The 57,671-nt window shown below is 43.3% G+C and carries 54 protein-coding genes (1 of these 54 running past the window's edge); 47 read left to right on the top strand and 7 right to left on the bottom strand.

Going from position 1 to position 57,671, the window contains the following annotated elements:
- The first annotated feature begins 176 nt into the window (after positions 1-176).
- On the top strand, positions 177-995 hold the full coding sequence (locus tag NSA57_RS00005) for an ExeA family protein (RefSeq protein WP_028087973.1): 819 nt from the start codon (positions 177-179) through the stop codon (positions 993-995).
- Positions 996-1,104: 109 nt separating this feature from the next.
- On the opposite strand, the gene NSA57_RS00010 is transcribed toward NSA57_RS00005, so the two are convergent.
- From NSA57_RS00010 to NSA57_RS00020, 3 genes are all read right to left on the bottom strand, one after another.
- Positions 1,105-1,440, bottom strand: coding sequence for a hypothetical protein (locus NSA57_RS00010; protein WP_257463637.1), 336 nt, complete (start codon positions 1,438-1,440; stop codon positions 1,105-1,107).
- 119 nt (positions 1,441-1,559) lie between these two features.
- Positions 1,560-2,489 (bottom strand): tyrosine-type recombinase/integrase, encoded by a 930-nt coding sequence (locus NSA57_RS00015; protein ID WP_257463638.1) that lies wholly within the window; start codon positions 2,487-2,489, stop codon positions 1,560-1,562.
- 162 nt (positions 2,490-2,651) lie between these two features.
- Positions 2,652-4,016, bottom strand: a complete 1,365-nt coding sequence (locus NSA57_RS00020; RefSeq protein WP_257463639.1) for an MATE family efflux transporter — start codon at positions 4,014-4,016, stop codon at positions 2,652-2,654.
- A 337-nt stretch (positions 4,017-4,353) separates the two neighbouring features.
- Here NSA57_RS00020 and NSA57_RS00025 point away from each other — a divergent pair, with 337 nt between their 5' ends.
- The 17 genes from NSA57_RS00025 (at position 4,354) to NSA57_RS00105 (ending at position 19,195) form a co-directional block, all read left to right on the top strand.
- The gene (locus NSA57_RS00025; RefSeq protein WP_147598249.1) at positions 4,354-5,076 is read left to right on the top strand and encodes a YveK family protein; all 723 of its coding nucleotides are present in this window, start codon (positions 4,354-4,356) and stop codon (positions 5,074-5,076) included.
- 29 nt (positions 5,077-5,105) lie between these two features.
- Positions 5,106-5,816 (top strand): CpsD/CapB family tyrosine-protein kinase, encoded by a 711-nt coding sequence (locus NSA57_RS00030; protein WP_257463640.1) that lies wholly within the window; start codon positions 5,106-5,108, stop codon positions 5,814-5,816.
- Complete coding sequence (locus NSA57_RS00035) at positions 5,813-6,718, top strand: hypothetical protein (protein ID WP_257463641.1); 906 nt, start codon at positions 5,813-5,815, stop codon at positions 6,716-6,718. Before NSA57_RS00030 ends, NSA57_RS00035 begins: the two co-directional genes overlap by 4 nt.
- A gap of 18 nt (positions 6,719-6,736) precedes the next feature.
- A complete protein-coding gene (locus tag NSA57_RS00040) occupies positions 6,737-7,750 on the top strand; it encodes an LCP family protein (protein WP_257463643.1) in 1,014 nt (337 codons plus the stop codon).
- Positions 7,751-7,798: 48 nt separating this feature from the next.
- Positions 7,799-8,407, top strand: a complete 609-nt coding sequence (locus NSA57_RS00045) for a hypothetical protein (RefSeq protein WP_257463644.1) — start codon at positions 7,799-7,801, stop codon at positions 8,405-8,407.
- Positions 8,408-8,874: 467 nt separating this feature from the next.
- Positions 8,875-9,933 carry an FtsH protease activity modulator HflK gene (gene hflK, locus NSA57_RS00050; protein WP_257463645.1) on the top strand — a complete coding sequence of 353 codons (1,059 nt, stop codon included), beginning with the start codon at positions 8,875-8,877 and terminating at the stop codon, positions 9,931-9,933.
- Positions 9,934-9,935: 2 nt separating this feature from the next.
- On the top strand, positions 9,936-10,817 hold the full coding sequence (hflC, locus tag NSA57_RS00055; RefSeq protein ID WP_147597958.1) for a protease modulator HflC: 882 nt from the start codon (positions 9,936-9,938) through the stop codon (positions 10,815-10,817).
- Between the two features lie 331 nt (positions 10,818-11,148).
- Complete coding sequence (gene rpmJ, locus NSA57_RS00060) at positions 11,149-11,262, top strand: 50S ribosomal protein L36 (RefSeq protein ID WP_003497809.1); 114 nt, start codon at positions 11,149-11,151, stop codon at positions 11,260-11,262.
- A 302-nt stretch (positions 11,263-11,564) separates the two neighbouring features.
- Positions 11,565-11,933 carry a 30S ribosomal protein S13 gene (gene rpsM, locus NSA57_RS00065; protein ID WP_022066622.1) on the top strand — a complete coding sequence of 123 codons (369 nt, stop codon included), beginning with the start codon at positions 11,565-11,567 and terminating at the stop codon, positions 11,931-11,933.
- Positions 11,934-12,001: 68 nt separating this feature from the next.
- Positions 12,002-12,397 (top strand): 30S ribosomal protein S11, encoded by a 396-nt coding sequence (rpsK, locus tag NSA57_RS00070; protein ID WP_173751979.1) that lies wholly within the window; start codon positions 12,002-12,004, stop codon positions 12,395-12,397.
- Positions 12,398-12,415: 18 nt separating this feature from the next.
- Positions 12,416-13,009, top strand: coding sequence for a 30S ribosomal protein S4 (gene rpsD / locus NSA57_RS00075; RefSeq protein ID WP_173751980.1), 594 nt, complete (start codon positions 12,416-12,418; stop codon positions 13,007-13,009).
- 118 nt (positions 13,010-13,127) lie between these two features.
- A complete protein-coding gene (locus tag NSA57_RS00080) occupies positions 13,128-14,087 on the top strand; it encodes a DNA-directed RNA polymerase subunit alpha (RefSeq protein ID WP_022066625.1) in 960 nt (319 codons plus the stop codon).
- Positions 14,088-14,187: 100 nt separating this feature from the next.
- On the top strand, positions 14,188-14,724 hold the full coding sequence (locus NSA57_RS00085; RefSeq protein WP_022066626.1) for a bL17 family ribosomal protein: 537 nt from the start codon (positions 14,188-14,190) through the stop codon (positions 14,722-14,724).
- 477 nt (positions 14,725-15,201) lie between these two features.
- Positions 15,202-16,539, top strand: a complete 1,338-nt coding sequence (locus tag NSA57_RS00090) for a MurT ligase domain-containing protein (RefSeq protein ID WP_257463646.1) — start codon at positions 15,202-15,204, stop codon at positions 16,537-16,539.
- Positions 16,536-17,255 (top strand): type 1 glutamine amidotransferase, encoded by a 720-nt coding sequence (locus NSA57_RS00095; protein ID WP_257463647.1) that lies wholly within the window; start codon positions 16,536-16,538, stop codon positions 17,253-17,255. The genes NSA57_RS00090 and NSA57_RS00095 overlap by 4 nt, the downstream gene beginning before the upstream one ends.
- 99 nt (positions 17,256-17,354) lie before the next feature.
- Positions 17,355-17,516, top strand: coding sequence for a rubredoxin (gene rd, locus NSA57_RS00100; protein WP_022066629.1), 162 nt, complete (start codon positions 17,355-17,357; stop codon positions 17,514-17,516).
- A gap of 131 nt (positions 17,517-17,647) precedes the next feature.
- Entirely contained in the window at positions 17,648-19,195 is a 1,548-nt protein-coding gene (locus NSA57_RS00105; RefSeq protein ID WP_257463648.1) for a substrate-binding domain-containing protein, read from the top strand.
- Positions 19,196-19,285: 90 nt separating this feature from the next.
- Here NSA57_RS00105 and NSA57_RS00110 read toward each other — a convergent pair whose 3' ends face one another.
- Complete coding sequence (locus NSA57_RS00110; protein ID WP_257463649.1) at positions 19,286-19,855, bottom strand: xanthine phosphoribosyltransferase; 570 nt, start codon at positions 19,853-19,855, stop codon at positions 19,286-19,288.
- A gap of 168 nt (positions 19,856-20,023) precedes the next feature.
- On the opposite strand from NSA57_RS00110, the gene NSA57_RS00115 reads away from it, so the two are divergent.
- From NSA57_RS00115 to NSA57_RS00135, 5 genes are all read left to right on the top strand, one after another.
- A complete protein-coding gene (locus tag NSA57_RS00115; protein ID WP_171026672.1) occupies positions 20,024-20,209 on the top strand; it encodes a hypothetical protein in 186 nt (61 codons plus the stop codon).
- Entirely contained in the window at positions 20,175-20,402 is a 228-nt protein-coding gene (locus tag NSA57_RS00120; RefSeq protein WP_022066632.1) for a hypothetical protein, read from the top strand. The genes NSA57_RS00115 and NSA57_RS00120 overlap by 35 nt, the downstream gene beginning before the upstream one ends.
- A gap of 79 nt (positions 20,403-20,481) precedes the next feature.
- Entirely contained in the window at positions 20,482-20,829 is a 348-nt protein-coding gene (locus NSA57_RS00125; protein WP_138271406.1) for a metal-sensing transcriptional repressor, read from the top strand.
- A gap of 52 nt (positions 20,830-20,881) precedes the next feature.
- Positions 20,882-21,712 carry an Mrp/NBP35 family ATP-binding protein gene (locus tag NSA57_RS00130; protein ID WP_173751985.1) on the top strand — a complete coding sequence of 277 codons (831 nt, stop codon included), beginning with the start codon at positions 20,882-20,884 and terminating at the stop codon, positions 21,710-21,712.
- Between the two features lie 64 nt (positions 21,713-21,776).
- Positions 21,777-25,577, top strand: a complete 3,801-nt coding sequence (locus NSA57_RS00135; protein ID WP_257463650.1) for a phosphoribosylformylglycinamidine synthase — start codon at positions 21,777-21,779, stop codon at positions 25,575-25,577.
- An 87-nt stretch (positions 25,578-25,664) separates the two neighbouring features.
- On the opposite strand, the gene NSA57_RS00140 is transcribed toward NSA57_RS00135, so the two are convergent.
- On the bottom strand, positions 25,665-26,192 hold the full coding sequence (locus NSA57_RS00140) for a TetR/AcrR family transcriptional regulator (RefSeq protein ID WP_022066636.1): 528 nt from the start codon (positions 26,190-26,192) through the stop codon (positions 25,665-25,667).
- Between the two features lie 152 nt (positions 26,193-26,344).
- On the opposite strand from NSA57_RS00140, the gene NSA57_RS00145 reads away from it, so the two are divergent.
- The 9 genes from NSA57_RS00145 (at position 26,345) to NSA57_RS00185 (ending at position 37,774) form a co-directional block, all read left to right on the top strand.
- Positions 26,345-27,184: a DegV family protein gene (locus NSA57_RS00145; RefSeq protein WP_257463651.1), complete on the top strand. Its 840-nt coding sequence runs from the start codon at positions 26,345-26,347 to the stop codon at positions 27,182-27,184.
- A 432-nt stretch (positions 27,185-27,616) separates the two neighbouring features.
- A complete protein-coding gene (thrS, locus tag NSA57_RS00150; protein ID WP_178709398.1) occupies positions 27,617-29,542 on the top strand; it encodes a threonine--tRNA ligase in 1,926 nt (641 codons plus the stop codon).
- Between the two features lie 107 nt (positions 29,543-29,649).
- On the top strand, positions 29,650-30,420 hold the full coding sequence (aroD, locus tag NSA57_RS00155) for a type I 3-dehydroquinate dehydratase (protein WP_257463652.1): 771 nt from the start codon (positions 29,650-29,652) through the stop codon (positions 30,418-30,420).
- Positions 30,421-30,564: 144 nt separating this feature from the next.
- Positions 30,565-31,413 carry a sigma-E processing peptidase SpoIIGA gene (locus tag NSA57_RS00160; RefSeq protein WP_257463653.1) on the top strand — a complete coding sequence of 283 codons (849 nt, stop codon included), beginning with the start codon at positions 30,565-30,567 and terminating at the stop codon, positions 31,411-31,413.
- Between the two features lie 57 nt (positions 31,414-31,470).
- Positions 31,471-32,160: an RNA polymerase sporulation sigma factor SigE gene (sigE, locus tag NSA57_RS00165; RefSeq protein ID WP_390427804.1), complete on the top strand. Its 690-nt coding sequence runs from the start codon at positions 31,471-31,473 to the stop codon at positions 32,158-32,160.
- Positions 32,161-32,245: 85 nt separating this feature from the next.
- Positions 32,246-32,677: a hypothetical protein gene (locus NSA57_RS00170; RefSeq protein ID WP_173751993.1), complete on the top strand. Its 432-nt coding sequence runs from the start codon at positions 32,246-32,248 to the stop codon at positions 32,675-32,677.
- 49 nt (positions 32,678-32,726) lie between these two features.
- Positions 32,727-33,422: an N-acetylmuramoyl-L-alanine amidase family protein gene (locus NSA57_RS00175; RefSeq protein ID WP_243873630.1), complete on the top strand. Its 696-nt coding sequence runs from the start codon at positions 32,727-32,729 to the stop codon at positions 33,420-33,422.
- A gap of 127 nt (positions 33,423-33,549) precedes the next feature.
- Positions 33,550-35,526: a hypothetical protein gene (locus NSA57_RS00180; protein WP_257463654.1), complete on the top strand. Its 1,977-nt coding sequence runs from the start codon at positions 33,550-33,552 to the stop codon at positions 35,524-35,526.
- A complete protein-coding gene (locus NSA57_RS00185) occupies positions 35,516-37,774 on the top strand; it encodes a DUF2298 domain-containing protein (RefSeq protein ID WP_257463655.1) in 2,259 nt (752 codons plus the stop codon). The genes NSA57_RS00180 and NSA57_RS00185 overlap by 11 nt, the downstream gene beginning before the upstream one ends.
- Before the next feature lie 112 nt (positions 37,775-37,886).
- Here NSA57_RS00185 and NSA57_RS00190 read toward each other — a convergent pair whose 3' ends face one another.
- Together NSA57_RS00190 and NSA57_RS00195 are read right to left on the bottom strand one after the other, a co-directional pair.
- Positions 37,887-38,423: a phosphohydrolase gene (locus NSA57_RS00190; protein WP_257463656.1), complete on the bottom strand. Its 537-nt coding sequence runs from the start codon at positions 38,421-38,423 to the stop codon at positions 37,887-37,889.
- A 74-nt stretch (positions 38,424-38,497) separates the two neighbouring features.
- Entirely contained in the window at positions 38,498-39,997 is a 1,500-nt protein-coding gene (locus tag NSA57_RS00195) for a helix-turn-helix domain-containing protein (protein ID WP_257463657.1), read from the bottom strand.
- A gap of 269 nt (positions 39,998-40,266) precedes the next feature.
- Between NSA57_RS00195 and NSA57_RS00200 the strand changes: the two genes are divergently transcribed.
- The 15 genes from NSA57_RS00200 to NSA57_RS00270 form a co-directional block, all read left to right on the top strand.
- The gene (locus NSA57_RS00200; protein WP_257463658.1) at positions 40,267-41,763 is read left to right on the top strand and encodes a hypothetical protein; all 1,497 of its coding nucleotides are present in this window, start codon (positions 40,267-40,269) and stop codon (positions 41,761-41,763) included.
- A gap of 2 nt (positions 41,764-41,765) precedes the next feature.
- Positions 41,766-42,029, top strand: coding sequence for a zinc ribbon domain-containing protein (locus tag NSA57_RS00205; protein ID WP_257463659.1), 264 nt, complete (start codon positions 41,766-41,768; stop codon positions 42,027-42,029).
- 78 nt (positions 42,030-42,107) lie between these two features.
- Positions 42,108-44,654: a WG repeat-containing protein gene (locus tag NSA57_RS00210; RefSeq protein WP_257463660.1), complete on the top strand. Its 2,547-nt coding sequence runs from the start codon at positions 42,108-42,110 to the stop codon at positions 44,652-44,654.
- Between the two features lie 35 nt (positions 44,655-44,689).
- Entirely contained in the window at positions 44,690-47,272 is a 2,583-nt protein-coding gene (locus NSA57_RS00215; RefSeq protein ID WP_257463661.1) for a WG repeat-containing protein, read from the top strand.
- Between the two features lie 106 nt (positions 47,273-47,378).
- Positions 47,379-47,876 (top strand): zinc-ribbon domain-containing protein, encoded by a 498-nt coding sequence (locus NSA57_RS00220; RefSeq protein ID WP_171026664.1) that lies wholly within the window; start codon positions 47,379-47,381, stop codon positions 47,874-47,876.
- Positions 47,877-48,003: 127 nt separating this feature from the next.
- Entirely contained in the window at positions 48,004-49,593 is a 1,590-nt protein-coding gene (locus NSA57_RS00225) for an NPCBM/NEW2 domain-containing protein (protein WP_257463662.1), read from the top strand.
- Between the two features lie 124 nt (positions 49,594-49,717).
- Positions 49,718-51,694, top strand: a complete 1,977-nt coding sequence (locus NSA57_RS00230; protein ID WP_257463663.1) for an NPCBM/NEW2 domain-containing protein — start codon at positions 49,718-49,720, stop codon at positions 51,692-51,694.
- Positions 51,695-51,732: 38 nt separating this feature from the next.
- On the top strand, positions 51,733-52,323 hold the full coding sequence (locus tag NSA57_RS00235; protein ID WP_257463664.1) for a hypothetical protein: 591 nt from the start codon (positions 51,733-51,735) through the stop codon (positions 52,321-52,323).
- 21 nt (positions 52,324-52,344) lie between these two features.
- A complete protein-coding gene (locus NSA57_RS00240) occupies positions 52,345-52,719 on the top strand; it encodes a zinc-ribbon domain-containing protein (RefSeq protein ID WP_257463665.1) in 375 nt (124 codons plus the stop codon).
- Between the two features lie 153 nt (positions 52,720-52,872).
- Positions 52,873-53,220, top strand: coding sequence for a hypothetical protein (locus NSA57_RS00245; protein WP_257463666.1), 348 nt, complete (start codon positions 52,873-52,875; stop codon positions 53,218-53,220).
- 289 nt (positions 53,221-53,509) lie between these two features.
- Positions 53,510-54,574, top strand: coding sequence for an L-threonylcarbamoyladenylate synthase (locus NSA57_RS00250; protein ID WP_257463667.1), 1,065 nt, complete (start codon positions 53,510-53,512; stop codon positions 54,572-54,574).
- Positions 54,571-55,002, top strand: coding sequence for a ribose 5-phosphate isomerase B (rpiB, locus tag NSA57_RS00255; RefSeq protein ID WP_022066509.1), 432 nt, complete (start codon positions 54,571-54,573; stop codon positions 55,000-55,002). Before NSA57_RS00250 ends, rpiB begins: the two co-directional genes overlap by 4 nt.
- 121 nt (positions 55,003-55,123) lie before the next feature.
- Complete coding sequence (locus NSA57_RS00260) at positions 55,124-55,612, top strand: deoxycytidylate deaminase (RefSeq protein WP_022066508.1); 489 nt, start codon at positions 55,124-55,126, stop codon at positions 55,610-55,612.
- A 523-nt stretch (positions 55,613-56,135) separates the two neighbouring features.
- Positions 56,136-57,575, top strand: coding sequence for a proline--tRNA ligase (proS, locus tag NSA57_RS00265; RefSeq protein ID WP_022066507.1), 1,440 nt, complete (start codon positions 56,136-56,138; stop codon positions 57,573-57,575).
- A 1-nt stretch (position 57,576) separates the two neighbouring features.
- A protein-coding gene (locus tag NSA57_RS00270) for a CCA tRNA nucleotidyltransferase (RefSeq protein ID WP_257463669.1) crosses the window boundary here: on the top strand, positions 57,577-57,671 show its 5' end (the start). 1,237 nt of this gene lie beyond the right edge of the window; the window shows 95 of its 1,332 coding nt (coding positions 1-95); it begins with the start codon at positions 57,577-57,579; its stop codon lies off the right edge, out of view.

The raw sequence follows: 57,671 nt of genomic DNA on the forward strand, positions 1-57,671 counted from the left end.
CCTGTAAAGATTGGACCGTATTGCGACAGGCAGACAGCACTTCCGGCTGCCATGCAGGGACAAGTGCCGACAACTTCCCGTTTTCTGGATGCGCTGGAAACGAAATATACACAGAGTAAGTACCAGATGGCAGATGCGATTTCATTTGCATCTTACAGGAAGGAGGCGAATGACTAATGTATGAATCATTCTTTGGCATGGAACATACACCGTTTGTCCGGGATGTCCCTCCTGAAAAACTGTTCGAATCCAATGCTTTCCGGGAAACTCTCGGCCGTCTGGCTTATGTGGCGGACCGCCAGATGTTTGCTGTTGTAACAGCTGATTCAGGGTGTGGAAAGTCAACGCTTATCCGCCGGTTTTATTCGGAACTTCCAAAAGAGGATTACATCATCCTTTATCTGTCAGACTCAAAACTGACCCCAAGGTGGTTCTATAAAGGTCTGCTGGATCAGTTGGGGCTGGAATCCCGTTTCTACCGCGGTGATTCAAAGCGCCAACTGCAACAGGAGATCGAGGTAATCCGGGGCGTACAGCGTAAAAAGGTTGTCTGCATCCTGGATGAAGCCCACCTGTTAGAGAAGGAGACGCTGGAAGAATTCCGCTTTTTGCTCAATTACCGGTTTGATTCCATGAGTCCCATGGCTCTTGTTTTAGTTGGGCAGACAGAACTGTGGGAAAATAAACTAAAGCTACAGCGGTATGCCGCCATCCGGCAGCGCATTGACATGTACTGTACGCTGCCTCATCTTGACCGTTCTGAAACAGAACAATATATCGCAAGCCACATGGATTACTCCGGATGCGGGCAGGAAATATTTACAACCAAGGCATTGGATGAGATCCATAAGGCATCTGCAGGAATCCCACGGATGATCAACCGTGTCTGTGAAAAAGCTCTGATGTATGCGTTTCAAAATCAGAAACGATTGATCGATGATTATATGATCAAATTCGTTGTGGAACACGAGATGCTTGGGATGGTAACTTCATAAAGCAGGTACCGCCTGAAAACAGGCGGTATTGCCTAACTGACTGGTGACAGAAAGTTAAGCAAGTGAGCGTCAACTGATGTGAGCAATCTGGTGACAGCTCATGAAATCACTAACACATATATAAATAACCATTTCCTTGCCATTTCGGAGCTATAATTCCATGTTCAAATTGAATGATATTATTTTTGTTTTTCGTAATAAATTTTGTTAGATCAGTTTTTGCTTTGCTTGGTGTAACATATGAAGCAAAACCTAATAGAGTATTATCGTAAAAAACTCCAATCATTATTCCAGCACCAAGAAGAATATATTCTAAATAGTCTGTATCAGGTTTCACAAATGTCTCTCTAAGAAAAGAGGATTCTATCAGTGAATCTCTACACTGTACTATCGCATCTATTTGTTGAATATTTAATTGCTTAAAACATAAATTATAAGTATTCATATTACCCCCCCTCTGTTTGACAATCAAATTTATATTACAAGATAATTAGATATTATCCCTGGTTTAGAATGGACAGAGAGGGAGAAAAAGAGGCCGCTTAAATTAGGCGGCCCTCGGAGTTACATTGTAATATTAATATGCATTGAGTTACGTGGGTGTTTGGCAGTTAGAATGCTGTTTTGTTTGGAAGTAGACACATTTGTATATATTTCGGTTGTCTTTATAGAGCTGTGTCCCAGCATTCTCTGTATATACCGAATATCAACATCAGACTCTAATAACAGTGTCGCAAAGGAATGCCGGAACATATGTGGAGTTACGTGCATATCTATAGAGGCAAGTTTCAGATATTTGATGATCATGTTTCGGACAGATTCTTCAGAATATCTTTTGTGAAGACGGTTGATGAAGAACCACCCTGTTTTAGAAATATCTGTTTTAAAGGCTGTATAATATTCGGAAAGTATTTCTTTGACATCTTCATTACCAATTTGTAAAATACGTTCTTTTGAGCCCTTTCCGTTTATAATAATTCTGTATGTAGTAAAATCTATTTGGGAAAGAGTGAGTGAGCATAGTTCAGAAACACGTACCCCAGTTGCAAATAGTAATTCCATTACGGCTATATCACGAAGGATTGAATTGTATTTGTATGTTGTATGTGCAAGCCTTTTTTGTTTATACATAGTTCGGAGAAAGATTTCTATAACAGTGGTAGGCACTATTCGGGGCAGGACTTGTGGCTCCCGAAATTTCACATTGAGTTTCTCAAAAGGATTTTGAGATAATAAGTCTTCGTAAACAAGATAATGGAAAAATGCTTTCAAGGTAGCAATTTTCCTTTTGGCTGTTTTGGGTTTGTATTTTTGGTGTAACAGTGACAGGAATGAGTTCAATGTTGCTTTTTCTGCGAAATCCTCCTGCTGCAGCATAAATGTATGAAATTGTGATAAGTCTATACGGTATGCTTTAATGGTTTTTGAATTTAGCTTTTTTATTGTTTCACATGTTTTGAGATATTCAGATATAAAATTTGATAATTGATCCATAATAGGCACCCTCCTTTGTTTTTTTATTATGAGTGCCTATTTGAAAAATGTCGATTTTATTTTTACAATTGTAAATGAGGAAATACAGAATCTTGTTGATTATCAGGACAATCGATGAGTGAGCCTCTCGTGTGAATGATATTAGGATGAAAGTGGCAGAGATTATGCCACTGTCGTTTCTCTTTTCTTCAGATGCCTGTCAATGATCAGCAGAAAGGCTCCGGAAGAGATAACAGCGCTGACGGCATCTGAAAGTGGTTCCGCATAGAATGCCGCAGAAGCCTGGAAAAACAGCGGAAGGGTAATAGTTCCTGCAACATAAAGCAGCTTCCTTAATATGGAAAGGAAAAGAGCGGTTTTGGTCCGTTCCAGGGCAGTCAGTGCATCTACAAACACATACTGAAAGCTTAAAGGGATGATCATCATGGTAAATACTTTGATTCCCCAGACAGAAAAGTCCATGTATTCCTGACTGGAGGTGAAAAGGCGGACAAAGGTTCCCGGAATAAAACGGGAAAGGATAAACATGAATGTGGTAAACAGAAGCATCAGCTTCAGGTTTGTACGTACTGTTTTTTTGACCCGCTGAGTCTGACGGGCGCCGTAATTATAACTGATGATCGCCTGGGTTCCGCCGCTGATACCGATCATGGGAGAAGTGATCAGCAGCATATAGCTTTGTACAATGGTAGCGCAGGTGATCAGCATATCTCCCTGTTCCGGTCCGCCGTATTTCTGAAGAACTGTGTTCATGACAATCAGAAGAATGCTGTCTGTTGCCAGAATCAGAAACGGGGACATTCCAAGGTAAAGGATATTCAGCATCAGTTTTCTGCTGTAATTGCCAAAGGAAATGCGTACGTGGACTTTTTTGCTGAACAGAAAAAGCAGAGCAAAGGCACAGGATGCCATCTGAGAGATAACAGTGGCAATGGCTGCTCCGGCTACATCCATATGGAACAAAAAGATAAAAACAGGGTCAAGGATGATGTTGGAAACTGCGCCAATAAGCACAGTCATCATTCCGGCAACAGGGAATCCCTGACAGTTGATAAAATAATTCAGACCGGCTGCCATCAATGCAAAAAAGGTTCCGGCAGTATAAATGGTCGTATAAGTATCTGCATATGGGAAAGTGATCTCACTGGCCCCGAACCAGATCAGAAGATGATCTTTCATAAAAAGAAAGCCGGCTGTCAGTATAACGGAAAATCCGCACAGCATCAAAAAAGAGTTTGACAGAATCTGTCTGGCCTTCGGAAGATTGCCCTCGCCCATTCGGATCCCAAGAAGAATGGAACCGCCTAATCCCACAAGAGTTCCGAAGGATGACAGAAGAGTCACAATGGGACCGCACACGCCCACTCCTGCCAGCGCCAGGGCGCCGGTACCCGGGATATGGCCGATGTACATGCGGTCAATAATACTGTACAGAACATTGACAAACTGGGCGATCATTGCCGGAATGGCAAGACGCAGCACCAGTGAAGATACAGGATCTTTTCCAAGATCTGCTGAAGTTTTCATAATTTATTTCCCCCGCCCGAAAAGTGTGCAGAAAACCTGCACCGTCCACTACTATAACAGAAGTATCGGGGCAATTCAATAAAAAGAAAACGTTTCGTCTGGAAGATAAGAAAAAGAAATGGAAGATAAAAAAGATACCACAATATTGAGAATTTTAAGAAATTTGAGAGGGATATATAAATTTTATTTTAGGTATATAAATTTCCGGTATTTTCCGGATTTACAAGGGGCAGTACTTGTGATAAAACGAAAAATAATGTGATAATAGGCTGAAACTGTTTTCGCAGTGCAATATTTTATGAAATCAGAAGCAGGAAAAGGATTAGAAGGAGTAAAAATGGAAACAAACGAAAAAAGAAATGTTCCCGATGATGATGTGATTGATTTAAGGGAAATATTTTTTGCAATTAAGAGAAAGATTTTTCTTATTATTGCAGTAGGATTGCTGGGTGGCTGTCTGTATGGCGCATATACGGCTTTTTTAATAGATCCTGTATATACTTCCACAGCCAGTATCCTGGTCTTGTCCAAGGAGACAACTCTTACGTCTATTGCGGATCTGCAGCTGGGGTCACAGCTTGCAGCAGATTATCAGGTACTGATCAAAAGTACAAGTGTAATGGAGGATGTTATTGATGCGCTTGACCTGGAGATGACACCGGAGGCTCTCAGAGCGAGTATTACGATCAATAACCCTGTAGATACAAGAATTCTGGAAGTTTCTGTAGTAAATACGGACGGAGAACTTGCGAAAAAGATCACAGATAAGGTTGTGGAGGTTTCTTCCGAATATATTGGAGATAAAATGGAAGTTGTTCCGCCTAAGATCATCGAAAAAGGAAAGATTCCCACAGTGCAGACCTCTCCAAGCATGACCAAAAATATTCTGATCGGATTTCTTGCAGGCATTGTTCTCTGTGGAGGAATCATCTGTGTACTTACAGTTATGGATGATACCATTAAGTCTGAGGATGATGTGGAAAAGTATCTGGGTGTTCCGGTTTTGGCTTCTGTTCCGGATAGAAAGGACTATATTAACAAGAACAGAAGAAAAAAGTAATACCCTGAGTGAAAGGAGATACCGGAATAATGAAAAGAGTTTCAATGCAGGATGTCCGTAAAACGGATTATTATTATGAAGAGGCAATTAAAACACTGCTGACAAATATAAAATTTGCCGGCAAGGATGTAAAGACGATCTTACTTACAAGCTGTTACCCTAACGAAGGGAAAAGCGATATTACATTTTCTCTGGCAAGAGAAATGGCAGCGTCAGGAAAAAGGGTTCTTCTCCTGGATACAGATATGAGAAAGTCTACTTATGCTCTCAGGTTTCGCGTGGCAGAGAGTGTTTCAGGTTTATCTCAGTTTTTAAGCGGACAGATAGGAATTGCGGATTTATTATATTCAACTAATTATGAGAATCTGGATATTATTTTTGCAGGTCCTTCGGTTCCCAATCCGTCAGCTCTTCTTGGGGAGGGGATTTTTTCCACTCTTATGAAAAAACTGAGAGAGCATTACGATTATATTTTTGTTGATACACCGCCTCTTGGCACAATTATTGATGCCGCCATAGTTGCTCAGAAATGCGACGGAGCAGTTCTGGTTGTGGAAAGCGAAGCAGTCAGCCATAAAGTAGCTAAAAAAGTACTTGTCCAGATAGAAAAAAGCGGCTGCAGGACGCTCGGAGCAGTTCTCAACAAGGTTGATATGAAAAAAGACAAGTATTATTCTCGTTATAGTGGAAAGTATGCCGCCTATTATGAAAAAATGAAAGAGGATCAGAACAAAAATTGAGAAGATATGGTAAGCTTATAAATGTATGTCTGGCTCTGTTATGTATAGTGCTTGTGCTGATTCTGGGAGGGCTTGTTGTATGGAACAGAAACCAGACAAGGGAAGATAAACAAAGGCTGGAGAAGCTGGCGGACGAAACAAGAGCAGAGGACAGGGAAGATTTACAGAAATTAGATAAAAAACAGGAAGAAACGGCAAAAGAACTTCAGCAGAAGGCGGCTCAGGAAGCGGAGGTCACAGCGACCCCTGCGCCGACTCTTTCTCCTGTGCCTTCGGAACCTGTAAAGGAAAAAACAGCAGGGATATCCTGTTGGGGAGACGATCTGCTGACTGCAGAGGATACACAGCAGTATTCCTATATGACAGTTCTTCAGAAACTTCTTCAGGAAAACGGTTATAATATTCCAGTAGTCAATAAGACTCTTCAGGGCGGAGGTACTCTGTCTATGATGAAGAGAGCCGGGGTTGATGATCAGATCATTCAGAATTTTATTTCTGAGCATCAGAAAGCAGCCAATGGCGCGCAGCTTTATGTTACAGAAACAGGAATCCGTGATTTTACGGAAGAAGACCTTACCCGTGACGATCTGGACTATATCCCTGTTATATTTATGGGATATTATGGCGGCTGGAATCATGATCCGGCTGAGCTTGCGCAGCAGCAGGAGCATATTCTGAAAACATTTTCCAACCAGGAGCAGTTTATTATAGTTGGAACCCGGCCGTTGGACGGTTCCGTGGATTCAGCTGCTCTGGACGCGGCGTTAAGTGAAAAATGGAAAGAACATTACATAAGTCTTGCTGCTGTCACCTCTTCGCCTTCTTCCACATATGAAGCGCAGGCGGCAATGGCCCGGGCGGTTTATGAGAAGATGGTGGAACTGAATTACATCAGCAAATAAAACAGAAAGTGTACAAGGATGCTGACAAAAAAAAGAAGTCGATATCGAAAAAAGAAAGCCGCATATATTCTGACAGGATGCGCAGTGCTGATCGTGGCGGCAGTCTTCGGGGCAGGAATATGGAAAAAGCAGACAGCGTCTCCGCATCTGAAAAAATCCGAAAATTCTGTATCCATGGATCAGCAGGAAGACGGCATTACATATAAGGGAAAAACTTATACTTATAACGACCATCTGAGCAATTTCCTTTTTATGGGAATTGACACCAGAGGTGAGGTGGAAAACCAGGAAACAGATAATACCGGACAGGCGGATGCGATCTTTCTGGTGTCCATGGACCGGGTGACAGAACAGATTCATGTGATTTCCATTCCCCGTGATACCATAACAGAGATAGAAGTGTTTACTGTTGGAGGAAAAAGTCTTGGCAAAATGGAAAACCATATCAATCTCCAGTTTGCCCAGGGCGATGGAAAAAGAGAAATCTGTGAACTGATGGAGGATGCGGTTTCTGACCTGTTTGGCGGAATTCATATTCAGAGTTACTGCGCGGTTAATATGGACGCAATTCCTGTAATGACAGAAATTGCCGGTAACGTGGAGGTTACGGTTCCGGATAACAGCCTGGCAGAAGTGAATCCTGAATTTACAGAAGGCGCAGAGGTTGTTCTCACAAAGGATAATGTAGAACAGTTTGTGCGCTATCGTGATATTGACCAGACTCAGAGCGCTCTGGTGCGTCAGAACAGACAAAAAAGTTTTTTGCAGGCATATATGAAAAAAGCCCAGGAAGAGTATCAGAAAGATGCCTCATTTGTTGCAAGGCTTTACGACAGCCTCAGAAGTTATATGGTCACAAACATGGGAAATGACATTTTTGTAAAGTTTCTGACAGCTACTGAAAAAAATCCTCCGGTGACGCATACAGTACCGGGCGAAGGGGTTCAGGGTGATTACTATGATGAATTTCATGTGGATCAGGACGGACTTCAGGATTTAATATATTCTGTTTTTTACAAAGAAGATAAATAGCAGACATGCCATTATCTATAAAAATTTATATTAAAAGGAGAGACGACAATGAAAAAAACAAACAAAATTTTAGCCGGAATTTTAGGCGCAGTTGTACTGATGAGCCCTGCAACCACATGGGCGGGTCCTAGTATTACAGACAAGGTAGTAGTTGTAGAAGACAGTGTTGGTAAATATATCGTAACAGATAAAATTGAAGAAGATGAAGTATTTACCACTCTGGAAACTGAAGATAAGGAAATGGCAGACCTGATCAAAGAGGTAAATGAAGGAACAAAGGATATGAAGGCTTTTACTGAAAAGTTATCTGCCGTACTGGAAACAGTAACTGATGAGGAAGCAAAAGCAGCACTTGAAAAAACAATTAAAGAAATCGAAGAAAAGAATCTTGATTTCTTAACAGGCTTTATGGCCCTGGAAGCAGAAGAAGGCGTAACTGTAGAGAAGAATGCCAACGGCAAATATGATGTTACTATTCAGATCCCGATTCTGAAAGATACTCTGAAAGATGTTAATATTTTATATTATAATAAAGAGTTAAAGATTTGGGAAATCATTGAGCCTGCAGCTGTTGATTTCGAAAAACAGACAATTGAGTTTGAAGTGGAAGACTTTTCTCTGTTAGCTGTTCTTGCTAATGTTGAGGAAGCAGAATAATCAGGGACTGAAATTTTAGTCCTGGAATATTAAAATAAGAATCTCCCCGGAAATCAGATGCTTTGCATGACTGGTACGCTGTGGGAGATTCTTTTTGAACTGGAAAAATGCACAAAAATGAAAATCGTTTTTTGGATAATATTCTGATTTTACGTTTCCATTAAAATTGTACTTGTAACCAGCCGTAAAATATGATATTATACCGTTCAAAGAAAAGGGAGTAGCGGCCATCGGATGAAAATAAAATGGTTTTCAGATGAGGTACATATTTGCGTCAGTACGGTATCAGTAAAAGATATCCGCGATATGAAGTAAGCAGCAAGACTTTTGTTTTGAGGCAGAATGAATCTGTCCGGAATGAAAGTCTTTTTCTTTTCTTTCAATAAACCGCCCGGGGACATATGATTGAAATTTCAGTTTAAGGTATACCTGTATGTTCATCAGATTGGGCAGTAAGGAGGACACAGATGGAGGAATTTAACAACATGAAAAAGAAATGGTCTCCTAAAAGACCAAAGACCGGAAAGCATGCCAAAAAGGTTGTGGCAATCGTGGCCGGGGTTGCTGTTGTGGGTCTGTTTGCCACAGACTGTACCTATCAGATCCAGGAGCAGGAGCAGGCGGTTTTGTCAACCTTTGGTGTGCCGAAAGCAGTGACAGAAACAGGACTTCATTTTAAACTGCCTCTGATCCAGCAGGTACATAAGGTAAACACTACCATACAGGGATTTCCTATTGGATATGATCAGGACTCCAATGACGTGGTGGCAGATGAAGGGATTATGATCACGTCAGATTATAACTTTATCGACGTGGATTTTTTTGTGGAATACAGGATCACAGAACCGGTTAAATATCTTTACACGTCTCAGCAGCCGGAAGAAATTCTGAAAAGTATTGCCCAGAGCTGTATCCGTACGGTGATTGCCAGCTATACGGTAGACGATGTGCTGACTACGGGAAAAAGTGAGATACAGGCAAAGATCAAAGAAATGATCATGGAAAAAATGGAGGTTCAGGATGTGGGAATCCAGCTTGTGAACATTACGATCCAGGATGCGGAGCCGCCTACACAGGAGATCATGAAAGCCTTTAAGGCTGTGGAAACAGCAAAGCAGGGCAAAGAAACTGCCGTTAATAACGCCAATAAATACAGAAATGAAAAGCTTCCCGAGGCAGAGGCTCAGGCAGACCAGATCATTCAGGATGCAGAGGCTCAGAAGCAGGTCAGAATTAATGAGGCAGAAGCTGAAGTGGCAAGATTTAACGCCATGTATGAGGAATATGTAAAAAATCCTACAGTGACAAAGCTTCGCATGTTTTATGAGACCATGGAAGATGTACTTCCGGATATGAAGATCGTCATTGACAATGGAGACGGAACCCAGAAAGTTCTTCCGCTTGATTCTTTTACAGGGGAAAGCGATGGTGAAGAAGCAGCGGAAACACAGCAGCCGGAAACCGGAGCTGAGCCGGAAAATGCTCAGAGTCAGACCACAGACGCTGCAGTACAGGGAGGTGAATGATCATGAAACGTAAAAAAGTTCTTGCTGTGGCTGCAGGGGTTGTAGTTGTATTTGCAGCTCTTACATCAGTTACAGTGACAAAACAGAATGAATATAAGCTGATCCGCCAGTTCGGAAAGGTACAGAGAGTGATTGATAAGCCGGGGATCAGTCTTCGCGTACCATTAATGGAAACAACGGCAACATTGCCAAAACAGACCCTTCTCTATGATCTTGCGCCTTCAGATGTTATCACAAGGGACAAAAAGACTATGATTACAGACAGTTATGTGATCTGGAGAATTTCAGATCCTCTGAAATTTGCCAGAACGCTGAATTCTTCAATAGAAAACGGGGAAAGCCGTATTAATACAGCAGTATATAACGCGACAAAAAATGCCATCAGCAGTATGTCCCAGGACGAGGTGATCACCAGCCGGGACGGAGAACTGGCTGATATGGTAATGGGATCTGTAGATGACAATATGGAGCAGTACGGAATAGAGGTAATGCTTTTTGATACCAAGCAGCTGGATCTGCCGGATGACAATAAGGAAGCTGTTTATGAGAGAATGATCTCAGAAAGAGATAATATAGCGGCTACTTATAAGGCTGAAGGAAGCTCAGAGGCCAAGGTGATCCGCAATACTACGGACAAAGAGGTTGCCATTCAGATTTCAGAAGCCAAGAAGCAGGCGGAAATCCTGGAAGCCCAGGGTGAGCAGGAATATATGAAGATCCTTGCCGGCGCTTATGGCGAAGAAGGAAGAAGTGATTTTTATTCCTTTGTACGCAGCCTGGATGCTCTGAAAAACTCTATGAAGGGCGAGGACAAAACAGTGATCCTTTCTCCGGATTCCCCGATCGCACAGATTTTCCAGGGGAATACAGGAACCGTGCAGTAATTGATCGTGTGTGATTTACGGAAGAGTTTATAAAAGACAGAAGTTTGTGTATTTTTGGAAAAATAAATAACTGAAGTTTTATGGAGACACAGCAGACACCGGAACATGGAAATGGGAAGGTGGCTGCTGTGTTATTGTTTACATTGTGGGGGATTTTACCTGTGAATATTTATCCGGCTGTGGCAGATATCATTTTGCAGATATGATTTTGGAAAAAAATAAAAAAAGTACTTGCAATCTTTATACATTGATGCTAAACTATAATGCGAACGCGCTATGAGTGCGTCCATAACTGCAGATTCAAGCCTAAATTACGAGAGGAGGATTTCCAGTGAAAGTAAGATCATCTGTAAAGCCGATCTGCGAGAAATGCAAGATCATTAAAAGAAAAGGATCTATCAGAGTTATCTGTGAAAATCCAAAACACAAACAGCGCCAGGGTTAATGACGGCAGTTTGTGAAACGTGCGGCTGCAGTTTGATACACCCGGAAGGGTTGTTCGGACTGTTTGTATAATTGATTTATCAAAGCATGTATTGCCTAATACCGAGAGGCAACAGCAGCATTTAGCTGCAATTTCGGAAAGGCTGTCTTACGCCAAAGACGGCTGGGTGTTTTACCGAGGCACCCCAATTAGGAAACTAAAAACAGAAAGCAGACTTTCAGGTATGCCCCATTTCACCTTGCCATCCGGTAAGTGGTATACGACAGAAGCGCTTTCAAAAAAGAAGATGGAGGAAACAGTACATGGCTCGTATAGCTGGTGTAGACTTACCAAGAGAAAAACGTATTGAAATCGGCCTTACCTATATTTATGGTATCGGCAGACCGAGCGCAGACAAAATTCTTGCGCAGGCAAATGTAAATCCTGACACACGTGTCAGAGATCTGACAGATGAAGAAGTAAAGAGAATCAGCGCTGTCATTGATGAGACAATGATGGTAGAAGGTGATCTTCGTCGTGAAATCGCTCTTAATATCAAGAGACTGCAGGAAATCGGATGCTACAGAGGAATCCGTCATCGTAAAGGACTTCCGGTTCGTGGTCAGAAGACTAAGACAAATGCAAGAACCCGCAAAGGTCCGAAGAGAACAGTAGCAAACAAGAAGAAATAATAAGTAGAATAATTGATAAAAGTAACTTAAGAATATTACATTCAAGGAAAGCGTAGGTTAGTTTTAAAATGGCAAAAGCAACCAAAAGAACGACAACAAAACGTCGTGTCAAGAAAAACGTTGAACATGGACAGGCACATATTCAGTCTTCTTTCAACAATACAATTGTTACACTGACTGACAACGAAGGAAACGCTCTTTCATGGGCAAGTGCCGGCGGTCTGGGATTTAGAGGTTCAAGGAAATCTACTCCTTATGCAGCACAGATGGCAGCAGAGACTGCAACAAAAGCTGCTTTAATCCATGGATTAAAAACTGTTGATGTTATGGTAAAAGGACCGGGTTCAGGACGTGAAGCTGCAATCCGTGCACTTCAGGCATGCGGTCTTGAAGTAACAAGTATCCGTGACGTAACACCGGTTCCGCACAACGGATGCCGTCCACCAAAACGCAGAAGAGTCTAATTGAGGAGGTAGCTTGAAATGGCAGTAAACAGAGTGCCCGTTCTGAAAAGATGCAGATCTCTTGGTCTGGATCCAATCTATTTAGGAATTGATAAAAAATCTACAAGACAGTTAAAACGTGCAAACAGAAAGATCTCTGAGTACGGTTTACAGTTAAGAGAAAAACAGAAAGCAAAATTCATTTACGGAGTTCTTGAGAAACCTTTCCGTAACTACTACAAAAAAGCCGACAGAATGCCGGGCCAGACAGGTGAGAACCTGATGGTTATGCTTGAGACAAGACTTGACAACGTAATCTTCCGTATGGGATTTGCAAGAACAAGACGTGAGGCTCGTCAGATCGTTGACCACAAGCACGTACTTGTAAACGGCAAATGTGTAAACATTCCGTCTTACCTTGTAAAAGCCGGAGATACTGTTGAGATCAAAGAAAAATGCAAAGGTTCCGAAAGATACAAAGGAATCCTGGAAGTAACAGGCGGAAGACTTGTTCCGGAGTGGCTTGATGTAAATCAGGATGCTCTTTCCGGAACTGTAAAAGAACTTCCGAACAGAGAAGTAATTGATGTACCTGTAGACGAGATGCTTATCGTCGAGCTGTACTCTAAGTAAAGCATAGAGGTTAAGGTGCAACTGAGCTTTTATGCGGTCCCCAAACGAAGCTTAGGCGGAGTTTGGGGATACTATATTAAAAGTATGACGCAGCTTTCCAGAAGGAGGGAGCCTTATAGTGTTTGATTTTAATAAACCAAAAATCGAAATTACCGAAATATCCGAAGATAAGAAATTTGGCAGATTCGTAGTGGAACCGCTGGAAAGAGGTTATGGTACTACTCTTGGCAATTCGCTCAGAAGAATTATGCTGTCTTCCCTCCCGGGAGCAGCTGTAAGCCAGGTGAAAATTGATGGCGTACTGCATGAATTCAGTTCTATTCCGGGTGTGAAAGAAGACGTTTCAGAGATCATTATGAATCTGAAGAGTCTTGCAATTAAAAATAACAGCTCTGATAACGAGCCAAAAACCGCATACATTGAGTGTGAAGGAAAAGGCGTTGTAACAGCAGCTGATATTCAGACAGACCAGGATCTTGAGATCATGAATCCGGATCAGGTCATCGCCACACTGAATGGTGGTAAGGACTGCAGACTTGCAATGGAGCTTACCATTACAAGAGGACGTGGATATGTAAGCGCTGATAAAGGCAAAACTGATGATATGCCTATCGGTGTGATTGCGGTAGATGCAATTTACACACCGGTTGACAGAGTAAACATGGTTGTGGAAAACACCCGTGTAGGTCAGGTGACAGATTATGACAAACTGACTCTGGATGTGTTCACAAACGGTACTCTTGATCCGGATGAGGCTGTCAGCCTTGCAGCAAAAGTATTAAGTGAGCATTTAAGCCTGTTCATTGATCTTTCTGAGAATGCAAAAACCGCTGAGGTTATGATCGAGAAAGAGGACAATGAGAAGGAAAAAGTTCTGGAAATGAGCATTGATGAGCTTGAGCTTTCTGTTCGTTCCTATAACTGCCTGAAACGGGCTGGAATCAATACTGTAGAAGAGCTGTGCAACAGAACATCTGAGGATATGATGAAGGTTCGTAACCTTGGCCGCAAGTCACTGGAAGAGGTACTTGCAAAGCTGAAGGAACTGGGCCTGCAGCTTCAGCCTACAGAGGAATAGAATACACTCATTTTATTAATATTACCGCGGGGAGCCAAAGCATCAGGGCAGTAAGACCGAACAAGCATGTCCCGGTGTCCCGCAGATGGAGGAAAATAACATGGCAAAATATAGAAAATTAAGCAGAACATCTGATCAGAGAAAAGCTCTGTTAAGAAACCAGGTAACAAATCTTCTGTATCACGGAAAGATCGTTACAACTGAAGCAAAAGCAAAAGAGATCCGCAAGATCGCAGAAGGTCTTATTGCTATGGCTGTTCGCGAGAAAGACAACTTTGAGACAGTTACTGTAACTGCAAAGGTTGCCCGCAAAGACGCTGAAGGCAAGAGAGTAAAAGAAGTTGTAGACGGTAAGAAGAAAACCGTATACGATGAAGTTCAGAAAGAGATCACAAAAGATGCTCCTTCCAGACTTCACGCTCGTCGTCAGATGGCAAAAGTTTTCTATCCTGTAAAAGAAGTACCGGCTAAAGGTGCTGGCAGAAAGAAAAACACAAAAGACATCGACATGGTTAAGAAAATGTTCGATGAGATCGCTCCAAAATACGTTGGACGTAACGGCGGTTACACAAGAATCGTTAAGATCGGACCACGTAAGGGCGATGCTGCAATGGAAGTACTTATTGAGTTAGTATAATTCAGTATCTCAAAGGGGATATCTGCTCAGGCAGGTATCTCCTTTTTTTACCAGAAAGCTCAGTACGTAACGTACTGCTTTTCTGGTAGATAAAAATATACTGCACAGATACTTTATCCCGCATATTTCAGGATTTTGTCATATACATGCCAAAACACCTGGCGGGACAGCGACCTGTGAACATCTGCGAACAAAGTTTCTGTTGATAAATGGATGGAAGTATCGTACAATCATAAGCACAGAAACCTGACCGGACAGAAGCTTCTGTAAGATTTACGACAAAACTGAGAATTTTTCAGACGGATCCCTCGTGGATATACAGTCGGAAAATGCTGTATGGGATTTGCAGGATTCATCAGGAGATTTTCAGAAAAAGCCGGGACATCAGATAAAAAACTGAGTATGTAAACCAGTTTTGTGTGTATAGATCCGGATACAGGGGACATGATAAGAAAAAATACAGAGGATACCAGATACATGAATATAAGAAGAATTGCAGCAGTATGGGCGGCAAAAGCTGCCGGTTTTATCTGCAAAAAAATGGGAAGACAGGGCGTTACCTGGGCCGGAAAGATTGCACTGAAGATCTATCCGCCTGTTCTGAGAGAGCTGGCATCAGAGGTGCGAAGGGATATTTTTGTGGTCTGCGGTACAAACGGAAAAACGACTACCAACAATATGCTTTGCGCAGCTTTGGAAGCAGAGGGCCAGAAAGTAATCTGTAACCATACAGGATCCAATATGCTGAACGGAGTTGTGGCAGCTTTTGTTCTGGGCGCAAAGCTCAACGGCCATATGGATGCAGACTATGCCTGTATTGAGGCAGATGAAGCTTCCACAAAGTATATTTTTCCGGAGATCAGGCCGGATTATATGGTAATGACAAATCTTTTCCGGGATCAGCTGGACCGGTATGGAGAAATCGATATTACCATGAACATTCTGGAAACTATGATAAAAACAGTTCCGGACATGAAGGTAATCGTCAATGGAGACGATGCACTTTCCGCATATCTTGCCATGGACAGCGGTAATCCATGTGTATTTTACGGAATCAGCCAGCCCGTTATGAAAAATGATACCAATGAGATACGTGAGGGCCGTTTCTGTAAAAAATGCGGAGAAAAGCTTCAGTACAGTTTTTACCATTACAGTCAGCTTGGCGATTATGCCTGCCCGAAATGCGGCTTTAAAAGACCGGAACCTGACTTTGACGCAGAGGATGTACAGGTGGGAGACCGGCTTTCCTTCCGGGTGGAAAACAGGCTTATTTCAGCTAATTACAAAGGCTTTTATAATGTATACAATATTCTGGCGGCCTATGCAGGCGTGCGTACGGCAGGCTTTTCGGCAGAGCATTTTAAAGATATGCTGAAAAAATTCAATCCGGAAAACGGCCGTATGGAACAGTTCCGTATTCAGGGAACAGGAGTGACCCTGAACCTTGCCAAGAATCCGGCAGGCTTTAACCAGAATATTTCTGCTGTCATGCAGGATACGGCGCCAAAGGATGTGATCATTGCCATTAACGACAATGCTCAGGACGGAATTGATATTTCCTGGCTGTGGGATGTGGATTTTGACCTTTTCGGAGGAGAAAGTATCAGGAGCATTACAGTCAGCGGGATCCGCTGTCAGGATATGCGTCTGCGTCTGAAATATGTGGATATTCCCTCTGTACTGGAGCCGGATGTGGAAAAAGCCATCAGAGACAGAGTTAAGGACGGCACAGGAAATCTCTATGTACTTGTAAACTATACGGCACTTTTTGCCACCAGAAATATACTGAAAAAACTGGAGGGAGAGCAGAAATGAAACTGACTATTGGACATTTATATCCGGATCTGCTGAATCTCTATGGTGACAGGGGAAATATCCAGTGTCTTATGAAACGGTGTCAGTGGAGAGGGATCGAGTCAGAGACAATTTCCTTTGAGCTGAATGATACCATTGATTTTTCCGGATTGGATATCGTGCTTCTGGGCGGAGGTTCAGACAGGGAGCAGATGCTGGTCTGTGAAAAGCTCAGAGAGCTTCAGGGAGCTTTTAAGGCGTATGTGGAAAACAACGGAGTTGTGATCGCTATCTGCGGAGGCTATCAGCTTCTGGGAAATTATTATAAAACAGACCAGGGAATGATCAAAGGGCTTGAGCTTGTGGACATGCACACAGAACAGCAGGAGGGACGGCTGATCAGTAATATTGTTCTCAAAAGCGACTTATTTGACATGCCGGTGGTTGGCTTTGAAAACCATGGAGGAAGAACCTTTATCGGAAATAATCAACCTCTTGGAAAGGTTCTTTATGGATCAGGAAATGACGGACAGACAGGATATGAGGGCGTAGTCTACAAAAATGTGATCGGAACCTATCTTCACGGACCTCTTCTTCCCAAGAATCCTCAGCTTGCAGACTGGCTGATCACCCAGGCCCTCAGACGGAAATACGGAGAGAGTCTGCAGCTGGAACCGCTGGATGACACCCAGGAAAAGGAAGCAAATGATTATATTTACAAAAGGTTTGTGAAATAACACTTGCAATCAAAAAAAACTGACGTTATAATGAAGCCGTGGAGCGGTACAGAATCCGTTTCATAAGATTCAGAAACAGACTTGAAAGGAGTAACAATTATGCAGAAGTATGTATGCGAGCCATGTGGATATGTATATGACCCGGAAATCGGCGATCCGGACAGCGGAATCGAGCCGGGCACAGCATTTGAAGATATTCCGGAGGATTGGGTTTGCCCGATCTGCGGAGTAGGCAAGGATGAATTTGTACCGGAAGACTAAGTAACCGGACGGAAGGGTGCCGAAAGCAGGCTGCTTTTGACACCTTTCTTTTTATACATGGATGTTTCAGCAGAAAAGCGTAAGACTTTTGCAGAAGAATATAAGGAATTCTGAACAGAAAGGAAGCCAGCATGAAGAAAAAGACAGCAGTTATTTTTATAGGATTTTTTATGACTTTGGGAGCTCTGTCAGGATGCGGCGGAAATGATGCCACAGAAGCTGCCAGCGAGAGTGCCCAGACAGAGGATGAGGGAACCGGAGAAGACGAGGAAATGCAGGAAGCCCGGGAGGAAGAACAGGAGCAGAAAGAGAAGGAAGAAAAGAAAGCCGAAAAGGAAGCGGAGAAGGCTTCAAAAGAAGATAAAAAAGAAACTGAGAAGAAATCCGAAGCAGAGGATTCCGAAAATAAAAAAGAGGCTCAGGAGGAAACTGAGACAGAAAGTGTGAAGATCGCGGTTCTTCTTCCTGATCAGGAAGAATGGTCAGATGATGCTCAGGTGCTTGAGGCAAATCTGAAAGAGGACGGATACGAGCCTTTACTGGCCTATGCTGAGGGAGACGCTTCCAGACAGGTATCTCAGATACAGGAAATGCTGGAACAGCAGGTAGCTGCTTTTATTATCACTCCGGTAGACGCTTATGGACTGACGGATGTGCTGGCAGAAGTAAAAGAGGCAGAGATCCCGGTATTTTCCTATGATGATCTTATTATGGATACCAATGCGGTGAAATATTATACGACCTTCGGAGGCCGTCAGGCAGGACAGATGATCGCAGAAGAGATCATTAAAAAGGAAAACCTGAAAGAAGTGCAGGAAGAAAAGGAAACCAGAACCATTGAATTTCTGATGGGTTCTCCGGACGATACAGAAGCTTTGTTCCTGTATAATGGAGTTATGGAAGGACTGCAGCCTTATCTGGATGACGGAACCCTGGTGTGCACTTCCGGTAAGATCAGCTTTGACGATACCGGAATCATCAGGTGGAGCAGAGAGCTTGCCGGTACACGGATGAGCCAGCTCCTTGAGGATTCTTATGAAGACGGAGCTGTTCCGGATATTATCTGTACAGGGTTTGATGATGCCGCTCTGGGGGCTGAAGAGACTCTGGAGACAGCGGGAATTGTTCCCGGAAGTGAGCAGTGGCCTTTGATCACAGGAGTGGGATGTAAGGAGGAAGCAGTGAGATCCGTGGCATCCGGAAAAATCGGTTTCAGTCTCTTTATGGATTACAGAGATCTGGCAGATAACTGCGAGCAGATGGTTCACGTTTACCTGACAGGAGAGGAGGATCCGGAGGTAAACGATTACGAACAGTATGACAATGGTGTAAAGATCATCGGAACGTACCTCTGTGAGCCGCAGGTAATAGACGGCGATAATTATGAGCTTCTGATCGACAACGGTTATTATGAGGAAGAAGAGATAGCTCCGGAGGCTGAGGAAACCGTAACACCAGTCCCGGAGGAAAGCGTTACTCCTTCTCCGAAAGAAGACGAAGCGACTCCACAGGAAAGTGCAGCTTCCGATTGGGAAGAAGACAAAGAAGCAGTAAAACAGTCTTCAGGGGAAAAAGAGGATTCTGATTTAAAAAAGGAAAAAGAGTCTGACAAGGATGAAAAGAAAGCGTCGGAAAAAGTAACCTTAAAGAAAAGTAAATCCGCTTCTGACGATAAATAAGAAAATAAAACAGCCCGGAGCTTTACCGTAAATATATGGCAAAGCTCCGGGTTGTGTATTTGTCCGGGAAAATCCGGAAAAGGTTCGGTTTTATCTGAAAGTCAGAGAATCATCGGTCATGGAATCAATAATGGCAAGTGATTCCAGGCGCACACCCATATCGCGGATACACTGACCGCCGTTCTGGAATCCCTTTTCAATTACAATTCCCGCGCCTTCAAGAACGGCTCCTGATTCTTTTACAATTTCAATCAGTCCCATCAGGGCGCATCCATTGGCAAGGAAATCATCGATCAGAAGAACATGGTCTTCCGGTCCGAGGAATTTTTTGGAAAGGATTACATCATATACTTTTTTATGTGTAAAGGATTCCACTTTGGAGCAGTACATTTCCCCGTCAAGATTCAGACTCTGCGCCTTTTTGGCAAAAATAACAGGTACATCGAAATACTGAGCTGCGATGCAGGCAATGCCGATGCCAGAGGCCTCAATGGTAAGAATCTTTGTGATCGGACAGTCTGAAAAACGTCTTTTGAATTCTTTTCCGATTTCATTGATCAGAGTAATATCCATCTGGTGATTCAGAAAACTGTCTACTTTTAAAATATTTCCTGGTTTTACAATTCCGTCTTTAAGGATATGGTCTTTTAAGAGCTGCATGACTTCTCTCCTTTGATTTAATTACATTCTTATTAGAAATTACATCTAATATACGCTATTCTCGGCGGAAGTTCAATTCTTTTCGACAAAGTTTTGCAAAAAAATTGTGGAAGTACCCACAAAAAGTTATGCTTACTTCCGTTGCATTGCCTGAAAAGGTCTGGTACAATGAAAAAAAGCCAATATAAAAAGAAAACAGAACGAAAAAACAGAAAAGAATCACTGAAACAGAAAGAGCAGGGAGAAGAGCAGCGTTTTATCTGTCGGGAAAAACACAGGGAAAATAACTGCAAAAAATACAGGAGAGGGAAGGCGTATCATGAAAGAATACGAAGTGATCTGGGAGATTTTTAACAAATGCCCGGGAAATCAGATGCGGGATGTATTTGTAGATGAGGTGCAGCTGGAAGACCCGGAAGAATATGTAAAGAATAAATTTCAGGGAAAAGAAGTTTCCTATGACAAGACAGTTCTTGAAGACGGAACAGTGATTTTTGATATTCTCACCTCGGGGATAAAACAGAGATGCTCCTTTACAGAGATTTAGTAGCTGTGCTATAATGGCAGGTGGCGGCAGAACAAAGAGGACCGCAGATCAGTCCGGTAAGGCCGGGAAAGGAGCACACATGAGCGAAACAAAAGAGACACATGTGCATATCATGGAGGACGGAAGTGTGGTTGAACATTCACACGGAGCGCACGGCCATCATCACAGTCATGCGCAGACCAAGGCTGTACTTAATCGTCTTTCAAGAGCAATCGGCCATATGGAATCTATTAAGAGAATGGTAGAAGACGGACGTGACTGTTCCGAGGTTCTGATTCAGCTTTCAGCAGTGAAATCCGCAATTAATAATACAGGCAAGATCATTCTCCAGGACCACATTGAGCACTGCATTGTAGATGCTGTGGAGCATGGGGACCGGGACGCTATCAGGGAACTGGAAAAGGCCATAGACCGGTTCATCAAATAAGGGAGAATCTTACTGCACAGATAGACGATAATAATATAGAAGGAGAAGTAAGATGGCAAAGGAATGTAACAGCAAAACCTGTGACAAATCAAGCTGCGAGGGATGCAGCAGCAAAGGTAAGAACATGGATCTTATGGCAGAAGCCAATTCCATGTCCAATGTAAAACATGTGATCGGTATTGTCAGCGGCAAGGGCGGCGTAGGTAAATCTTTTGTAACAGCATCTCTTGCAAACCGCATGGCAGCCAAAGGTTTTAAAGTAGGTATTCTGGACGCGGATATTACCGGTCCGTCTATTCCGAAAATGTATGGTCTGAAGGGCGCTGCCCAGGCAGACGACAATGGAATCTACCCAATGGAGACAGGAAACGGGATCAAGGTTATTTCTGTAAACCTCCTGCTTCCTACAGAGGAGACTCCTGTTATCTGGAGAGGACCGATCCTTGCAAATATGGTAAAACAGTTCTGGACCGATGTGATCTGGGGAGACCTGGATTATCTGTTTGTAGACATGCCTCCGGGAACCGGCGACGTACCGCTTACTGTATTCCAGTCACTTCCGGTTGACGGAATCGTGATCGTAAGCTCTCCGCAGGATCTTGTAAAAATGATCGTTAAAAAAGCATTTAATATGGCTGAAATGATGCATATTCCGGTACTTGGGATCGTAGAGAATTACAGCTATGTAAAATGTCCGGACTGCGGAAAGGAGATCAAAGTATTTGGTGAAAGCCATATTGATGAGATTGCGGCAGAACTTGGAGTTCCGGTACTTGGCAAAATGCCCATCGAGGCATCTTTTGCAGATTATGCGGACAAAGGAGAATTCCATCAGGTAGTAAATACTTATCTTGAAGCGGCAGATAACTGTATGCCGGTATAAGATAAGAATTAATATAAGCTCAAAAATACTATGGCCCCTGGCCGGATCGAGAAAGGAGTCTCTCATGAGCAACGTAAGACGTGTTTATGTAGAAAAGAAACCTGCCTATGCAGTTCAGGCAAAAGAACTGAAACATGAAATCAGCAGTTACCTGGGAATCAAATCTGTTACAGGTGTAAGAGTGCTGATTCGTTATGATGTGGAGAATATTTCTGACGAGGTGTTTGAAAAAGCCTGCAGGACAGTATTTGCAGAGCCGCCGGTAGACGAGCTTTATCAGGAAAGCTTTGAAACCGCAGAGGATTCCAGAATTTTTTCTGTAGAATATCTGCCGGGTCAGTTTGACCAGAGAGCAGATTCTGCAGTACAGTGTGTTCAGTTTCTGGATGAAAATTCACAGCCGATCATCCGTTCCGCTACTACCTATGTAATTGAAGGAACCGTAACGGATGAGGAATTTGAAGCTGTAAAACACCACTGCATCAATCCGGTAGATTCCAGAGAAACAGGAATTGAGAAACCGGAAACTCTGGTAAATGTTTTTCCGGAGCCGGAGGATGTAAAGATTTTTGACGGCTTTAAGGATATGGCGGAAAATGATCTGAAGGATCTGTACGATTCTCTTAATCTTGCAATGACATTCAGAGATTTTCAGCATATTCAGAATTATTTCAAAGGGGAAGAGAACCGCAATCCTTCCATGACAGAAATTCGTGTTCTGGATACCTACTGGTCAGATCACTGCCGTCATACTACCTTTTCTACTGAGCTTACAGATGTTAAATTTGGTGAGGGCGACTATAAAGAGCCTATCGAAAAAACATATGAGCAGTACCTGAACGACAGAGAGGTTCTTTATAAAGACCGTGACGACAAATTCATCTGTCTGATGGATCTTGCCCTGATGGCAATGAAAAAACTGAAATCTGAAGGAAAGCTTCAGGATCAGGAGGAATCTGACGAGATCAATGCCTGCAGTATTGTAGTTCCTGTAGATGTTGACGGCAAAGAAGAAGAGTGGCTGATCAACTTTAAAAATGAGACACACAACCATCCGACAGAGATCGAGCCGTTTGGCGGTGCTGCAACCTGCCTTGGCGGAGCCATCCGTGACCCGCTTTCCGGAAGAACCTATGTATATCAGGCGATGCGCGTAACAGGCGCTGCAGATCCTACAGTTTCTGTAAAAGAAACTCTGAAGGGCAAGCTTCCTCAGAAGAAACTGGTAAGAAGCGCAGCTCATGGATACAGTTCCTATGGAAACCAGATCGGTCTTGCAACAGGCTATGTAAAAGAAATCTATCATCCGGACTATGTGGCAAAACGTATGGAGATCGGCGCTGTTCTGGGCGCAGCTCCAAGACGCGCTGTTATCCGTGAAAATTCTGATCCGGGAGATATCATTATCCTTCTGGGCGGACGTACCGGCCGCGACGGAATCGGCGGTGCAACCGGTTCATCCAAGGTGCATACAGAGGCTTCTATTGAAGTGTGCGGCGCTGAGGTACAGAAAGGAAATGCTCCTACAGAACGTAAGATCCAGCGTATGTTCCGCAGAGAGGAAGTAAGCTGCATTATCAAGAAATGTAATGACTTTGGCGCCGGCGGAGTGTCTGTTGCCATCGGCGAGCTGGCAGCAGGTCTCAGAATCAATCTTGATAAGGTTCCGAAAAAATATGCGGGACTTGACGGAACAGAGATCGCTATTTCCGAGTCTCAGGAGCGTATGGCAGTTGTTGTTGATCCAAAAGATGTAGACAAGTTCCTTGGATTTGCAAATGAAGAAAACCTGGAGGCAGTTCCGGTTGCTGTTGTTACAGAAGAGCCGAGACTTGTACTTACCTGGAGAGACAAAGAAATCGTAAATATTTCCCGTGCTTTCCTTGATACAAACGGAGCGCATCAGGAAACCACAGTTGAAGTGGAAATTCCAAATAAAGAAGGATGCCTCCTTACTGACCGTCAGGAAGTAGCGGACATAAAAGAAAAATGGCTGGAAACTCTTTCTGACCTTAACGTATGCTCCCAGAAGGGGCTTGTGGAAATGTTTGACGGTTCCATCGGAGCGGGAAGCGTACTTATGCCCCACGGCGGCAAATATCAGCTGACAGAAACTCAGGCAATGGTAGCAAAGGTTCCTGTTCAGAAGGGTAATACAAACACTGTGACCATGATGAGCTATGGTTTTGATCCATATCTTTCTTCCTGGAGCCCGTATCACGGAGCTGCTTACGCAGTAACAGAATCCGTGGCAAGAATCGTGGCTACAGGCGGTGACTACAGAAAGATCCGCTTTACCTTCCAGGAATATTTCCGTCGTATGACAGAAGATCCCAAGCGCTGGAGCCAGCCTTTTGCAGCACTTCTGGGCGCTTATGCGGCACAGATGGGATTCGGTCTTCCGTCTATCGGAGGAAAGGACAGTATGTCCGGTTCCTTTAATGAGATCGATGTTCCGCCGACACTGGTTTCCTTTGCAGTAGACACCGGAAAGCTTCAGGATGTTGTGACTCCGGAGTTTAAAAAAGCAGGAAGCAGGCTTGTATGGCTTCGTGCGCCAAAGGATGCATATCAGCTTCCTGATTATGAGGGCATTATGGACCAGTACGGAAAACTTCACGAGGATATGAAGGAGGGACGCGTTCTTTCCGCATATGCTCTTGACCGTCACGGACTGGCTGATGCAGTTGCAAAAATGGCATTTGGAAACGGCTTTGGTGTTAAGATTGAGCACAATCTTGACCCGAGAGATTTCTTTGCTCCCGGATTTGGCGATCTGGTACTTGAGGTTCCGGCTGACAAAGTGGGAAGTCTTTCCATTACCTATACAGTGATCGGTGAAGTTACTGCTGATGCGAAGTTCTCTTACGGAAATGCTGAAATTTCTCTGGAAGAGGCTGTGAAGGCATGGACAGGAACTCTGGAAAAAGTGTTTAAAACAGATTCCGGTGAAAATGACGGAGCTACTGCATATTTTACAGCAGCGAAGGATCATGAAGAGGGAACCGTTGATGAAAACGGACTGTTCCATACAAACAGAGTTTATATCTGCAATCATAAGATTGCAAAGCCCCGTGTGTTTATTCCGGTATTCCCGGGAACAAACTGCGAGTATGACAGTACCCGCGCTTTTGAAAGAGCCGGAGCAGAGGTTGACGTGAAGGTATTTAAAAACCTGACAGCAGCCGATATCCATGATTCAGTAGAAATTTTTGAGAAAGCTATCAGCCAGGCACAGATGATCATGTTCCCGGGCGGCTTCTCAGCAGGCGATGAGCCGGACGGCTCCGCAAAATTCTTTGCAACTGCTTTCCAGAATGCAAAGATCAAAGAAGCGGTTATGAAGCTTCTCAATGAGAGAGACGGTCTTGCGCTTGGTATCTGCAATGGTTTCCAGGCTCTGATCAAGCTGGGACTTGTTCCTTACGGCGAGATCTGCGGACAGAAAGCAGATTCACCGACACTGACCTATAATACCATCGGACGCCATATTTCCAAGATGGTTTACACAAAGGTTGTAAGCAATAAATCCCCATGGCTGCAGAAAGCAAAGCTTGGCGGAGTTTACTGCAACCCTGCATCTCACGGAGAGGGACGTTTTGTTGCAAATGACGAGTGGCTTGCGAAGCTTCTGGCAAACGGACAGATCGCTACTCAGTACGTAACTGCAGACGGCGAGCTGAGCAGCTCCGAGGAATGGAACGTAAACGGCTCTTACATGAATATCGAGGGTATTACAAGTCCGGACGGACGTGTTCTTGGTAAGATGGCTCACAGTGAGCGCCGTGACAATGGTGTGGCTGTAAACATCTACGGAGAGCAGGATATCAGAATCTTCGAGTCCGGTGTAGAATATTTTAAATAAATTTTGACAGCTGATAAAGCGGCAAAATAAATACAGGGGCCCGGCTCAGTCATTCATATGCGTGACTGAGCCGGGCCCCTGTTCTGTTCACAGCTCTGATTCCGGCGCCGGAAAAAATTTACGGGAAATGATCCGTCCCATTTCTTCTGGGGATTCCTTCATTCCGGTGTCCATCCATGAGAGAATGATGCCGCACAGACCAAAAGAAATAAAAATCTGACGGTAGTATTCGCTGCTGTCTGCGGTATTGATATCGTTGAATTTCAGGATCAGACGATTTAAAAGCAGAAGGGAAAGGTTTGCCCGGATCAGAGTCTGTACAATATCCCGAATAGAATAAAAGAACTGGAAAAAACGAATGGAAAGCTCATGGGCGGAAGCGCTTTCTTTTTGGGGCTGTTTTTCGATCCATTCAGTCATCAGTTTGTCCAGCTTAAATTCAATGACATTTTCCTTTGAAGTAAAATTTCTGTAGTAGGTGATGCGGCTTACATTGGCAAGCTCTGTGATCTCCCGGACTGTAATGGATTCGATGGATTTTGTGCGGAGCAGAATAAAAAGAGCGTCTGCAATGCATTCTTTCAGAAAGTCACTGGAATTTTTTTTGCGTCCCATTGATACAATTTCCTCCGTTTTGTTTCATTTATAAGCAGGTTCATTGATTTTTCGACGGAATATGATATAGTATGTTCCACTGATACATTTGTAACATATATTTTAGAGAAACAGCGGAAACTTGTCAATCCGCTGAAGGAGGAAAACATATTATGATGATCATAACGGACTCTGCTTCTGATATAACCAGACAGGAAGCTGAGGAAATGAATATCCGTATTGTCTGGCTGAAAACAAAATTTTCTGACGGTGATTTTCCTTTGGAGACAGAAGAGGATTTTACACGCTTTTTTGAAAAGCTTGCCGCAGAAAAAGAACTGCCTGTTACAAGCCAGCCGTCACCGGAGGAATATCTGGCTCTTTATGAGGAAGCAAAGGAAAACTCGGAAGAGGTTCTTGTTATCACCCTTTCCAGCGGCCTCAGCGGAACTGTAAATGCGGCCAATGTGGCAAAGCAGATGAGCGAGTATGACAGGATCCATATCATAGATTCAGAACAGGCGATCATTACTCAGCGTTTTCTGGTTCAGAGAGCTGTGGAAATGCGAGAGGCAGGAAAAACTGTTTCAGAGATTGTAGAAACCATTGAAGATGTGAAAAAGCGTGTGACCGTATGCGGAATGCTGGATACCCTGACCTATCTGAAAAAGGGTGGAAGAATACCGGCAGCCCTGGCAGTTCTGGGAAATATGCTTCATATTAAGCCTGTTATAGAGCTGAAGGACAAAACCCTGACCATGCTGGGAAAAGCAAGAGGAAGAAGCGGAGGGATCAAGTATCTCTGGAAGGAATTTGAATCCTATGAGATTGATGAAAACGAGCCGGTGTATTTTGGTTACACTTCAGACCGTGAGCTTGGGGAAAAGTTTATGAAGGATACCGTTGAAAAATACGGACTGAAAAATTATCGGCTGTATCCGGTAGGCGGAATTATCGGTACTCATGTAGGTCCGGCCTGTGCGGCTATCAGCTTTGTAAAAAAATCTGTGTAAAGTACGTTGACAAACGGAAATCCAGTGGCTATAATGAAAAAGAACTTAGTTGAATAGATTTAACACGCTGACGAGAAGAGTAGACTGTGGACTGTTGCAGAGAGAAGCATATTTGGTGAAAGTGCTTTAACAGGAATCAGTTGAAGACCACCTCTGAGTGATCCTAATCCGGTCCGGTGATACCGTTATCATCAAAAAAGAGGCTGAGTCCCCGGAATTATTTTATTCATGAAGAAATCCCGGTGATTTGGCAATCAGGGTGGAACCACGGGCAGAGAATCTCGTCCCTTACAGTGCGCAGGCATTGTAAGGGGCGTTTTTTATTATAAAAAGTCCCGTACAGCGGCACGGAGTAATCGACTTTTATAATAGTATAAAAGCGAAGAAAGTCCCGTAACAGTGGTTGAAAATAAAAAGAAAAGGAGAAAAATCATGATCATTACTTTAAAAGACGGATCAACAAAAGAGTATGCTGAAGCAAAATCAGTTATTGAGATTGCTTCCGATATCAGTGAAGGTCTTGCACGCGTAGCATGTGCAGGTGAAGTGGACGGAGAGGTTGCAGATCTTCGTACAGTGATTGACAGAGACTGTGAGCTGAATATCCTCACCTTTGACAGTGAAGGCGGCAAAGGAGCATTCCGTCATACCACTTCCCATATTATGGCTCAGGCTATCAAACGCCTTTTCCCTGAGGTGAAGCTTGCAATTGGACCGTCTATTGAGGATGGATTCTATTATGATATTGACAGTGATGAGCCCATTACAGCAGAAGATCTTCCGAAGATCGAGGCTGAGATGAAAAAAATCGTAAAAGAAAACCTGGCCATTACCAGATTTACAAAACCGAGAGCAGAGGCCATTGAATTTTTTAAAGAAAAAAATGAACCGTATAAGGTAGAGCTTATTGAGGATCTTCCGGAAGATTCTGAGATCAGCTTCTATCAGCAGGGAGAGTTTGTGGATCTCTGCGCAGGTCCTCATCTGATGACAACAAAGCCGGTAAAAGCATTTAAGCTTACCAGCCTTGCAGGAGCCTACTGGAGAGGCAGCGAGAAGAACAAAATGCTTACCAGAATCTACGGAACCTCCTATACCAAAAAGGCAGATCTTGAAGAGTACATCACCCGTATGGAGGAAGCCAAAAAACGTGACCACAGAAAGCTTGGAAAAGAGCTTGGCCTGTTTATGATGAAAGAAGAGGGACCGGGCTTCCCGTTCTTCCTTCCAAAGGGTATGGTTCTGAAAAATACTCTGCTTGACTACTGGAGAGAGATCCATAATAAGGCAGGATATGTGGAGATTTCCACACCGATCATGCTGAGCCGCCATCTCTGGGAGACTTCAGGCCACTGGGATCATTACAAAGAAAATATGTATACAACTGTAATTGACGAGACTGATTTTGCCATTAAGCCAATGAACTGCCCGGGAGGTATTCTTGTATACAAATCTGAACCACGTTCCTACAGAGATCTTCCTCTGAGAATGGGAGAGCTGGGACTGGTTCACCGTCACGAAAAATCCGGTCAGCTTCACGGCCTGATGCGTGTGCGCTGCTTTACTCAGGATGATGCTCATATCTTTATGACACCGGAGCAGATCCGTGACGAGATCAAGGGCGTTGCCAGACTGATCGACAGTGTATATCAGCTTTTCGGCTTCAAATATCATGTTGAGCTGTCCACCCGTCCGGAGGACTCCATGGGAAGCGATGAGGACTGGGAGATCGCAACAGAGGGCTTAAGAGGAGCTCTTGACGATCTGGGACTTGACTATGTGGTAAATGAAGGCGACGGCGCATTCTATGGTCCGAAGATCGACTTCCATCTGGAGGATTCCATTGGAAGAACATGGCAGTGCGGTACTATTCAGCTTGACTTCCAGCTTCCGCTGCGCTTTGAATGTGAATATATCGGAGCTGACGGCGAGAAGCATCGTCCGATCATGATCCATCGTGTTGCTTTTGGTTCTATTGAAAGATTTATCGGTATTCTGATCGAGCATTTTGCAGGCGCATTCCCAACATGGCTTGCTCCTGTACAGGTAAAAGTTCTTCCGATCTCTGAGAAATATATGGATTATGCAAACAAGGTTATGAATGATCTGAAGGATGCAGGTATCCGTACAGAGATCGACGACCGTGCAGAAAAGATCGGATATAAGATCCGTGAGGCACGTCTTCAGAAGATTCCGTACATGCTTGTGGTAGGCGCAAAGGAAGAGGAAGAAGGAAAAGTTTCTGTCCGCAGCCGTTTCATGGGCGATGAAGGAGCAAAAGATCTCAATGAGTTTATTGATTCTGTAAAAGAAGAGATCAAAAACCGCGAGAACAGAAAAGTTGAAGTAACAGAATAAAAAGAACAGGACTGCTGAAATTCCGTAAAAAGGAATCAGCAGTCTTTTTCCATATGAAAAGAGCAGTATATTCTTACTGTTCATGGAAGCAGAAAGGAAGATGGGCAATGACAAAAGAAATTCAGATCAGAGAAGTACGTATCGGAAGCGGTCAGCCGAAAATATGTGTGCCAATGACCGGAAAAGACCGGTCAGCGCTGCTTGAGGAGGCAGGCAGAATCAGGGATATAAAAGCGGATCTGGCGGAATGGAGAGCTGACTTTTATGAAGGGCTTTCTCATGAGGAAAGCCTTCCGGACATGCTCAGAGAGATTAGAAATGCATTGGGAGAGATACCGCTTATTTTTACCATCCGCACTGTTTCAGAAGGCGGAAATGCGGAAATTTCTGAAAAGGAATATGAAAAATATACACTGACAGCAGCAGAAAGCGGAAATGCAGACCTGATCGATATAGAGTATTTTTCTCATGAAAATGTTTCAGAGCTGATCCGCAGGATTCAGATGACCGGAGCGAAAGTGATTGCCTCAACCCATGATTTTGAAAAAACGGATGACAGTAAAACGCTGAAAAACCGATTTATCGACATGGACGCATCCGGGGCAGACATTCTGAAAATGGCAGTGATGCCGCAGAGATTTGAAGATGTCGCTGATCTTATGCAGGTGACCAGCGAGGTCACAGAAGAGTATACAGAAAAGCCTGTGATCGCCATGTCCATGGGAAATCTGGGTTCCATGAGCCGCATTGCAGGAGAAAATTTCGGTTCTTCCGTAACCTTTGCCACAGTAGGAAAGGCGTCTGCGCCGGGACAGTTTCCGGTGGAAGAGCTTCGGATGATGATGAATGCTCTTCACAAAAAGAACGTAGAGGATTAATCAGAATTATCTCGGCTTATGTCGAACCTCAACGAGAAATTATGGGAATCTGTTTCCCGGTTTTGACAAATTACGCACCCCCTGTAACCTATAATGAACTCACTTACCAAAGTGAGGGAATGACAGGTCATAGGGGGCTTTTTTATGTATGGAGAAATATACATAGATGTTGTCTTTGTGACGAATCTTCTGATGGACTATATTGTTCTGCGGATTACAGGAAGACTTCTGAGACTCAGGACAAACCGGTGGAGATATCTGGCAGGAGGCGCGGCGGGAGCTTTTTTTTCCTGCCTGATTCTATATCTTCCTTTTGAGAAAAATCTGCTCATGGGAATTTTTCTGCACGGCGCCTGCGCTTTTCTTATGCTCAGGATCGCTTTCTGCATCAGGAAGGGAAGTCTGCTGGCAAAAGCAATGGTCATGCTGTATCTGACTGCGTTTCTTGCAGGAGGATTCTGGGAGGCAGTGTCAAAAAACGGAATTACGCTTCCTGCATTTCTGATTTTTGCTTTTGCCACCTATATGGGCATCGGGGCGCTGGTCTGCGCGGCAGATTCTGCCAGAAGTCTGAGGAAGAATATCTACCCTGTAACCCTGAGCTATCAGGGAAAAGAACAGTCTGCTTACGGGTTTTATGACACAGGAAATCTGCTCAGTGATCCGGTAAGCGGAGAACCGGTTTCGGTTGTGAAACCTGAAATTCTGGAGACCATGCTGTCAGAGGACCTGATAGACAGACTGAAGAACCTTTACGAGAATCCGGGGGAGCTGAAAAGTACAGAGATTGCCGGACTGAAGCCCCACTATCTGTCCTGCCGTACGGTAGGACAGGCAGAAAAGCTGATGCTGGCGGTTACATTGGAGAATCTTTGTATCCATACTCCCGCAGAAGAGGTTCGCATATCAAGGCCTGTGCTGGCCCTGGCTTTTGAACCCTCCGCTTTGGGAAAGGAATACAAGGTACTGTTGAATTCCAGATTATTGCATTAGGAGGGGCATATAATTATGAACAGATCAGCAGCAGGCGTCAGTTATTACCCGTTTCAGATGATTCAGAGGATGGTTCTTTCAAGACCGAGAGAGCTGTACTACATTGGTGGAAATGATATTCTTCCGGCACCGCTGGAGCCGCAGAGGGAAGCCTATGTCATCAGTAAGCTGGGAACAGAACAGGATAAAGATGCAAAAGCGCTTCTTATTGAGCACAATCTAAGACTGGTGGTGTATATTGCCAAAAAATTTGACAATACAGGAGTTGGGGTGGAGGATCTGATCTCCATTGGGACCATTGGGCTTATTAAAGCAATTAATACCTTTAATCCTGTAAAAAAGATCAAGCTGGCAACCTATGCTTCGCGATGCATTGAAAATGAGATCCTGATGTATCTGCGCAGGAACAGCAAGACAAAGCTGGAGGTTTCTATTGATGAACCGCTGAATGTTGACTGGGACGGGAATGAATTGCTGCTGTCTGATATTCTGGGAACGGATGAGGACGTTATCTCCCGCAGGCTGGAGGATGAAGTGGAGATCACACTTCTGGGAAAAGCAATTAACAAGCTGACGCCCCGGGAGCAGACGATCATCCGTCTCAGATTTGGACTGAACAGTGCCGAGGGAAAGGAAAAAACTCAGAAGGAAGTGGCTGATCTTCTGGGGATTTCCCAGTCATATATTTCAAGGCTGGAAAAAAGAATTATGAAAAGACTGAAAAAGGAAATTGTAAAATATGAATAAGGTCTGTCAGTGAAGGTAAAGGTTCACAGGACTCTGTATATTTTTGGGGAATCCGTGCATACTGAAAGAAAAAGGAGAGTGTGGCATGAACGCAAATACAGAGCTTTTGAATTTTATTTATCAGAATTCACAGATGGGAGTGGATACCGTAAGGCAGCTTATGGATATTACTGAGAACGCAGATTTTCAGAAGCTTCTCAGTGAACATCTGGAGGGATACCAGAAAGTCCACGAAAAGGCATGGCGGATGCTGAATGAAAATGGTTATGATGAAAAAGGCCTGAGTGCTTTTGAAAAAATCCGTACGTATCTTATGGTCAATATACAGACTATGAAGGATCATTCCGCATCCAATATAGCTGCGATGCTGATACAGGGAAGCAGTATGGGGATCACAGAAGCCCTGCAGAAGCTGAACCGGTATGAAGGAGAAACAGAGAAGGATATCAGAAAGCTGATGGAGGAACTGAAAAAGTTCGAGGAAAGAAATATTGAAGAGCTGAAGGCGTATTTGTAGACAAAAGTAAATATATATTTAGAGAGAAGTGGTTTAAGGATGTATTTACTTGAAAAAATATGTGATGGAGCTTGTGATGTCCGGGCTTCTGCTGGTGTGCTTTTTGCTTTTGTCCAGACAGGCAGCCCAGGTTTCCGGAACCATGAAAGAACAGGAAAACCGTAAGGAAATCATTGCGGTCGATCCCGGACACGGGGGAGCGGATCCGGGAATGGTGGGGCTTAATGGACTGGAGGAAAAGGAAATCAATCTGAAGATAGCCTGTAAACTGGAACGCGTACTTACAGATAAGGGGTATCAGGTGGTAATGACACGAAAGAAAGATCAGGGGCTTTATGATGCTTCTGCGCCAAATAAAAAATCTCAGGATATGCAGAGGCGGATCGCCTTTCTGGAAAATGCTTCTCCTGTGCTGACTGTCAGTATTCATCAGAACAGCTATTCTGACCCGGATGTCAGGGGACCGCAGGTCTTTTATTATGAAAGCTCCCAGGAAGGAAAAAGACTGGCACAGGAAGTACAGGAGAGTATGAACCGGAAACTGAATCCTCAAAAACCGCGTACCATAAAGGGAAATACCAGCTATTACCTTTTGAAAAGAAGTAAGGGAACACTGATCATTGCAGAATGTGGTTTCCTGACAAACCCGGAGGAGGCTGCTCTTCTTCAGAAGGAAGAATACCAGCAAAAGGTTGCTCAGGCAGTTGCGGATGGTATAGAGTCGTACCTCAGCAGCAGGAAATAAAAAAGAAAATCGCTGTATCCTTTAAATTTACCAGAGGAGACGGCGATTTTTGTATTTTCAGAATCAGGATACTTTGGTATACTGTTAATGATCAAATTAACAGAAAAATAAAAACAGAGGAGTATGTATGACTGGGATTTTGTATCTGATCCTGGGAAGTCTTTGCGGAAAAGAGCTTGCAGAGATTTTTGTGGGACAGAAGAAAACCGGAAAAAATAACAGGATCTGGCTGGTTCTGCCAGGAGCATTTGGAGTTGGAATGCTTGCTTTTGGCTGGGTAACGTATCTCATTGCCTGGGCTGCCAGCGCCGCAGGAGCAGACAAACCGCTGATATACGGAAACCTGCTGACAATGGCTGCAGGAGCTGTTTTTCTTTTGGGCATCTATATTCAGAGATACAGGAAAAACAAAAGGATTTTTACAGATAAGGGTCTGGTTGAGGATAAACAGCTGTTTTGGAAGGAACTGATATTTTTTTCTGTGCTGTTTGTATTTCTTACCTGGATCATGTTCTATGTATTTTACATAAAGGACGGGATTCTGTATTCAGGATTTACCGTGTTCGGTGATTATGCGCCCCATACGGCAATGATGCGGTCTTTTTCTTTGCAGAATAATTTTCCTACCCAGTATCCTCATTTTGGAGGACAGGACGTAAAATATCATTTTATGTTTCAGTTTCTTGTGGGAAATCTGGAGTTTCTGGGACTCCGGCTTGACATTGCTTACAACGCCGCAAGTATTCTGGCGCTTCTGGGATTTCTTATGCTGCTTTACAGTATTGCCAGACATGTTGTGGGAAGTGGAAAGGCAGGAGTGCTGACGGTTCTCTTTTTCTTTTTCCGCAGCGCGCTGACTTTTTTTCAGTTTCTGTGGGAGCATCTGCGCGCCGGAGATCTGCTCCAGGTACTGCAGGAAAACACTTCATTTATCGGATATACAACAAATGAAGACTGGGGACTGTGGAATTTTAATGTATATCTGAATCAGAGACATCTTGCCTTTGGACTTCTGATCGTGGCTCTTGCTGTGTGGATGTATCTGGACTGGGTGGAACAGGGATGCCGCCATAAGGAGAAAGGGCTTGTGTGGTTCAGGAACAGGCTTTTTTCAAAGGAGGCATGGAAATGCAGGTATGTGGAAAACGCGCTGGCAGCAGGCCTTCTCATCGGCATGACTTCCTTCTGGAACGGAGCGGCTGTTATTGGAGGACTTCTGATTTTAATGGGCTTTGCTGTGTGCTCAGACGGTAAGCTGGACTATCTGATCACAGCTGTTACGGCTGTTGTATTTTCGGTTCTTCAGACCAGACTTTTTATGAAAGGCTCTTCTGTGGAGGCTGCCTTTCAGTGGGGATTTATCGCAGAGGATAAAAGCGCTGCAGGCGTCCTTTGGTATCTGATCCAGATGAGCGGCATCTTTTTTGTGGGAGCGCTGATTTTATTCTTTTTCTACAAAAAAAGGCTTCAGCGGGCAGTTCTTGTAAGCTGTCTGTTTCCACTTGTATTTGCCTTCAGCTTCTCCCTGACACCGGATATTACTGTGAATCATAAATACATTATGATTTCCTATGCATTTCTGGCAATGTTCTGGGCAGGAGCCGTGTGCCTTCTGTTCCGGAAAAAATGGCAGGGCCGTATTCTTGCAGCAGTGCTTACAGTGTGTCTGACGATCACGGGAATTTATGATTTTGTGATCATAGTAAGAGATAACGGGCCGGGACACAGAGTAACGGTAAATACAAACAGCAGTCTTACAGACTGGCTGGCACAAAATCTGGACAGCCGGGATCTGATCCTGACGCCGGAATACAGCATCAGTGAAGTGACAATGGCCGGAGTGATGATGTATCTGGGCTGGCCCTATTATGCATGGTCGGCAGGATATGATACCTATGGCCGGGCGGAAAACGCAAAGGAAATTTATACTTCCCGGGATCCGGAGAGGGTAAAGAGTCTTGTTCAGCAGGAGAGGATCACCTATATTCTTTTTGAAGAGGGAATGACTTTTGAAGAAGAAACCTGCATAGAGACTACGATTAAATCAGTATACAGGCTGGCATACCAGTCGGAAGATGGGAGAATCAGAATTTATGAAACCTGATATAATAAAAAAAGTAACAATAAGGGCAGTTCCTGCAGCCGTTCTTATAGCATTGTCTGCATATCTGCTGAAAGGAGACGTATGGACTTTCTGGACCTGGTATCTTCTTGCAATGGTTCTGGGAATTGTGACCATGCCTCTGACAGGAAGGCTTTTCCGGGAATTTGACGATAAGGGCTGGATGTTTTCCAAGGTTCTGGCAGTGGTTGTCACAGGATTCGGAACCTGGTTTCTCGTTGCGGTCAAACTTTTGAAATTCACTTCACTGACCTGTATCGGGGTGACTTTGGCCTGTGGGGCCGGCTGTCTTTTGCTTGGAAAAGCGCAGCATAAAAAAGGGATCGAGTGTCTTCCGGTAAATCATCTGGATCTGGTGTACTGGGAGGAAATCCTGTTTTTTGTTTTTTTCCTTCTGTGGACTTATCTGGCAGGATTTCATCCTGCGGCATACGGAACAGAAAAATTTATGGATTATGGGTTTATGGAAGCCATGATGCGAAGCACCACTCTTCCGGCAGTTGACCTGTGGTATTCAGAGGGAAATATCAACTATTATTATGGCGGCCAGTATTTTGCAGTATTCCTTACAAAGCTTTCCGGAACCAGCGTGGAGTTGACCTATAACCTGATGCGCACCTTTGTGGCAGGACTTGCCTTTTCCCTTCCGTTTTCTCTTATATACCAGATGACCAGGGACAGAATGGGAAAAAGAGCTGCAGGCGCAGTGGGATGGAGAAGATATTTTCCTCAGATCACAGGCGTGGTGGCGGGAATTTCTGTTTCCATTGCCGGAAATATGCACTATGTGGTTTATGGACAGGTGCTTCCTTTTCTTCAGAAACTGACAGGACAGGAGCCGGACAGCTACTGGTTTCCTGACGCGACAAGATATATTGGTTTTAACCCGGATGTTCCGGATAAGACAATTCATGAATTTCCCTGCTATTCGTTTGTTCTGGGAGATCTTCATGCCCACGTGGTCAATATTATGTTCGTCCTTCTGTTATTGGGACTTTTATATGCCTGGATAAAAATGGTACGGAAAAAAGATTTTGTTCTGGGACAGCCGGGGACAGGGGAATTCTGGGGAAAACAGCTTTTCATGCCTCAGATCCTTCTGGCGGCAGTGCTTCTCGGTATGTTCCACTGGACGAATTTCTGGGATTTTGTTATTTACTTTGTGGTAACAGGAGGAGTTGTACTTTTTACCAATATTGTTCTGATGAAAGGTCAGACCAAATGGATCCTTGGAGTTACGGCGGCTCAGGCAGCAGAGGTTCTGGCTGTGGGAACCGTGGTGATTCTTCCTTTTACCCTGAATTTTGAGACAATGGTCCAGGGTGTGGCGGTGGCCCAGTATCATTCCCTTCCTCATCAGCTTTTGATCCTGTGGGGGCTTCCGGCGATTCTGACTGTGATTTTTGTGATCGTTCTTCTGGTGGAAAAGCTCAGCGGCGCAAAGCATAAGACGATTTTTCATTTTATGGAATCTCTGAAGCTTCCGGATCTTTTTGCAATGATCATGGGGCTGTGTGCCATTGGACTGGTACTGATCCCGGAGCTTGTGTATGTGCGGGATATTTACGAAAACGGAAATGCCCGTGCCAATACCATGTTCAAGCTCACGTATCAGGCATACATTATGTTTGGAATGACAATGGCTTATGTGATTTTCCGGCTGATGGTGATTTCCTACAAAAAATTTTTAAAGGCAGCCGCAGGGGTGGCTCTGATCCTTCTTGTGTGGACCTGGGGATATTTTGGAAACAGCGTCAGCTCATGGTTTGGAAATGTGCAGGATCCCTCCCAGTATAAAGGGCTGAATGCCACGGCTTTTCTGGAAACGGACTTCCCTGAAGACGCAGCCGGAATACGATGGCTGAAAAAAAATATTACCGGATCTCCGGTGGTTCTGGAGGCAAACGGGGACAGCTATACAGAGTATGAGCGTGTATCAGCAATGACCGGCCTGCCCACAGTTCTTGGATGGTATGTCCATGAATGGCTGTGGCGGAATGATGTGGCGGATCTGAATACAAAGAGCGGAGATATTGAGCTGATCTACACCTCACAGGATGAAAAACAGGTAAAGGAGCTTGTGGAAAAATATGATGTTTCCTATATTTTTGTAGGTTCCTGTGAGAAAAACAAATATGGAGAAAATCTGAACCATGAGCTTCTTAGCAGCCTGGGAGAGACTGTGTTCCAGGATGGAAGTTCAGGAACCTATATTGTAAAAGTCGGATAGGGGAAGATTTCTCTGAAACAGAAAAGGACTGTCTGAATCTGAAAATATCAAGTTCAGGCAGTCCTGTTTTTTTGCATCCGGTAAAGGAAAATGAGATATATCTGAGCTGTTTTTACTGTATCCCCAGCTGATGTGCGAAAGCCAGAAACTGTTTTTCCATATCCCGGAAGGGATGCTCTTCCAGATCAGGCACAGACTGAAGCGGTATGGTGGGATGATTTTTTTCACCCGGGAACAGAATCGGAAGTTCCGCAGAAAGAATATCGTTGTCAATCTGTTTCCACACCATATGTTCTTCAGAAGACAGGTCATTCAGATTAAATTTTTCCCAGATCACATTCATGATCATTTCTTCAATTTCAAGATAATTAGACAGATGCGCCTTTACCGGGCGGATGATGTCTGAGATATAGGCTTCGCTGGCATCGTGAAGCAGACAGGCAAGAATCATGCGGTCAGACCATCCTCTGGCCCGGGCTTCCTCTGCACAGTTGAGACAGTGCTGGGCTACGGAATAAAAGATCAGAGTCTGACCTCCGCCCCGGCAAAGATAACTGAGGGCGTGCGCGATATCTTCCAGACAGATATTTTTCGGCTTGATGTGCATGGGATCAAATTTTCTGCCGGTATAGGTGTTCATAATACTCATAAAAAGCTCCTTTCTCCGGAAATCATATATGCTCAGATTAGCATATTTCCGGGAAAGGAGCAAGGCGTCAGTGGTTAAAGTGTGCGTTTTGAAATTTTTGATGGGGGGGGTAAAACTGCTTCCTTTTTACTGCACAGCTGCCGGTACTGGAGTGTGCGGATTTCGCATTTAATGAAATCCACAGTTTCCTCAGGTGTGTAAAAACATGTGTCCTCAAGTGACTGCAGATAATCGAGAAAAACAGACAGAAGCCCGGTCTCATTAAACATAAGATAGGTGGTCTGGTTTTCGGCGTTATCAAAGGAAAAATAACCCATAGTTTCATTTACACAAAGGTGAAGATTAATTGGAAGCTGATCGAGGGGCTGTTTCAGCATACGGTACGTACCCTGGCTGCAGCAGGGCAGAAGCTTCTGAAGCATCTGTAGCCGTTCTGTGGGAAGAAACGGGCGATAAAAATCAGAAGGGATTTCTTTTAAAAGTCCTGTCTGTGTAAATCGCTGGATTCCCGTTTTTGTAAAATAAACATGCATACTGGCAAGATTTTCTGTATTTTTATTAAAAAATGCACCAATGAGAGGCAGCAGTCTGTTACGGTCGGGAAGCATGGGAGAAAGCGCATGTTCCAGAATCCTGTCAGTAATAAACGGAGTAAAACATGCTTCCGGCTGAAGGAGATAACTGTCAGCGGCATTTAGAGAAATATTCTGCAGCATATGTAAATTATTTGGAAGCATATGAAAAATCTGAAAAAGCGGAGTACATTTAGTCTGGAAAGAATAAAATATTTTCCAGAACTGAGCTACGATATTCGGATCGCTGTAAAAAATACCATACTGGTAATCTGAGGAAAAGGAAACCGCATACCGGGATGTGACAATAAAATATGGCAGGACATTCAGATTAAAAAAATGTGAATGAATACTGTCATAAAAGTATGATGCCTGATAATTCAGATTTCGGAGATATAAAGGAAAGATATTATTAAAATATTCCAGATTATACAGTTCATGGTCTTTATTCAGGATCTCGCTGTTGCTCAGGCAGAAAATGTGGCGTATTTCCAGTGTATATCCCAGATTCAGGCTGGAAAGAAGACTGAACAGCCCTTCATGATCAGGCTGCATAAACAGGGCGGCTTTTCCTTCGCCTTTGCCGGATTCTGTCAGCAGTATATTGCGGAGAGCATAATTTAATTCTACCTGTGTCTGAATTGAGGCACAGGCAGGCGTCCGGGATTCATTTTTGAAACCGGAATCAGCGGCGGAGCCGGTATGAATAGAAAATTTATCCGGAAAATGCATGAGAAAATTTTCTGTACTTTTTCTTCGATAGTAATTATTTGCTCCAATCCTGGAAATTTCATAAGCCTCTTTAAACTGCTCATCTTCGGTAGGTGTCAGTCGCATAAAATCAGACATTTTTTCAATGATATCCCGAGAAGGAGGATTTCGTTTTCCGTTGATTATTTTGTACATAGTGGCACGGTCAAAATCGCAATATTTACTGAGCGGATAGACCTTTATATTTTTTTCGTGAATAAACTGACTGAGTATATTTGAAAATTCGGACATAATAGATATTTTTCCTCACATTCTGTTTCTTGTGTATCTGTATTATTTTATCATAGTTTGGCTGTGAAAAAAGAAAAATTGCTGTTTTTGTGTGACAAGTATAAGAAAAAAACTGCCTACAAACTATGCCACAATTAGAAAAATGTAAAAAAATTGAAAAAAACAAAGGAAATCTGCCCACAACTGATGTCACTTATTGTTCTCAGGCATAAAGCAAAGGTAAAATAAGAAAAAGACAAAGAAAAGATGATAAAGGTAAGGGAAAAAGAATGGAATGTTTACGATGTGGAAAAGAAATCAGGGGAGATTCCCAGTTCTGTATTTACTGTGGACAAAAAGTAAGCCAGTGTGGATACGATCAGGAAACACAGAAACTTGCTGAGAAATTGGCAGATCTGGAAAAAGAGCAGGCAGAGCTGGAAAAGAAAAAACAAGAGACGCTTCAGGAAGAGCAGGACTTAAATCTGAAGCTGGATAACTATACCAGACTTCAAAAAGGAGAGTATGCAAGATGCCGCAAATGGAGGTCTGAGCCAGCCACAGCCAGAGAAGTTCAGCAGCGGGAAACAGAAAAGACTGCGAAAAGGACAAATTCTAAAATCCTTTTTCTGGCATTGAGCATGATATGCTGCGGCTCTTTGTTTCTTCCCTGGGTGAATGTGCCACTGTTTGCATGGATCATGGACTATGCAGAGGTGGATTATCCTCTGAATTTTTTTAATATGATTACATCATTGCCGCTTCTTGAAGAGGGAGCAAGAGGAAAGGGATGGATTTATGAAACGAATATATGTTCTGCTCTTATGCTTGATTTTATACTGTTTTTAATACTGATGGTAATTTTACTTTTGGTTTTTGGACTGTGTATTTATGAGCTTATTAAGCATCATTCAGAACTTTATATGTATCAGAAAGTAAAATCAGCGTCTTTGTGGGGGATAGTCTGTGCAGCGGGAACCTGGCTTATATGTTTTTTTACGAATCTGTGGATCCAGAATGATTTTGGTGGAGAATGGTTTCGGTATTACGGAGGATATATTAATAGAACAGATTTAGTGCTAAAGGCAGATTCAGGAGTATGGCTGGTGCTTGTCGCCTCTGTAGCAGGTTACATATGCGCTAAGCTTGCAGAGGGAGAAGATGAAAAGGAAAAGAAAAAATATGGGGACACTCCTCTTGAAGTAACCAATTATGACCCGGTGCTTCCATTCAGGGCAGTAAGGCTGCTGATCAGGCAGAGCTTTTCTTTTACCGGTTATTCGTTTACTGCATTTTTGAAAGTTATGAGTTTTATGCACCAATCTGTTGACATGATTGAGGCAGAAATCCATGTGATCACAAACAGCGGCCATAAGTTTGTACTTCCTGCTATGACATTTTTTAAACCGGCGTCCGGTAAAGGCAGTGAAGTAGTGCTGAATGGTCAGCTTTATGGGAAACAGCTGGACTGTAATTTTAGTGATCTGAAAGAGGCTAAGATATATGTCAGACAATATGCGGTTGACAGAGATGGTTCTGGTACAGATCAGCGAATTGTGAAAGAAAGTGTTTTTTCGAGAATCATAGAAGAAGGAAGCGGTTTTTCCGTGGACAGCGATTTTGTTACAGAAGACTTAAAATTAATGCGTCGGCAATATGGGGACAGTTATATGAAACGGGAGGGGTCACAGGGAGAAAACTGGATGTGTTCCTGCGGACAGATTTATGACCGCAAATTAAAGAACTGTCCTCTTTGTGGAAAAGAAAATCGGGAGGCAGAGATCTGATTATGGGTGAACAGTCAGTGAAAGAATTATATCAGAAACAGATACAGGAAGCAGAAAACAAAAAAGAACTGGTAGAAAATGAAATTGAAGATCTTAAAAAGAAATGCAGAATATTAAGGGATAATATCAGAAGAATCCGTACAGAGTTGTTGACGGAAACGGATATTGGGAAAAGTGATTCAGAAGGGAACCAGTACTGCCCAAATTGCGGAAGTTATGCAGGAGATGACATTTTCTGCAGGAAATGCGGAACACGAATAAAGTGAAAGACTGATACGGGAACAAAAACAGGGAAAAGCATTGCATAAAGGGCAGTGCTTTTTTCGGAAGAAGGGAGATTGCTTATGTACTGCAAATATTGTGGAAAAAAATTAGAGGATGGAGTTTCCTTCTGTACCGGATGTGGCAAGCCGGTTCAGGGACAGCCCGGAAATAAGAAACAGGAACAATCAGAAAAGAAGCATTACCCTAAAAAGAAAAAAACGACTAAGAAGGCAGCCGGGGTTCTTGTGACAGCAGCAGTGGTTCTGGCAGTGGTCGGGGCTGGAGGCGTATATAAAATATACACGGAGAAGAGTGGAACAGACCGGCTGGGGGATTCCATGAGTGCGGAAGCCAAAAGAACAGAGGCGCTGGCAGATGCAGAGGCAAGGGCAAAAGATGAGTGGGCAGCTAAAGTAATGGCAGAGGAAGAGGCAAAAGAAAAAGAAGAATCTAAGGAAAATACAGCGGCGGAAGAAGATACCTGGACAGATCCGGAAACAGGGCTGACAATAATCAAAGGCGGACATACCGGAAAAAAAGTTGGATATGTCAATGAAAATGGAGAAGAGGTGATTCCTCCCATTTATGATATGGTGTCAGAACCAGGGGAAAATGGACTGATCCGGGCGGAGCAGCTGGTACCGACAGCTTTTTCTGAAAATAATATAATACCTACATTTTTCTATAATGAAAAAGGAGAAAAGGTATACGATTATGTAAGAAGATTTGGGGAACATCAGTCAACCGCCGTAAGGGAAGGTACGGAATATTTTATCGTAGACAGTCAGGGGAACCGGATCAGTGAAAACAGCTATACGTACATCGGGGACGCTGACATTTATGGGAATTTTATTGTAACTCAGGGAGGCGATCTGGGACTTGTAAATGAAGAGGGAAAAGAAATTATAGAACCTCAGGATGTCAGGATTATTCCAATAGACAGACTGTATACAGATAAAGACGGTGTATATCTTGTGATGGGGGACGGCTCCAGTCTGATCATAACAGAGCAGGGGGAGATTCCGGTATCCTGGCAGAAGGGACAGATTGAGAACGTCTCCATAGGTCAGCAAAGATATAAGATCAATCTTGAGAATGGAATGACAGAAATAAGAGATTTCAGTGGAAATGTGATCGTTTCTCAGGAGTATGGATCTGTGATCCTTTACCCCAATGGCTGTATGCAGAAAAGTGACAGTTCTGCGGTTTATGATCCTAATGGACAGGAAATTTTGCCCCGGGAAAACGAAAAGGGCTATCTTCAGACAGTAAACTGTTTTTCGTCAGACGGAATTGGAGCAGGAATTGTGTATACACGGGGGGCAGATGAGTATCGCTCAAAACAGGGAATGATTACGCTGGATGGTAAGATAGAGCTTCCCTGTGTTTATGATCAGATTTTTTACGTGCCGGATAAACAGATAATTGTTTATTCTAAAGAAAAAATGGTTGGCGCAATGAATCTGGAATGTGAGATTCTCTGGGAACAGGCTTACGACTATGCTTATGTTTTTAATGCAAAGGATAAAAAGAATACGGAGGATCTTCTTCTTGTAAAAAGAGGAGAAAACTATGGCCTTGTAGATATGATTACCGGAAAAGTAATGCTGGAATGTCAGTACAGCATGATATCAAAGGATAGTCAGATTCAGGAAAGCTGGTTCTGTTCCAGGGATGGAAAATACGGATTCTGGAATCAGAAGGACGGAAAATACACAGAAATCCCAAACAACGATAATTATACCATTGACGGATTCCATATGGGGTCAGGCGGAGAAGCCATTGATGTGTATGGTTATGAGCTGGGTGACTTCCTAAGAGTAAGGGATGGAATGACAACAGGGATTATAGACAGACAGGGAAACAGGATCATAGACCTCATTTATACAGAGATTTATTATGATGAATACGAGGAAATCTTTTTGGTTCGCACAGAGAACGAATCCGGCATTTATGATAAAAGCGGAGAGATTATTGTTCCATTAGATGTTTATGAAGACCTTGAATGGTGTTCGGAAGCTATTTTTGCAAGACCAGAAGGGGAAAATGCAAGAATTTTGGATTATGAAGGAAATACTGTGATTTCTCAGGAAGCCTGTCCGGAGAACTTTTGGGAATTGGGGTACATAACAACATATGAGGATGGAGAATGCCGTTTATATACAATGGCTGACGGAGAATTTCAAAAACTGGATTATGCATGGATTGCTCCGGATGAAAGGGATGGAATCATATGTGTACAAAATGAAGATGCTGAGTACGGATACATCAATGCAGATGGAGAAGAAATAATTCCATGTAGTTTTACGAGCGCATATTGTTTCTGGAATGGTCTTGCAGTAGTGATGGATGAAGAGGGAGAATGGGGAGCAATGAATCTTCAGGGAGACATGCTGATAGACTGTGATTATGAAAATATTGACAGTTCCTATGCTCCAAATGTGCTTAAAGTGGAGGAAGATGGATATTGGGGAGTCCTTGATCTGGGCGGTGAGAGAATCATAGACTCAGATTATGAAGATATCAGTATGGGCTCTATGGGAACAATGACAGCGATCGGAAGCTATGAAGGTGAAAGGGACATTTATGATTATAGTGGGAATCTTCTAGGAACGTATTCTTATTAAAAAGACCTTGTTGTGAAAAAAGGAAGGAGAAATTTATGTACTGTAAATATTGTGGAAAAAAATTAGACGATGGAGTTTCATTCTGTACCGGATGTGGTAAGCCGATTCAGAAGCAGCCGGAAAAAAAGGAACAGGAAAAACCAGAAAAGATAAAAAAGACAAATCATCCACAAAAGAAGAGAACGCCAAAAAAGTCAGTCAGGGTTATTGGGGCAGTCGCAGTTCTGGCTCTGTCAGTGGCTGCGGTCTGGGGCGGATATAAGATATATACGGAGAAGAATGGAACAGATAAGCTGGAAGACTCAATGAGCGCTGATGCCAAAAGAATAGAGGCGCTGGCAGAGGAAGAGGCAAGGGCAAAAGATGAGTGGGCAGCTAAAGTAATGGCAGAGGAAGAGGCAAAAGAAAAAGAAGAATCTAAGGAAAATACAGCAGCGGAAGAAGATACCTGGACAGATCCGGAAACAGGGCTGACAAAAATTAAAGGCGGACATACTGGAAGAAAAGCTGGATATGTCAATGAAAATGGAGAAGAGGTGATTCCTCCCATTTATGATATGGTGTCAGAACCCGGGGATAACGGGCTGATCCGGGCAGAGTATTATGTAGGTGAAACGGGGTCTGGTATATACGATGATTATCAAACTGGCGTGGAGAGTACTACAATCTTTTTTAACGAAAATGGGGAGAAAGTATATGACTATGTGCGGGAGTTTGGGATAACACCATATAAGGAGAGTAACGTCACCGTAGTAAGAGAAGGACCGGACTATTTTCTTGTTGACAAAGAGGGAAACAGAATCTGTGAAGAAAGCTATGATTATATTGAAAGTTGTGATGAATATGGAAACTTTGTTGTAAAACAGGATACAAAGCAGGGGATTATAAATGAAAAAGGGAAAGTAATTCTGGAGCTCTCGGATGTTAAGATTTCATATATATATCAGGGAGAATACGATAATGGCGCGTATATTGTAACAGGAGATGAGGTAAGTCAGATTATTACAGTAACGGGAGAGAATCCGGTAACTTGGCAGGAAGGGCAGATTACGAATGTTTCCTTAAATTGCCAGCGATATCAGATTAATTTATCTGATGGAACCACAGAAATAAGAGATTTTGACGGAAATATAATTATATCTGGGGAATATCAGACGTTCTTTTTACAGCATAACGGATTTATATACAAAAGGGTAGAAAGAGACGGACTATATAATATAACAGCTATTCTGGATCATAATGGAAACGAGATGGTATCAGGTGAAAACAGTTTTTTGCATTTAAGATATCCTTTTGATAAGGAAAAAATTGGAGCAGGACTTATTTATGCTACAGATGATGACAAAGAAGGTCTGCTTACTTTGGACGGAAAAATATCTCTTCCGTGTGTTTATGATGACATTCAGTATTTGCCGGATAAACAGTTGATTGTGTATGAAAAAGAGAAACGGACAGGAGTTATGAATCTGGAAACAGATGTTTTATGGGAAGCAGACGGGGCCGAGTTTGAAACTATTACAAACAATGAATCAGAGACAGACTTATTGACTATAGAGAGAGAAGGAAAATATGGTCTGGTGAATATATCAGATGGAGAAATGATACTGGATTGTGTGTATGAAGATATTTTAAAGGGAAATGAAGATGCGTCAAAGTTGGTTTTAAAAAAAGAGGGAAAATATGAGCTGTGGAATCGGAAAAATGGATCTTATACAGAAATTCCATGCGATGAAGATTATATCATTAAAAATGATATGGGAGAATTTTTTGAAATTGCAGTTGATAAAAATGGGGATGGATCTCCCTGGGACGATGAATCAGGCATTATAGATCAAAATGGCAACTGTATATTGGAACCGGTATATGATGCCATTACTTATGATGAGCAAAACGAGATTTTTTATGTTGAAATATATGAGAATGATCAGGTAGGCATTCTGGATAAAAACGGGCAGTTGCTGGTTCCGCTGGCAGTATATAAAAGGATTGTATGGGACACGAACCTTATTTTTATAATTCCTGAAGAGGGAAAAAGAAGATGTGTGGATTATAAGGGAAATGAGCTATATATCACAGATGGGGAGTTAGACAGCTATCTGGGAGGAGGATATCTTACCGGATATGAAGGTGATCAATGTTTTTTAGCTACATCTGACGGTGAAAATATTGTAAAACTGGACTATAAATGGATAGATGTCAATATTGAGGACGGTATCATAAGAGTAATGGACTGGGATAATATGTGTGGGTATATTAATGTCAATGGTGAGGAAATAATTAATTGCACCAAGCCATTTCTGGGTGAATATAAGTATGGAACAATAGTTGTGGGGAATGATGAAGGAAAAAAGGGGCTGATGAATTTACAACAGGAGGTGTTAATAGATTATCAATATGAGATTTTGGATAATTCAGGAGATAGCAACTGTCTGACGGTTAGAGAGGATGGATCCTGGAAAATTATTGGTATTAATAACCGGGTAATTGTTGAGAACATGTATGGCATTGAAGAACTGAAAGAAATATCTTTTAGTAATGCCCGAGGCGGCAACATAAGTACCAGTCCGAAGGAGGGAGAAAGCGAGGAATGGGACTATTGTGGAAATAAACTCAAATAGGCAGATATCAATTTACATGAACCTTCCCTGCTGTTTTGGAGTTACTTAATCACAGCCAGGAACCGATTTTGGTAAAAAAGAACGTATGATGAAAAAGGAGAAAATTATGTACTGTAAATATTGTGGAAAAAAATTAGAAGATGGAGTTTCCTTCTGTACCGGATGCGGTAAACCGGTACAGAAGCAGATCATAAAGAGCGAACTGGAAAGCAGGAATAAAAAAACAAAGAAAACAGTTACACGAAATGTGATTATAGCTGTAGTGTTGTTGGCAATTGTATGTGTTGTCATTGGAATTTTCAATAAATCAGGCGCAATTTCCTTGGATCCGGAAAAGAGACTGGTGGGAACATGGTATGAAGTGGATGATGACGGCAGTGTGGATTATGACGAGGACATACAGTTTTTCAGTGACGGAACCTTTATCGGCTTTGGAGAGGACGGAACTTACTCGGTTGTGGATGGACAACTGGTATTCCGGTTTCAGTGGGCAGTAAGCAGTTTTGTATACGTATATGACTTTGATTTTCAGGGAAATGAATTACATTTATTTGAGGAAGACGGAGACGAAAAGATTCTGCAGAAAGAGGGGACACTTTTTTAGAATGAATGACTTAAAGTATCCTGATAATTATTTATCAGATAAAATAATCTTTCCCCTGCTAGTTACCACAGCTTGGTAAATGTACCTGAAAAAATTGTAAGTAAGGTACAAAGGAGATGAAAAATATATGAAACAAAAGAAAGTGTGCAAAAATATTCTCATGATTCTGGCAATGCTTGTTTTTCTGTTTTCCTGGTGCAGTGTGGCACATGCGGAAGAAAATGTGCTTTTGAAGGATATGCCGATAGAGGAATGGGAAGGAGAATATGTTGACATAGGGGGAGATGAAATTGAAGATTCCAATGGAAATCACAATAGCAGGAATATCTTAGAGATGTGTACAATCTCTGATACTCATGTAGTTTACAAGCTGGATGGTCAGTATACACGCTTTTCGGGGAAAATTGTGATGGATAAGACTGAGTCGATTGTAATTAATGATACATCACTTTTTTTCTATATAAATATTGGCATTTACGGGGATGGCAGGGAATTGTACAGCAAGGCACTGCTGACAAAAGAGACAGAAGCACAGAATTTTGATATTGATGTAACGGGTGTGGGAAAGCTGGAAATACGAAGCAGTGGAGTTGGAATTTTCTCTCTGGAAGAAGGAATATTTACTAAAGCAGAACAGCGAATAGAACCTCAAACACATGTTTCTCTTGGAGATTTGAAAGTTGTTGATTCCGTTAATTTTGCACAGAGAACCAGTGTACAGATGGATGCGTTTGGAGGCGTACATAGAGGAAAACAGTATTTTAATAATTCTATGGACACAGATACGGAATCTTATGCTCTTTATAATTTGGATCTGAAATATTCATCATTCTCGGGTAAGCTGATGACGGACTATATTGATAATATAACGTCGGATAACGACTGTAATATGAATGTGCAGATTTATCTGGACGATCAGCTTGCATTTGAACAGAATGGGATAGGTTGGAACACTGAGCCAGTGGAAGTGAATTTGAATGTAACAAATACGAAGATAATGAAAATCAGAGTGGTTGGCAAAGAAGGTTATCTGTGCGTTGTGGATGATAGTCTGAAAGCTCATACTCCGGGAGATTGGGAAATAGTGACAGAAGCAACCTGTGAAAAAGCAGGGAAATCAGTACGGCGTTGCACAGAATGTAAGGCGATATGTAATACAGCTGAACTAAAGGCTCTGGAACACACGCCGGGTGACTGGGAAATAGAAACGGAAGCCACCTGTAACGCAGAGGGGGAGCGAAAAAAAAATTGTACCGTATGTAAAAAGATGTGTGCAGAAGAAATGATACCCAAACTGGAGCATAAAGAGGAAGATGAATGGTTTGAACAGGAAGCACCTACATGTACCAGTGAAGGAACTCGGATAAAGAGATGCATTTATTGTGGTGAGACAGTAAAAACAGAGAAAATACCTCAAACAAAGCATGAATTCGGAAAATGGACAACGGCAGAAGGAAGTGTGTGGAACGCTCCAATTGTAAAAAAACGTACATGCAATGTCTGTGATGCAGAAGAAGTAAAAAATATTTATACGTGGGTATGGGTTAAGCCGGCAGTACTTGTTCTGCTGTTTGTCAGTGTATTGACTGGAACTACAATAATTTTGATAAGGAGGAAAGGGATACAGACTATATCGAAAAACCAGAGAAAATTTTGGAGGAAGAAGAAAAGAGAAAAAAGAAAACAACAGGATGATATTTTTCATGATCAGCAGTAAACAGAAGAAGGCACGTTAATAATTTTTTTATTTCAAAATAATCTGCCCCTATCCCTTGCCACAGCTTGATAAATGTTTCTGAAAAAAATAAAATTTTTATAAACAGGTCAAAGGAGATAAAGGAATGGAACAGAACAAAAGAAAAAAAGTGCACAAAAATATTCTCATGATTGTGGCAATGCTTGTCTTTCTGCTTTCCTGGTGCAGCGTGGCACATGCGGAAGAAAATGTGCTTTTAAAGGATATGCACATGGAAGACAGCAATGAATGCGAAATATGGGAAAAAGAACTGAAAGATTCCTATGGAAATTCTTACAGCGGGAATATTGTAAATATGGAAGCCAGCAGAAATTCCTATGCGGTATATAATCTGGATGGCGAGTATACACGCTTTTCAGGTAAGATTGTTATTGCGGAGGATGTCTATACAGATTGTGTGATGGACATTGCCATTTACGGAGATGGAAGGGAACTGTACAGTAAGGCGGGGCTGACAAGGCAGACGGAAGCGCATGATTTTGACCTTGATGTTACCGGTGTGGGAACCCTGGAAATACGAAGCAGTGGAGAGGAATATATTTCTCTGGCAGAAGCAGAGTTTACTAAGGCTGAAGAACGGACGGTACCGCCGACATATGCTTCTCTTGAGGAGCTGACAGTTATTGATTCCGTTGATTTTGAGCAGAAAACCTGTATACAGAAGGACACCTTTGGAAATTTACATAAAGGAAGACAGTACTTTAAGAATCCTATGACTTCAGAGTCAGAATCCTATGCCCTCTATAACCTGAATCAGGAATATCTGTCCTTTTCCGGTAAACTGATTATTGATGAAGAGTCAACTACCAACTGTAATATGAACGTACAGATTTATCTGGATGACCAGCTTGCATTTGAACAGAATGGAATAGGCAGGACCACGGAACCGGTGGAAGTAAATCTGGATGTGACAAATGTAAAAGTAATGAAAATCAGAGTAGTGGGCAAGGCCGGATACCTGTGCGTGGTGGATGATGTTCTGAAAGGTCATGATCACACTCCGGGAGAGTGGGAAACCGAGACAGAAGCAACCTGCGATAAAGCAGGAAAAAAGGTACAGCGATGTACAGAATGTAAGGAAATTTGTAACACTCAGGAGACAAAAGCTCTGGGACATACTCCCGGCGACTGGGAGACAGAGATAGAAGCAACCTGCAAAGCAGAGGGAAAACGGGTAAAATACTGTACGGTATGCAAAAAGGTGTGTGCTGAAGAAAAAGTGGACAAGCTGGAGCATGAACCGGGAGACTGGGAAGTGGAGGCAGAAGCAACCTGTGAAAAGGCAGGGAAAAAAGTAAAGCACTGTAAAGTATGCAAAGAAGTATGTGAAGAAAAGACTCTGGACAAGCTGGAACATGAACCTGGCGACTGGGAAGTGGAATCAGAACCCACCTGTGAGGATAAGGGCAAGAAGGTTCGGCACTGTAAGGTGTGCGGGGAAATCTGTGATACGGAATATATTCCGGAAACAGAACATGAACCTGGCGACTGGGAAGTAGAAACAGAGGCAACCTGTTGGTCAGCAGGCGAGGAATCTGTTTACTGTAAGTATTGTGGAGAATGGCTGGATACCCGGGAAATCCCTGTTTTGGAGCATAAACAGGAAAAAGAGTGGTTTGTGCAGGAAGAGCCTACCTGTACTTATGAAGGAACCCAGGTAAAAAGATGCGTTTACTGTGGTGAAACTATAAAAGTAGAAAAAATTCCAAAAACAAAGCATAAGTTTGGAGAATGGGTAACGGTAGAAGGAAGCGTATGGAATGCACCGATTGTAAAAACACGTATATGCAGCGGCTGTTTTTCTGAGGAGACAAAAAAGGTATATGCATGGGTATGGGTGAAACCGGTTGTTACGCTTCTGGTGATTCTTGGAGTCCTGGTTGGAATCATTGTGATCCTTATGAGGCAAAAAGGAATCCAGATCACTGTTGCAAATATAAAAGAATTTTGCAGGAACGGAATCAGGGATATCAAAGACAGGTCGAAAGATGAGGCATCCGGCGATGATATTTTTGGCGGAACCAAAAAAAATGAAAAAAAGGATAAGGATGATATTTTTTAACAGATATCATAAAAAAGAAGAAAACAGGGAGGAAAAAAATGTTTTGTGGAAAATGCGGTAAACAGTTTGAAGATGATGAGGTTGTATGTCCATGGTGCGGGGAAGCAACAGGAGTGGAAGTAGGAGAAAAAAGGTATTCACAGCAGCCGGAAAACGGAGGATACGGTCGAAATACTGAGGAAAGGTCTTATGTAAACAGAGAGCCTGTAAAACCAATGGCTCTGCTTGGGATTTCAGTGGGACTTGCGGCAATGATGATCTATTTCAGCGGACTGATCAGTAACACGATCCTTGTCGTGGCAGCAGGCTATGTACTTTTAAAAGAGGAAGACCGCTGGCTTCGTGCAGTAGCTGCAAAAGCGATTTTGATCGTGTGCATTTTTGGCGCAATAGCGGCAGGAATTACAATGGTGGAAAATGGAATTTCAGGATTCAATTATCTGATAATGATGGTGGATGCCGGCCCTCTGGATCGGATGGCAGTACAGGATCTTTGCAGTTTCCTGAACTACGCATGTCTGATCGTCAGAGATCTGGTTCTTCTGATAGCCGGAATCCAGGCATTTCACTGTAATAATTTCAGAGTTGGCTTTATAGATCGGATGATTAACCGAAATATACAGAAATAGGGATAACAGGGAGGAAAGAGTATGTTTTGCAGAAAATGTGGAATTGATAATCCGGAGGGCGCAAGGTACTGCAGGAGATGCGGAGAGCCTTTGGAAGGTTCACGTACATCATCAGGAGGAACATCGTCTGTGCCGCCGGCATCGAGGAAAATTTCAGTTGAAGATCTGCCGGTGGAATATCGTCCTATTGGTATGTGGGGATATTTTGGATACAGCCTGTTGTTTGCCATTCCGTTTGTTGGCTGGATCATTGCCCTGGTATTTGCTTTCGGCGTGAATCCAAACGTCAATCTGAAGAACTTCGCCAGAGCTTATTTTTGCAGTCTGATTGTAGCATGTGTTTTTCTGTTTCTTGTTTCAGTAAGCGGATGTTCGTTATTATCTGCAATGATGTAAAAGTGAAATTTGCAGCGGTGTTTTCTGCTTCCGTGTTAGGGCAGGAGACACCGTTTTGTTTTTACATAATACCTGCTTCCGGCTTGTTTTGTCGGTTCTCAGATGATAAAATAAAAAGAAAAATGAACGGTTTTTACATGGGGTGGCAGAATTATGACAGAAGATACAGGGAAGAAAATATCAGAGGAACTGAAAAATGATTTTACGATGGATAAGCTCTGGGCTGTTCTGTGCCTGATGCAGGGCGAAAGGTTTTATACGGCACGGGGACTTGAGTTTCATTATAAAATCCGGGGAAATGAGATTTTTGTGGACAGAAAGGTAAACAGTAAAAGCATTACCAGAAGCAGTGTGGAAATGGTTTTTAGGAAACTGCAGGAGAGGCGGCAGGGAGGAGAGGAATTTCCCCTTCCCGTACAGGGACCGAAAAAACTGGGGGTATTCGGCGCCAGCTATCTTTATCCTGTTCTGAAAAGGCTGGAGCTGGTAAGACCGGAATAAAAGAAATAAAGGGATATTTTTCAGACGCTATGTGAGAGAAAAGGTATGTCCCTGTTAAGCTGCATGCAGATCCTATGGGCTGTCCCCAGGCAGGACAGCAGAATCCGGAAGCTGTACAGGGGAACAGATCCGGCAGGTACAACTGCAGGTTGTATATTTTTGAAAAATAAACTATAATAAACATCTGAACAGACAGTCTGAATGGGCTGAGTAAAATACATGCCGGAAATGATATGCAGTCGTATAAAAACTGCAGGTATATACCAATAAAGACAGGGAGTTGCAGAAGATGAGAGCAGAGGTTGTAAGTATGGATGCGAAGCATCCGGATAAAGAGGCCATAAAAAGAGCAGGACAGATACTGCAAAACGGAGGGCTGGTGGCTTTTCCTACGGAAACCGTATATGGACTGGGAGGAAATGCCCTGGATCCCCGGGCATCCATGAAAATTTATGCTGCAAAGGGACGTCCGTCAGACAATCCTCTGATCATTCACATTGCAGATATGTCCAGTCTGCCCAAAATCGTGTCAGAAATTCCTGCAAAGGCACAGCTTCTGGCAGAAAAATTCTGGCCGGGGCCTCTGACCATGATTCTTCCAAAAGCAGAGATTGTTCCCGGGGAGACGACCGGCGGTCTTGACAGCGTTGCAGTCCGGTTTCCCAGTGATCTGATCGCGCAGGAGCTGATCAAGGCGGCGGGAGGCTTTGTTGCGGCTCCAAGCGCAAACACATCGGGCCGTCCAAGTCCTACCAGAGCAGAGCATGTGGAAGAGGACCTTGGAGATGCCATTGATATGATCCTGGACGGCGGACAGGTTGGTATCGGGCTGGAATCTACGATCGTAGATTTTACAGAGGATATTCCGGTAGTGCTAAGACCGGGATATATTTCTCTGGAAATGCTTCAGGAAATTCTGGGTGAGGTGCGAATGGACAGAGGGCTTCTGATCACAGACAGCAGTGTTCATCCAAAAGCTCCGGGAATGAAATACCGTCATTATGCGCCAAAGGCAGATCTTGCGGTTGTGGAGGGAAATACAGAGCAGGTAATTGCCTATATAAACCGTATGACAGAAGAAGCGGTAAGTCAGGGCAGACGTGTGGGGATCATTGCCACAGACGAAACGTCGGCTTTGTACAAAAACGGAGTTGTGCGGAGTATCGGAAGCAGGGAGGATGAGGAGACGATCGCCCATCATCTTTACGAGGTGCTTCGGGATTTTGACGGGGATGGCGTCAGCGCTATTTACTCAGAGGCATTTTATACGCCCAGAATGGGACAGGCGATTATGAACAGGCTTTTAAAAGCTGCAGGACACAAGATTATAAACGTACAGGAGGAACAGGAATGATAGCATTAGGATGTGACCACGGTGGATTTGAACTGAAACAGGAGATTAAAAAGCATCTGGATCAGCAGAATATAGAGTATATTGACTATGGATGCGACAGTCAGGAGGCTGTTGATTATCCGGTTTATGCAAAAAAAGTGGCAAGAGCGATACAGAATGGTGAATGTGAAAAGGGAATCCTGATCTGCGGAACAGGTATTGGAATTTCCATTACAGCAAATAAATTTAAGGGAATCCGCGCAGCACTTTGTACAGACTGCTTCAGCGCAGAGGCAACAAGACTTCACAATGATGCCAATGTTCTGGCAATGGGAGGAAGAGTTGTAGGCGCAGGTCTTGCGCTTAAGATCGTGGATACTTTCTTAAACACACCGTTTTCCAATGACGAAAGACATATTCGCAGAATCAGCCAGATAGAGACAGACTGATATAAAGAAGATAAAGGGGACAGGACGAGCTGTAAAGGGTTTGGCCTGTTTATCTGAATCAAAAAGCCTGTTGATCTCAGACAACAGGCAGTTTATAAAGTATTATGGGGAGGGTTTTACAATGGAGAAAGAAAAAAGAATGGACTATATTTCCTGGGATGAGTATTTTATGGGGGTGGCAATGCTTTCCGGGATGCGGTCCAAGGATCCTCATTCACAGGTGGGAGCCTGTATTGTAAGTGAGGACAACAAGATTCTTTCCATGGGATACAACGGATTTCCTATGGGATGCTCGGATGATAAGTTTCCGTGGGCAAGAGAGGGCGATGCCCTGGACACAAAGTATCTTTATGTGACTCACAGTGAGCTGAACGCAATCCTGAATTACAGAGGCGGAAGCCTGGAGGGCGCGAAGCTTTACGTTTCACTTTTTCCCTGTAATGAGTGCGCCAAGGCCATTATTCAGTCCGGGATCAAAACCATTGTATATGACTGTGACAAATATGAAAATACTCCGTCCGTGATCGCGTCCAAGCGTATGCTGGATGCAGCCGGCGTCAGATACTATAAATACAACCGTACCGGAAGAGAGATCAGGATTACTGTCTGAAAAGGTAAAAATGCTGTCTGCGCAGAAAATTCTGTCAGATTTTTACGGGGCAGCCATAAAAGTGCGGGATTTGTTCCGGGTTTTCCGTTCAGGAGGCTTGACACAGGAGATTTTTTCGCATACAATGAGTAAAAGTTCGTGGAAACACAACTGAAAACAGAAAACGGCGAAGAAGAGAATAGTACACGCAGAGCAATCTCAGAGAGAAATCCCGAAGCCTGTTCAGCTGTCAGGCGGTGGTGTGAGGATTTTGTGCGCGAACCGTGGAACCGGCCTCAGAGCTCCGTGCAATTGAAGTACGGCGTATTTCTGCGTTAAAGAAACAGGAGAGAGCAGTATAAATACAGACTGTCCGCGGGGCAGCTGTTTAAGGAGGTACTGCTAATCAGGGTGGTACCGCCGAAGTCCTTCGGTCCCTTTGCAGGGATTGGAAGGGCTTTTTTATTTACCGGGAAAGTAGTGCATTCTGTCCTTCCCAGTCCCGGAAACAGGAAATAACAGTATTGAAAAAAGGAGAATGATCATGGCAAAAGAGAAAAAATTAGTAGAAGCCATCACTTCCATGGAGGAAGATTTTGCGCAGTGGTATACTGACGTAGTAAAAAAGGCAGAGCTTTGCGATTACACAAGCGTAAAGGGCTGCATGGTGATCAAGCCGGCCGGCTATGCCATCTGGGAAAACATCCAGAATGAGCTGGACAGAAGATTCAAAGAAACAGGCGTTCAGAATGTTTACATGCCTATGTTTATTCCGGAGTCTCTTCTTCAGAAAGAAAAGGATCACGTAGAGGGCTTTGCGCCGGAGGTTGCATGGGTAACTCACGGCGGCCTGGATCCTCTTCAGGAGCGTCTCTGTGTGCGTCCGACTTCTGAGACTCTGTTCTGCGATTTTTATCAGAAGGAGATCCAGTCCCACAGAGATCTTCCAAAGGTTTACAATCAGTGGTGTTCTGTAGTCCGCTGGGAAAAAACGACCCGTCCGTTCCTGCGTTCCAGAGAATTTCTGTGGCAGGAGGGCCATACTGCTCATGCAACAGCTGAAGAGGCGGAAGAGAGAACCATTCAGATGCTGAATGTATATGCAGACTTCTGTGAGGAAGTTCTTGCAATCCCGGTTGTAAAAGGCCAGAAAACAGATAAAGAAAAATTTGCAGGCGCAGAGGCGACTTATACAATCGAGTCTCTGATGCACGATGGAAAGGCTCTGCAGTCCGGAACCAGCCATAACTTCGGCGACGGCTTTGCAAAAGCCTTCGGTATTCAGTATACAGACAAAGAAAACAAGCTTCAGTATGTTCATCAGACATCCTGGGGAATGACAACCCGTATGATCGGAGCCATCATTATGGTTCACGGTGACAACAGCGGTCTTGTGCTTCCTCCGAGAATCGCGCCGGTACAGGCTGTGATCATTCCGATCCAGCAGCGCAAAGAGGGCGTTCTGGAAAAAGCAGATGAGCTGTTTGAGACTCTGAAAGCTGCAGGAATCCGCGTGAAGGTGGACGATACAGACAGAAGTCCGGGATATAAATTCTCCGAGCAGGAAATGCGCGGTATTCCGGTTCGTATTGAGTGCGGTCCCAAGGATATCGAAAACGGACAGGCTGTGATCTGCCGCCGTGATACACGGGAAAAATATGTGGTAACTTTTGAGGAGCTGGCAGGAAAGGTTCAGGAAGTTCTTGACACCATGCAGAAGGATATGCTGGAAAGAGCCCGTGCTCACCGGGAAGCTCATACCTATGTTGCAACGGACTATGAAGAGTTTAAAGAGACTATCAACACGAAACCGGGCTTTGTAAAAGCAATGTGGTGCGGCGATCAGGCCTGCGAGGACAAGATCAAGGAAGACGTACAGGCAACTTCCAGATGTATGCCGTTTGAGCAGGAGCATTTAAGCGATGTGTGCGTATGCTGCGGAAAACCTGCGAAAAAAATGGTTTACTGGGGAAGAGCATACTAAGATGAAGCTGAATATACCTTCCGGTGCGGAAATTATTCTGAATACGCTGGAACAGAACGGATATGAGGCCTATGTAGTGGGCGGCTGTGTCCGGGA

Origin of the sequence: Blautia caecimuris, from assembly GCF_024622975.1 — a bacterium.
GTDB lineage: Bacteria > Bacillota > Clostridia > Lachnospirales > Lachnospiraceae > Blautia_A > Blautia_A caecimuris.

Excerpts from the sequence above, each read along its gene's own strand:
- NSA57_RS00005 (WP_028087973.1), top strand. The coding sequence starts at position 177 with ATGTATGAATCATTCTTTGGCATGGAACATACACCGTTTGTCCGGGAT.
- NSA57_RS00010 (WP_257463637.1), bottom strand. The coding sequence starts at position 1,440 with ATGAATACTTATAATTTATGTTTTAAGCAATTAAATATTCAACAAATA.
- NSA57_RS00015 (WP_257463638.1), bottom strand. The coding sequence starts at position 2,489 with ATGGATCAATTATCAAATTTTATATCTGAATATCTCAAAACATGTGAA.
- NSA57_RS00020 (WP_257463639.1), bottom strand. The coding sequence starts at position 4,016 with ATGAAAACTTCAGCAGATCTTGGAAAAGATCCTGTATCTTCACTGGTG.
- NSA57_RS00025 (WP_147598249.1), top strand. The coding sequence starts at position 4,354 with ATGGAAACAAACGAAAAAAGAAATGTTCCCGATGATGATGTGATTGAT.
- NSA57_RS00030 (WP_257463640.1), top strand. The coding sequence starts at position 5,106 with ATGAAAAGAGTTTCAATGCAGGATGTCCGTAAAACGGATTATTATTAT.
- NSA57_RS00040 (WP_257463643.1), top strand. The coding sequence starts at position 6,737 with ATGCTGACAAAAAAAAGAAGTCGATATCGAAAAAAGAAAGCCGCATAT.
- NSA57_RS00045 (WP_257463644.1), top strand. The coding sequence starts at position 7,799 with ATGAAAAAAACAAACAAAATTTTAGCCGGAATTTTAGGCGCAGTTGTA.
- hflK (WP_257463645.1), top strand. The coding sequence starts at position 8,875 with ATGGAGGAATTTAACAACATGAAAAAGAAATGGTCTCCTAAAAGACCA.
- hflC (WP_147597958.1), top strand. The coding sequence starts at position 9,936 with ATGAAACGTAAAAAAGTTCTTGCTGTGGCTGCAGGGGTTGTAGTTGTA.
- rpsM (WP_022066622.1), top strand. The coding sequence starts at position 11,565 with ATGGCTCGTATAGCTGGTGTAGACTTACCAAGAGAAAAACGTATTGAA.
- rpsK (WP_173751979.1), top strand. The coding sequence starts at position 12,002 with ATGGCAAAAGCAACCAAAAGAACGACAACAAAACGTCGTGTCAAGAAA.
- rpsD (WP_173751980.1), top strand. The coding sequence starts at position 12,416 with ATGGCAGTAAACAGAGTGCCCGTTCTGAAAAGATGCAGATCTCTTGGT.
- NSA57_RS00085 (WP_022066626.1), top strand. The coding sequence starts at position 14,188 with ATGGCAAAATATAGAAAATTAAGCAGAACATCTGATCAGAGAAAAGCT.
- NSA57_RS00090 (WP_257463646.1), top strand. The coding sequence starts at position 15,202 with ATGAATATAAGAAGAATTGCAGCAGTATGGGCGGCAAAAGCTGCCGGT.
- NSA57_RS00095 (WP_257463647.1), top strand. The coding sequence starts at position 16,536 with ATGAAACTGACTATTGGACATTTATATCCGGATCTGCTGAATCTCTAT.
- rd (WP_022066629.1), top strand. The coding sequence starts at position 17,355 with ATGCAGAAGTATGTATGCGAGCCATGTGGATATGTATATGACCCGGAA.
- NSA57_RS00105 (WP_257463648.1), top strand. The coding sequence starts at position 17,648 with ATGAAGAAAAAGACAGCAGTTATTTTTATAGGATTTTTTATGACTTTG.
- NSA57_RS00110 (WP_257463649.1), bottom strand. The coding sequence starts at position 19,855 with ATGCAGCTCTTAAAAGACCATATCCTTAAAGACGGAATTGTAAAACCA.
- NSA57_RS00115 (WP_171026672.1), top strand. The coding sequence starts at position 20,024 with ATGAAAAAAAGCCAATATAAAAAGAAAACAGAACGAAAAAACAGAAAA.
- NSA57_RS00120 (WP_022066632.1), top strand. The coding sequence starts at position 20,175 with ATGAAAGAATACGAAGTGATCTGGGAGATTTTTAACAAATGCCCGGGA.
- NSA57_RS00125 (WP_138271406.1), top strand. The coding sequence starts at position 20,482 with ATGAGCGAAACAAAAGAGACACATGTGCATATCATGGAGGACGGAAGT.
- NSA57_RS00130 (WP_173751985.1), top strand. The coding sequence starts at position 20,882 with ATGGCAAAGGAATGTAACAGCAAAACCTGTGACAAATCAAGCTGCGAG.
- NSA57_RS00135 (WP_257463650.1), top strand. The coding sequence starts at position 21,777 with ATGAGCAACGTAAGACGTGTTTATGTAGAAAAGAAACCTGCCTATGCA.
- NSA57_RS00140 (WP_022066636.1), bottom strand. The coding sequence starts at position 26,192 with ATGGGACGCAAAAAAAATTCCAGTGACTTTCTGAAAGAATGCATTGCA.
- NSA57_RS00145 (WP_257463651.1), top strand. The coding sequence starts at position 26,345 with ATGATGATCATAACGGACTCTGCTTCTGATATAACCAGACAGGAAGCT.
- thrS (WP_178709398.1), top strand. The coding sequence starts at position 27,617 with ATGATCATTACTTTAAAAGACGGATCAACAAAAGAGTATGCTGAAGCA.
- aroD (WP_257463652.1), top strand. The coding sequence starts at position 29,650 with ATGACAAAAGAAATTCAGATCAGAGAAGTACGTATCGGAAGCGGTCAG.
- NSA57_RS00160 (WP_257463653.1), top strand. The coding sequence starts at position 30,565 with ATGTATGGAGAAATATACATAGATGTTGTCTTTGTGACGAATCTTCTG.
- sigE (WP_390427804.1), top strand. The coding sequence starts at position 31,471 with ATGATTCAGAGGATGGTTCTTTCAAGACCGAGAGAGCTGTACTACATT.
- NSA57_RS00170 (WP_173751993.1), top strand. The coding sequence starts at position 32,246 with ATGAACGCAAATACAGAGCTTTTGAATTTTATTTATCAGAATTCACAG.
- NSA57_RS00180 (WP_257463654.1), top strand. The coding sequence starts at position 33,550 with ATGACTGGGATTTTGTATCTGATCCTGGGAAGTCTTTGCGGAAAAGAG.
- NSA57_RS00185 (WP_257463655.1), top strand. The coding sequence starts at position 35,516 with ATGAAACCTGATATAATAAAAAAAGTAACAATAAGGGCAGTTCCTGCA.
- NSA57_RS00190 (WP_257463656.1), bottom strand. The coding sequence starts at position 38,423 with ATGAGTATTATGAACACCTATACCGGCAGAAAATTTGATCCCATGCAC.
- NSA57_RS00195 (WP_257463657.1), bottom strand. The coding sequence starts at position 39,997 with ATGTCCGAATTTTCAAATATACTCAGTCAGTTTATTCACGAAAAAAAT.
- NSA57_RS00200 (WP_257463658.1), top strand. The coding sequence starts at position 40,267 with ATGGAATGTTTACGATGTGGAAAAGAAATCAGGGGAGATTCCCAGTTC.
- NSA57_RS00205 (WP_257463659.1), top strand. The coding sequence starts at position 41,766 with ATGGGTGAACAGTCAGTGAAAGAATTATATCAGAAACAGATACAGGAA.
- NSA57_RS00210 (WP_257463660.1), top strand. The coding sequence starts at position 42,108 with ATGTACTGCAAATATTGTGGAAAAAAATTAGAGGATGGAGTTTCCTTC.
- NSA57_RS00215 (WP_257463661.1), top strand. The coding sequence starts at position 44,690 with ATGTACTGTAAATATTGTGGAAAAAAATTAGACGATGGAGTTTCATTC.
- NSA57_RS00220 (WP_171026664.1), top strand. The coding sequence starts at position 47,379 with ATGTACTGTAAATATTGTGGAAAAAAATTAGAAGATGGAGTTTCCTTC.
- NSA57_RS00225 (WP_257463662.1), top strand. The coding sequence starts at position 48,004 with ATGAAACAAAAGAAAGTGTGCAAAAATATTCTCATGATTCTGGCAATG.
- NSA57_RS00230 (WP_257463663.1), top strand. The coding sequence starts at position 49,718 with ATGGAACAGAACAAAAGAAAAAAAGTGCACAAAAATATTCTCATGATT.
- NSA57_RS00235 (WP_257463664.1), top strand. The coding sequence starts at position 51,733 with ATGTTTTGTGGAAAATGCGGTAAACAGTTTGAAGATGATGAGGTTGTA.
- NSA57_RS00240 (WP_257463665.1), top strand. The coding sequence starts at position 52,345 with ATGTTTTGCAGAAAATGTGGAATTGATAATCCGGAGGGCGCAAGGTAC.
- NSA57_RS00245 (WP_257463666.1), top strand. The coding sequence starts at position 52,873 with ATGACAGAAGATACAGGGAAGAAAATATCAGAGGAACTGAAAAATGAT.
- NSA57_RS00250 (WP_257463667.1), top strand. The coding sequence starts at position 53,510 with ATGAGAGCAGAGGTTGTAAGTATGGATGCGAAGCATCCGGATAAAGAG.
- rpiB (WP_022066509.1), top strand. The coding sequence starts at position 54,571 with ATGATAGCATTAGGATGTGACCACGGTGGATTTGAACTGAAACAGGAG.
- NSA57_RS00260 (WP_022066508.1), top strand. The coding sequence starts at position 55,124 with ATGGAGAAAGAAAAAAGAATGGACTATATTTCCTGGGATGAGTATTTT.
- proS (WP_022066507.1), top strand. The coding sequence starts at position 56,136 with ATGGCAAAAGAGAAAAAATTAGTAGAAGCCATCACTTCCATGGAGGAA.